The 55,853-nt window shown below is 65.4% G+C and carries 56 protein-coding genes (2 of these 56 cut by a window edge); 11 read left to right on the top strand and 45 right to left on the bottom strand.

All coding sequences use genetic code 11. The features are described from left to right. From flgH to flgB, 7 genes are all read right to left on the bottom strand, one after another. Positions 1 to 78, bottom strand: partial view of a flagellar basal body L-ring protein FlgH gene (gene flgH / locus K2O51_RS05450; RefSeq protein WP_011301739.1) — the 5' portion only. Its footprint begins 621 nt before the window's first position; the window shows 78 of its 699 coding nt (coding positions 1-78); it begins with the start codon at positions 76 to 78; the stop codon falls past the left edge of the window. A 10-nt stretch (positions 79 to 88) separates the two neighbouring features. Further along, entirely contained in the window at positions 89 to 874 is a 786-nt protein-coding gene (gene flgG, locus K2O51_RS05455; protein ID WP_011301738.1) for a flagellar basal-body rod protein FlgG, read from the bottom strand. A 73-nt stretch (positions 875 to 947) separates the two neighbouring features. Beyond that, positions 948 to 1,691 (bottom strand): flagellar basal-body rod protein FlgF, encoded by a 744-nt coding sequence (flgF, locus tag K2O51_RS05460; RefSeq protein WP_011301737.1) that lies wholly within the window; start codon positions 1,689 to 1,691, stop codon positions 948 to 950. A gap of 52 nt (positions 1,692 to 1,743) precedes the next feature. Further along, entirely contained in the window at positions 1,744 to 2,997 is a 1,254-nt protein-coding gene (flgE, locus tag K2O51_RS05465; protein ID WP_011301736.1) for a flagellar hook protein FlgE, read from the bottom strand. Positions 2,998 to 3,079: 82 nt separating this feature from the next. Beyond that, entirely contained in the window at positions 3,080 to 3,760 is a 681-nt protein-coding gene (gene flgD / locus K2O51_RS05470; protein ID WP_011301735.1) for a flagellar hook assembly protein FlgD, read from the bottom strand. Positions 3,761 to 3,785: 25 nt separating this feature from the next. Continuing rightward, positions 3,786 to 4,193, bottom strand: coding sequence for a flagellar basal body rod protein FlgC (gene flgC / locus K2O51_RS05475; protein WP_140950529.1), 408 nt, complete (start codon positions 4,191 to 4,193; stop codon positions 3,786 to 3,788). 15 nt (positions 4,194 to 4,208) lie between these two features. Further along, on the bottom strand, positions 4,209 to 4,616 hold the full coding sequence (gene flgB / locus K2O51_RS05480) for a flagellar basal body rod protein FlgB (protein ID WP_011301733.1): 408 nt from the start codon (positions 4,614 to 4,616) through the stop codon (positions 4,209 to 4,211). A gap of 239 nt (positions 4,617 to 4,855) precedes the next feature. Between flgB and flgA the strand changes: the two genes are divergently transcribed. The 3 genes from flgA to K2O51_RS05495 all read left to right on the top strand — a co-directional run bounded on the left by flgA (position 4,856) and on the right by K2O51_RS05495 (position 6,530). Continuing rightward, the gene (flgA, locus tag K2O51_RS05485; RefSeq protein WP_011301732.1) at positions 4,856 to 5,605 is read left to right on the top strand and encodes a flagellar basal body P-ring formation chaperone FlgA; all 750 of its coding nucleotides are present in this window, start codon (positions 4,856 to 4,858) and stop codon (positions 5,603 to 5,605) included. Positions 5,606 to 5,752: 147 nt separating this feature from the next. Next, positions 5,753 to 6,061, top strand: coding sequence for a flagellar biosynthesis anti-sigma factor FlgM (gene flgM, locus K2O51_RS05490; protein ID WP_011301731.1), 309 nt, complete (start codon positions 5,753 to 5,755; stop codon positions 6,059 to 6,061). Between the two features lie 7 nt (positions 6,062 to 6,068). Then, positions 6,069 to 6,530 (top strand): flagella synthesis protein FlgN, encoded by a 462-nt coding sequence (locus K2O51_RS05495; RefSeq protein ID WP_011301730.1) that lies wholly within the window; start codon positions 6,069 to 6,071, stop codon positions 6,528 to 6,530. Between the two features lie 12 nt (positions 6,531 to 6,542). Here the strand turns inward: K2O51_RS05495 and K2O51_RS05500 are convergent, their stop codons facing one another. The 25 genes from K2O51_RS05500 to K2O51_RS05620 all read right to left on the bottom strand — a co-directional run bounded on the left by K2O51_RS05500 (position 6,543) and on the right by K2O51_RS05620 (position 35,313). After that, positions 6,543 to 7,772 (bottom strand): NAD(P)/FAD-dependent oxidoreductase, encoded by a 1,230-nt coding sequence (locus K2O51_RS05500; RefSeq protein WP_011301729.1) that lies wholly within the window; start codon positions 7,770 to 7,772, stop codon positions 6,543 to 6,545. A gap of 304 nt (positions 7,773 to 8,076) precedes the next feature. Continuing rightward, the gene (locus tag K2O51_RS05505) at positions 8,077 to 8,493 is read right to left on the bottom strand and encodes a flagellar protein FlhE (RefSeq protein ID WP_011301728.1); all 417 of its coding nucleotides are present in this window, start codon (positions 8,491 to 8,493) and stop codon (positions 8,077 to 8,079) included. A gap of 32 nt (positions 8,494 to 8,525) precedes the next feature. After that, positions 8,526 to 9,242: an RNA polymerase sigma factor FliA gene (locus K2O51_RS05510; protein ID WP_011301727.1), complete on the bottom strand. Its 717-nt coding sequence runs from the start codon at positions 9,240 to 9,242 to the stop codon at positions 8,526 to 8,528. 92 nt (positions 9,243 to 9,334) lie between these two features. Then, positions 9,335 to 10,129 carry a MinD/ParA family ATP-binding protein gene (locus K2O51_RS05515; RefSeq protein WP_011301726.1) on the bottom strand — a complete coding sequence of 265 codons (795 nt, stop codon included), beginning with the start codon at positions 10,127 to 10,129 and terminating at the stop codon, positions 9,335 to 9,337. A gap of 11 nt (positions 10,130 to 10,140) precedes the next feature. Further along, the gene (gene flhF, locus K2O51_RS05520; protein ID WP_011301725.1) at positions 10,141 to 12,555 is read right to left on the bottom strand and encodes a flagellar biosynthesis GTPase FlhF; all 2,415 of its coding nucleotides are present in this window, start codon (positions 12,553 to 12,555) and stop codon (positions 10,141 to 10,143) included. A 10-nt stretch (positions 12,556 to 12,565) separates the two neighbouring features. Next, entirely contained in the window at positions 12,566 to 14,647 is a 2,082-nt protein-coding gene (flhA, locus tag K2O51_RS05525) for a flagellar biosynthesis protein FlhA (RefSeq protein WP_011301724.1), read from the bottom strand. Beyond that, a complete protein-coding gene (gene flhB, locus K2O51_RS05530) occupies positions 14,644 to 15,786 on the bottom strand; it encodes a flagellar biosynthesis protein FlhB (RefSeq protein WP_011301723.1) in 1,143 nt (380 codons plus the stop codon). The genes flhA and flhB overlap by 4 nt, the downstream gene beginning before the upstream one ends. Positions 15,787 to 16,065: 279 nt before the next feature. Continuing rightward, entirely contained in the window at positions 16,066 to 16,698 is a 633-nt protein-coding gene (gene cheZ / locus K2O51_RS05535; RefSeq protein WP_011301722.1) for a protein phosphatase CheZ, read from the bottom strand. A gap of 16 nt (positions 16,699 to 16,714) precedes the next feature. Next, entirely contained in the window at positions 16,715 to 17,101 is a 387-nt protein-coding gene (gene cheY / locus K2O51_RS05540) for a chemotaxis response regulator CheY (protein ID WP_011301721.1), read from the bottom strand. An 84-nt stretch (positions 17,102 to 17,185) separates the two neighbouring features. Further along, entirely contained in the window at positions 17,186 to 18,256 is a 1,071-nt protein-coding gene (locus tag K2O51_RS05545; RefSeq protein ID WP_140950527.1) for a protein-glutamate methylesterase/protein-glutamine glutaminase, read from the bottom strand. A gap of 22 nt (positions 18,257 to 18,278) precedes the next feature. Next, positions 18,279 to 18,932: a chemoreceptor glutamine deamidase CheD gene (gene cheD, locus K2O51_RS05550; protein ID WP_140950526.1), complete on the bottom strand. Its 654-nt coding sequence runs from the start codon at positions 18,930 to 18,932 to the stop codon at positions 18,279 to 18,281. After that, the gene (locus K2O51_RS05555) at positions 18,932 to 19,843 is read right to left on the bottom strand and encodes a CheR family methyltransferase (protein ID WP_181184440.1); all 912 of its coding nucleotides are present in this window, start codon (positions 19,841 to 19,843) and stop codon (positions 18,932 to 18,934) included. Before K2O51_RS05555 ends, cheD begins: the two co-directional genes overlap by 1 nt. A 55-nt stretch (positions 19,844 to 19,898) precedes the next feature. Further along, positions 19,899 to 20,393, bottom strand: coding sequence for a chemotaxis protein CheW (locus K2O51_RS05560; RefSeq protein ID WP_011301717.1), 495 nt, complete (start codon positions 20,391 to 20,393; stop codon positions 19,899 to 19,901). Positions 20,394 to 20,421: 28 nt separating this feature from the next. Continuing rightward, a complete protein-coding gene (cheA, locus tag K2O51_RS05565) occupies positions 20,422 to 22,443 on the bottom strand; it encodes a chemotaxis protein CheA (protein ID WP_011301716.1) in 2,022 nt (673 codons plus the stop codon). A 60-nt stretch (positions 22,444 to 22,503) separates the two neighbouring features. Continuing rightward, on the bottom strand, positions 22,504 to 23,481 hold the full coding sequence (motB, locus tag K2O51_RS05570) for a flagellar motor protein MotB (protein WP_011301715.1): 978 nt from the start codon (positions 23,479 to 23,481) through the stop codon (positions 22,504 to 22,506). 18 nt (positions 23,482 to 23,499) lie between these two features. Then, complete coding sequence (gene motA, locus K2O51_RS05575; RefSeq protein ID WP_011301714.1) at positions 23,500 to 24,363, bottom strand: flagellar motor stator protein MotA; 864 nt, start codon at positions 24,361 to 24,363, stop codon at positions 23,500 to 23,502. Positions 24,364 to 24,484: 121 nt separating this feature from the next. Next, positions 24,485 to 25,090: a flagellar transcriptional regulator FlhC gene (gene flhC / locus K2O51_RS05580; RefSeq protein WP_011301713.1), complete on the bottom strand. Its 606-nt coding sequence runs from the start codon at positions 25,088 to 25,090 to the stop codon at positions 24,485 to 24,487. After that, positions 25,087 to 25,404: a flagellar transcriptional regulator FlhD gene (flhD, locus tag K2O51_RS05585; RefSeq protein WP_011301712.1), complete on the bottom strand. Its 318-nt coding sequence runs from the start codon at positions 25,402 to 25,404 to the stop codon at positions 25,087 to 25,089. Before flhD ends, flhC begins: the two co-directional genes overlap by 4 nt. A 369-nt stretch (positions 25,405 to 25,773) precedes the next feature. Then, on the bottom strand, positions 25,774 to 26,541 hold the full coding sequence (locus tag K2O51_RS05590) for a DUF4088 family protein (protein WP_011301711.1): 768 nt from the start codon (positions 26,539 to 26,541) through the stop codon (positions 25,774 to 25,776). A 58-nt stretch (positions 26,542 to 26,599) separates the two neighbouring features. Beyond that, positions 26,600 to 28,384 (bottom strand): methyl-accepting chemotaxis protein, encoded by a 1,785-nt coding sequence (locus K2O51_RS05595; RefSeq protein ID WP_220630595.1) that lies wholly within the window; start codon positions 28,382 to 28,384, stop codon positions 26,600 to 26,602. 79 nt (positions 28,385 to 28,463) lie between these two features. Beyond that, entirely contained in the window at positions 28,464 to 30,110 is a 1,647-nt protein-coding gene (locus K2O51_RS05600; protein WP_220630596.1) for a methyl-accepting chemotaxis protein, read from the bottom strand. A 155-nt stretch (positions 30,111 to 30,265) separates the two neighbouring features. Next, positions 30,266 to 30,742, bottom strand: a complete 477-nt coding sequence (locus K2O51_RS05605; protein ID WP_011301708.1) for a chemotaxis protein CheW — start codon at positions 30,740 to 30,742, stop codon at positions 30,266 to 30,268. A gap of 181 nt (positions 30,743 to 30,923) precedes the next feature. Next, entirely contained in the window at positions 30,924 to 31,301 is a 378-nt protein-coding gene (locus K2O51_RS05610) for a response regulator (RefSeq protein ID WP_011301707.1), read from the bottom strand. 206 nt (positions 31,302 to 31,507) lie between these two features. Next, on the bottom strand, positions 31,508 to 33,490 hold the full coding sequence (locus K2O51_RS05615; protein ID WP_011301706.1) for a putative bifunctional diguanylate cyclase/phosphodiesterase: 1,983 nt from the start codon (positions 33,488 to 33,490) through the stop codon (positions 31,508 to 31,510). Positions 33,491 to 33,600: 110 nt separating this feature from the next. Next, positions 33,601 to 35,313, bottom strand: coding sequence for a methyl-accepting chemotaxis protein (locus K2O51_RS05620; protein ID WP_220630597.1), 1,713 nt, complete (start codon positions 35,311 to 35,313; stop codon positions 33,601 to 33,603). A gap of 532 nt (positions 35,314 to 35,845) precedes the next feature. On the opposite strand from K2O51_RS05620, the gene K2O51_RS05625 reads away from it, so the two are divergent. Continuing rightward, entirely contained in the window at positions 35,846 to 36,154 is a 309-nt protein-coding gene (locus K2O51_RS05625) for an H-NS histone family protein (protein WP_011301704.1), read from the top strand. Positions 36,155 to 36,266: 112 nt separating this feature from the next. Here the strand turns inward: K2O51_RS05625 and galE are convergent, their stop codons facing one another. Together galE and K2O51_RS05635 are read right to left on the bottom strand one after the other, a co-directional pair. Continuing rightward, positions 36,267 to 37,286 (bottom strand): UDP-glucose 4-epimerase GalE, encoded by a 1,020-nt coding sequence (gene galE, locus K2O51_RS05630; RefSeq protein ID WP_140949610.1) that lies wholly within the window; start codon positions 37,284 to 37,286, stop codon positions 36,267 to 36,269. 135 nt (positions 37,287 to 37,421) lie between these two features. Beyond that, positions 37,422 to 38,447, bottom strand: a complete 1,026-nt coding sequence (locus K2O51_RS05635) for a tyrosine-type recombinase/integrase (RefSeq protein WP_220630598.1) — start codon at positions 38,445 to 38,447, stop codon at positions 37,422 to 37,424. Between the two features lie 192 nt (positions 38,448 to 38,639). On the opposite strand from K2O51_RS05635, the gene K2O51_RS05640 reads away from it, so the two are divergent. Further along, positions 38,640 to 39,071, top strand: coding sequence for a nuclear transport factor 2 family protein (locus K2O51_RS05640; protein WP_140949612.1), 432 nt, complete (start codon positions 38,640 to 38,642; stop codon positions 39,069 to 39,071). 47 nt (positions 39,072 to 39,118) lie between these two features. Further along, entirely contained in the window at positions 39,119 to 40,117 is a 999-nt protein-coding gene (locus tag K2O51_RS05645; RefSeq protein WP_220630599.1) for an NAD(P)H-dependent flavin oxidoreductase, read from the top strand. Between the two features lie 15 nt (positions 40,118 to 40,132). Here K2O51_RS05645 and K2O51_RS05650 read toward each other — a convergent pair whose 3' ends face one another. Continuing rightward, entirely contained in the window at positions 40,133 to 40,723 is a 591-nt protein-coding gene (locus tag K2O51_RS05650) for a PadR family transcriptional regulator (RefSeq protein ID WP_011301699.1), read from the bottom strand. Between the two features lie 338 nt (positions 40,724 to 41,061). Between K2O51_RS05650 and K2O51_RS05655 the strand changes: the two genes are divergently transcribed. Next, on the top strand, positions 41,062 to 41,289 hold the full coding sequence (locus tag K2O51_RS05655) for a hypothetical protein (protein ID WP_011301698.1): 228 nt from the start codon (positions 41,062 to 41,064) through the stop codon (positions 41,287 to 41,289). A gap of 166 nt (positions 41,290 to 41,455) precedes the next feature. Here the strand turns inward: K2O51_RS05655 and K2O51_RS05660 are convergent, their stop codons facing one another. The 5 genes from K2O51_RS05660 to K2O51_RS05680 all read right to left on the bottom strand — a co-directional run bounded on the left by K2O51_RS05660 (position 41,456) and on the right by K2O51_RS05680 (position 46,122). Further along, entirely contained in the window at positions 41,456 to 42,463 is a 1,008-nt protein-coding gene (locus K2O51_RS05660; protein WP_011301697.1) for a Bug family tripartite tricarboxylate transporter substrate binding protein, read from the bottom strand. 202 nt (positions 42,464 to 42,665) lie between these two features. After that, entirely contained in the window at positions 42,666 to 43,397 is a 732-nt protein-coding gene (locus K2O51_RS05665; protein WP_011301696.1) for an SDR family NAD(P)-dependent oxidoreductase, read from the bottom strand. Positions 43,398 to 43,576: 179 nt separating this feature from the next. Further along, the gene (gene pcaF / locus K2O51_RS05670) at positions 43,577 to 44,779 is read right to left on the bottom strand and encodes a 3-oxoadipyl-CoA thiolase (protein WP_140953077.1); all 1,203 of its coding nucleotides are present in this window, start codon (positions 44,777 to 44,779) and stop codon (positions 43,577 to 43,579) included. Positions 44,780 to 44,807: 28 nt separating this feature from the next. Next, on the bottom strand, positions 44,808 to 45,446 hold the full coding sequence (locus K2O51_RS05675; protein WP_011301694.1) for a 3-oxoacid CoA-transferase subunit B: 639 nt from the start codon (positions 45,444 to 45,446) through the stop codon (positions 44,808 to 44,810). Positions 45,447 to 45,462: 16 nt separating this feature from the next. After that, on the bottom strand, positions 45,463 to 46,122 hold the full coding sequence (locus K2O51_RS05680; protein WP_041680343.1) for a 3-oxoacid CoA-transferase subunit A: 660 nt from the start codon (positions 46,120 to 46,122) through the stop codon (positions 45,463 to 45,465). Between the two features lie 509 nt (positions 46,123 to 46,631). On the opposite strand from K2O51_RS05680, the gene K2O51_RS05685 reads away from it, so the two are divergent. After that, positions 46,632 to 46,877 carry a hypothetical protein gene (locus tag K2O51_RS05685; RefSeq protein WP_011301692.1) on the top strand — a complete coding sequence of 82 codons (246 nt, stop codon included), beginning with the start codon at positions 46,632 to 46,634 and terminating at the stop codon, positions 46,875 to 46,877. Between the two features lie 14 nt (positions 46,878 to 46,891). Here the strand turns inward: K2O51_RS05685 and K2O51_RS05690 are convergent, their stop codons facing one another. The 5 genes from K2O51_RS05690 to K2O51_RS05710 all read right to left on the bottom strand — a co-directional run bounded on the left by K2O51_RS05690 (position 46,892) and on the right by K2O51_RS05710 (position 53,213). Further along, positions 46,892 to 49,954: an AAA family ATPase gene (locus K2O51_RS05690; RefSeq protein ID WP_011301691.1), complete on the bottom strand. Its 3,063-nt coding sequence runs from the start codon at positions 49,952 to 49,954 to the stop codon at positions 46,892 to 46,894. Further along, positions 49,951 to 51,096 (bottom strand): exonuclease SbcCD subunit D, encoded by a 1,146-nt coding sequence (locus tag K2O51_RS05695; RefSeq protein WP_220630600.1) that lies wholly within the window; start codon positions 51,094 to 51,096, stop codon positions 49,951 to 49,953. Before K2O51_RS05695 ends, K2O51_RS05690 begins: the two co-directional genes overlap by 4 nt. 105 nt (positions 51,097 to 51,201) lie before the next feature. After that, positions 51,202 to 52,392 carry an FIST signal transduction protein gene (locus K2O51_RS05700; protein WP_220630601.1) on the bottom strand — a complete coding sequence of 397 codons (1,191 nt, stop codon included), beginning with the start codon at positions 52,390 to 52,392 and terminating at the stop codon, positions 51,202 to 51,204. Positions 52,393 to 52,486: 94 nt separating this feature from the next. Further along, a complete protein-coding gene (locus K2O51_RS05705) occupies positions 52,487 to 52,846 on the bottom strand; it encodes a hypothetical protein (RefSeq protein ID WP_220630602.1) in 360 nt (119 codons plus the stop codon). A 160-nt stretch (positions 52,847 to 53,006) separates the two neighbouring features. Then, entirely contained in the window at positions 53,007 to 53,213 is a 207-nt protein-coding gene (locus K2O51_RS05710) for a dodecin (protein WP_011301687.1), read from the bottom strand. Between the two features lie 202 nt (positions 53,214 to 53,415). Between K2O51_RS05710 and K2O51_RS05715 the strand changes: the two genes are divergently transcribed. From K2O51_RS05715 to K2O51_RS05725, 3 genes are all read left to right on the top strand, one after another. Then, positions 53,416 to 54,087, top strand: coding sequence for a phospholipase D family nuclease (locus K2O51_RS05715; RefSeq protein WP_245001847.1), 672 nt, complete (start codon positions 53,416 to 53,418; stop codon positions 54,085 to 54,087). Positions 54,088 to 54,164: 77 nt separating this feature from the next. Next, positions 54,165 to 54,878 carry a dienelactone hydrolase family protein gene (locus tag K2O51_RS05720; protein WP_220630604.1) on the top strand — a complete coding sequence of 238 codons (714 nt, stop codon included), beginning with the start codon at positions 54,165 to 54,167 and terminating at the stop codon, positions 54,876 to 54,878. Between the two features lie 113 nt (positions 54,879 to 54,991). Then, positions 54,992 to 55,853: the 5' portion of an acyl-CoA synthetase gene (locus K2O51_RS05725; RefSeq protein ID WP_220630605.1), read on the top strand. Its footprint extends 698 nt past the window's final position; the window shows 862 of its 1,560 coding nt (coding positions 1-862); it begins with the start codon at positions 54,992 to 54,994; its stop codon lies beyond the right edge, outside the window.

Raw genomic sequence — 55,853 nt, forward strand, 5'->3', positions numbered from 1 at the left:
GCCGCCGCTGGCCAGCAATGCCAGGCCGGCCAGGCAATACAGAACGCGCGCGCCTAGGCGGGAAAGCATGTTGGCCATATCCACTCCGTCAGCCCATTTGCGTCAGGCGCTGCAGCATCTGGTCGGATGTCTGCACTGCCTTGCTGTTGATTTCATAGGCGCGCTGGGTCTGAATCATGCTGACCAGCTCCTCCACGACGTTGACGTTCGACGCTTCCACGTAGTTCTGCTGCAGCACGCCCGCGCCGTTCAGGCCCGGCACGGTGGTGTTGGGCGCGCCGGAGGCATCGGTCTGCACGTACAGGTTCTCGCCCATGCTTTCCAGGCCGGCCGGGTTCATGAAGGTGGCGAGCTGCAGCTGGCCGACCTGCACGTTGTTGCTCGAGCCCGGCTGGGTCACCGACACCGTGCCGTCGCGGGCAACGGTCATGGAAGTCGTGTTGGCAGGAATCGTGATGGCCGGCTGGATCACGAAGCCGCTCGACGTCACGAGCTGGCCGTTCTGGTCGACCTGGAACGAACCGTCACGCGTATAAGCCGTGGTGCCGTCGGGCATCGCGACCTGGAAGAAGCCCTGGCCGATGATGGCCACGTCCTTCGAATTGCCGGTCTGCTGCGGATTGCCCTGCGTGTGGATGCGCTCGGTGGCGACCGGGCGCACGCCGGTGCCGAGCTGCAGGCCCGAAGGCAGGGTGGTCTGGTCCGACGACAGCGCGCCCGGCTGGCGGATGTTCTGGTACATCAGGTCCTCGAACACCGCGCGACCACGCTTGAAACCGTTGGTGGACACGTTGGCGAGGTTGTTCGAGATCACGTCCATCTGCGTCTGCTGCGCATCGAGGCCGGTCTTGGCAATCCAGAGAGAGCGGATCATGGTATTCCTTGGAATCCTGTGCAGGGCCGCATGGCCCCGCGCGTCATGCGTTCATGGGTGCGGCGGCGCCGCTTCAGTTGGTCGAGAGCAGCTGGTTCGCGCGCTGGTCGTTGGTGTCGGCGCCGGTAATCATCTTCATCTGCATCTCGAAGCGCCGGGCATTGGCGATCATGTCGACCATCGCTTCAGTCGGATTCACGTTGCTGCCTTCGATCGCGCCCGAAACCACGCGTACGGTCGGGTCGGCTTCCAGCGGCTGCGCACCGGGGCGCAGGCGGAACAGGCCGTCATCGCCACGCGCGATCGAATCGGCGGGCGGGTTCACCACGCGCAGCTTGCCCACCTGAGCCAGGCCCGCTGAGGCTTCGCCAGGACCACGCGCTGTGATGGTGCCGTCGCTGCCGATCGTCACCTGCGAGCCAGGCGGCACCGACAGCGGGCCACCGTCGCCCATGACAGGCAGACCCGAGCTGGTCTGCACCTGCCCGTCCTGCGCGATCTGCAACGAGCCGGCGCGCGTGTAGGCTTCGCTGCCATCGCGCGCCTGCACCACCAGCCAGCCGTTGCCTTGCAGGGCAACATCCAGCGGGCGGCCGGTATAGGTCAGCGGACCCGCGCGCATGTCGGCGCCCGGCGTCGACGCCAGCGTGAAGGCACGCGTGGGCGACTCCTGCCCCACCACCGGCACCGCGCGGTACATATTGACCTGCGCGCGGAAGGCCGGCGTCGAAACGTTCGCCAGATTGTTCGACACAGCGGCTTGCTGGTCGAGAATCTGCTTGGCGCCCGACAGGGCGGTGTAGATCATGCGGTCCATCGACTTGCCTCAGCTTGCTTGCTCTTCACGCTCTTCACGCCGCTCACCATGCTTACATGTTCATGAGCGAATTCATGACCTGGTTCTGCGTCTCGATGGTCTTGGCGTTGGCCTGGTAGTTGCGCTGCGCGACGATCAGGTTGACCAGTTCGCCCGACAGGTCGACGTTGGAGGCCTCCACTGCGCTCGACAGCAGCTGGCCGCGGGCGCCGCCCGGCGCGCCGACGATGGCCTCGCCGGACGCACCGGTCGCTGCCCAGGTGTTGCCACCTTCCGGCTTGAGGCCCTCGGGGTTTCCGAAGCTCGCCAGGACGACCTGGCCCAGCACCTGCGTCTGCTCGTTCGAGTAGCTGGCGCGCACGGTGCCATCGCCCTCGATTGCAAAGCCCAGCAGCGCGCCCGATGCATAGCCGTCCTGCGATGGGCTCATCACGTCGTTGTCCGACCCGAACTGCGTCGTGCCGGCAAGATCCAGCTTCATCGACAGGTCGGAAGCACCATTCGTCATGGTCTTGGTCAGCGTGATCGTGGCAGGGCTGGTGGACGTCAGCTTGCCGTTGCTGTCGAACGCGAGCGTGATCGGCGATCCGCCCATGACGTTGCCGGCGGCGTCCGTCACGTTCATCGTCCAGTCGGTGCCACCGGTAACAGTCGGGCCGCTGGAGGACTTGCCGAAGTACGCAACCAGCTGCTGCGAATTGCCGAGCGAGTCATACACCGTCATGCTGTTGCTGTAGCTGTACATGTCGGAAGTCGGCAACGCTGCGGGGGTCGGAGGCGTCGCGGTCGGGTCTGCGGCCGTGCTGGAGAATGCCGTGGCAGGCACGCTGCTGCGCGAATCGAGGTTGTAGCCAACCTTGATATTGCCCGTCGGCTTCGGCGGCATCTGCGCGCTCGAGACGACCAGCGGCTGCGGCAGTGCGCCGCCGCCGGAACCAGCTGGCGGGAAGCCGGTCAGCTGCAGGCCTTGGGCGTTGACGATGCGGCCGTCGTCGGTGCGGGCAAACTGGCCGTTGCGCGAGAAGTGCACCGAACCATCCGTCCCGACCAGCCGGAAGAAGCCACTGCCGTTCGTGATGGCCACATCCAGCGAGCGATTGGTCGCCTGGATATTGCCCTGCGTGAACGATTGCACCACCGAGTTGACCGTGGTACCCAGGCCGATCTTGGTGCCGGCGTACACGTCTGCGAACTGCGCAGTCGACGCCTTGTAGCCGACGGTGTTGGAGTTTGCGATGTTGTTGCCGATCACATCCAGATTCGCTGCGGCGGCATTAATGCCGCTTACGCCTTGACCGAAACCCATTTAGTTTCTCCTTGATACCTGTATTTCGTTTGTCGCCAGCGCGCTGCCGGCAGGAATCAGGGCCGCGGCCCCGCGTTCAGAATCAGAGAATGCGGCGCACGTCGTCCACGTTCGCCTGCTGCCCGTTGCCAACATCCACCAGCACGCCAGACGAATCGCCGCTGATGCTATTGACCTTGCCGTAGACCAGTGCCACCGGCTGCACCGAGGTGCCATTGGCCGTGGCGCTGACCTTGAAGCTGTAATCGCCGTCTGCAACCGCCACCCCGGCATCGTTCTTGCCGTCCCAGGCGATGTCGTGCACGCCGGCCGTCTGGCCCTTCATGTCGATGGTGCGCACTACGTTGCCGTGGGCATCGAGCACGTTGACGGTCACCGCATCGGCCGTCGACGGCAGGTCCACGCCGAACTGGCCGGCCACGCCGTCCTTCACCGAGAACTGCGAACCCGGCACCATCACCGTACGGCCGATCAGCGCAGCCGAATCCATGGCGCGGCTTGCGCTCGTCTGGTTCAGCAGCTGGGTCAGCGTGGAGTTCATGGTCTGCATGCTGCTGACCGTGGAAATCTGCGCGAGCTGCGAAGTCAGCTGCGCGTTGTCCATCGGGTTGAGCGGATCCTGGTTGTTCATCTGCGTCACGAGCATCTTCAGGAAGTTGCTCTGCAGATCGGCGGCGCTGGCGCTGCCGCTCTGGAGCGCCGCATTGACGTTCGTGGTGCTGCTGGCGCTGCTGCTGTTGTTGACCGAGGAGGTAGTAGTCATGTCGCGTTGGATGAGTCCGTTGTCGTTACTGGCCGATGGTCAGCGTCTTGAGCATCATGTTCTTGGCGCTGTTCAGCACCTCAACGTTGGCCTGGTACGAGCGCGAGGCCGAAATCATGTTGACCATCTCCTCCACCGGGTTGACGTTGGGCATGACCACATAGCCTTCCGCATTGGCCATCGGGTGCGTGGGGTTGTGGACCATACGCGGCGGCGACGGGTCTTCCATCACACCTTGCACCTGCACGCCACCGACGTCGCTCTGGCCGGGCGTAGGCGCCATGCCGAAGATGACCTGCTTGGCCCGGTAGGCCTGGCCGTCGGGGCTGACCACGCTGTCGGCGTTGGCCAGGTTGGACGCAGTTACGTTCATGCGCTGCGATTGCGCAGCCATGGCCGAGCCCGCGACGTCGAAGATGTTCATTGCTGGCATGTGTGTCTCCGGCGCTTACTGCTGGATCGCGGCCAGCATGGTCTTGATCTTCGAGCTCACCACGGTCAGGTTCGATTCGAAGTGGACCGAGTTGTCGGCGAAGGCCACACGTTCGGTGTCCATTTCGACCGTATTGCCGTCGACGCTCGACTGCAGGGGAATGCGGTAAGCGAGATCGGCGTCGTCGCGGGTCGGTGCTTGTGCCGGCAAGTGGCGCACGGAGGTCGTCGACAGCGACACGCCGTCGGGACGGCGGCCGCGCTCCATGGTCTGCGCCAGCGTGCTCGAGAAATCGAAATCGCGGGCCTTGTAGCCGGGCGTATCGGCATGCGCAATGTTCGAGGCAATCACCGACTGCCGCTGAGTCCGCAGGCTCAGCGCTTCCTGCTGGAAGCGCAATGCCGAGTCGAGTCTGTCAATCATGTATGCATCTCCGCTTGGAGCAACTTGGAGCGAACGACGAAGGGCGACCTTCTTCAGGGATCGCATCTTAGGTTCAGCCCTGTCACGCCAATCGGATGAATAAGAACGGGAAATCCATGCAATTCGGAGGGCTTGCCCGGCAACGGCTGCCTACAATGGGACCCGTTTCCTTGCGTGCGGCCGCACAAGCGGCTCAGTTGCCACCGTGGCCGCCGCGTCGTCCTTGCTGGGATGAAGACATGAAGAAGATCCATCGCGCCGTCATCAGGCCGGCGCTGGCCCTGCTGGCAGGAGGCGTCCTGTCAGCCGTGGCCGGCGAAGCCCTGGCGGCGCCTGCGCAGGTCACCCCGGTGGCCATGCAGGCGACCAATCCATTCCCGGAAGACCCGGTACGCGCGGCCGTGGAGCAGTTCCTGCTGCGCCAGACGGCCGGCCTGCCGGGCAAGGCCACCGTTCAGGTGCAGCCGCCGTCAGGTGGCCGCGCTCCGGAATGCGTGTCGCCCGATCCGTTCCTGCCTCCGGGCGCTTCGCCATGGGGCCGCATTTCGGTCGGCGTGCGCTGCGGCGGCGAGCGGCCGTGGATCCGCTATATGCAGGCACGCGTGTCCGTGCTGTCGGACTACTACGTGGCCGTGCGCGCGCTCGGCCCGGGCGAGCCGGTGACGCCGGCCGACCTTGAAGTGCGGCAGGGCGACCTGTCCACGCTGCCCAAGGCCGTGATTACCGACCCGTCTCAGGTCGTGGGCGCAGTCACGGCCAACCGCGTCGCAGCGGGCTCGCCCATGCGCACCGATCTGCTGAAGAAATCGATCGCCGTACGCTCCGGCCAGACCGTGACCGTCGCGGTGGAAGGCGACGCCTTCCAGATCACCAGCGAGGGCAAGGTGCTCGCCGATGCCGCCATCGGCAACTCGGTGCAGATCCGCCTGCGCAACGGGCAGGTAGTGAGCGGCCTAGTGCGCAGCGGCGACACCGTCGTGCTGCAATAACGTCCGACAAAAGTGTCTCATGGGACACTGGAATGCAGGATCGGCGACCATGCGACAATGCGTGCCAGTCCTGCCGTCGGGGCGAGATTTTCCTAAAGATTTCGCCAAGGCGTCCGTAATGACAGTGGAACCCAGCAAGGAACGCCCGTGAAGATCAACCATTCCACCTCGTCCAGGCCGGCCGACGCCCCGGCTGCGGACAGCACTGTCCGGCCGCAGGCGGGACAGAGTGCCCCCGTCGCCACCACGAGCGGCGTGAGCGTAAGCCCCCTGGCCTCGCAGGTCCGCGAAATCGGCAGCCGCCTGGCCAACGAAACCGACGACGACATCGACACCGCCAAGGTCGAAGAGATCCGCCAGGCCATCGCCGAAGGCCGGATCAAGATCGACCCGGGCAAGATTGCCGACGGCCTGCTCGCCACCTTGCGCGAACTGAGCCAGGGCGACATCCACTGAAACAGCCATGAGCCAGCCCCTGATCCAGAGCCTGCAGAAAGAAGCCGAAGCCGTCACGGCGTTTGGCCAACTGCTCACCGAAGAGCGCGACGCCCTCAAGGGCGGAGACTTCCAGTCCCTGAGCGGACTGCTCACGCGCAAGGTGGAACTGGGTCAGGCGCTCTCTCGCCAGGTAGCTGCGCGCGAAGCACAGATGGGCGCGCTGGGCCTGCGCCCGGGCCCGCAGGGCCAGTTGCTCGGCCGCAATATCGATCCCGCCGTGGGCGATGCCTGGCGCAAGCTGATCTTTGCCGCACGCGCCGCGCGCGACAACAACCAGCTCAACGGCGCCATCGTCGCTGCGCACCTGGACCACACGCGCGAAGCGATCAATGTGCTGCGCCAGCACAGCGGCGGCGACTCCGGGCTTTACGGCAAGAACGGCAAGGCATCGGCCGGTGCGGGCGGCGTCAGCCTGGCCAGCGGCTGAAGCCGCCTGCGTTCAATCGTCGCAATACTGTTCGAGCACGTTGAGACCGCGCTGCGGGTCCCGGACAAACGGATTGGAACGGTCCCACGCGTAGCCGGCCAGGATGGCCGAGATCATGCGGCGGATCTCCGGTGTGGCGTTGGGATGAAAGACCAGCTTCTGGAAACCTCCGGCGTACCACGCATCAACAAATGCGCGGAAGCAATCGACGCCGGACTTCAGTATCTGCGCATAGTCGGCTTCCCAATTCACCGATTCGCCCGCGAATTCACGCGCGATGCAATCGGCGGCCAGACTGGCTGACTTGAATGCGATCGTCACGCCTGAGGAAAAGACCGGATCCAGGAATTCGCCCGCGTTGCCAAGCAGCGCGTAGCCGTTACCCCAGAGCGACTTCACGTTAGCCGCATAGCCCGCAATATGTCGCGCGGGGGTATCCCACACGGCATGGGCCAGCAGGCCGGCAAGAGCGGGATCCTCGTTCACCAGCGCCTGCAGCCGTTCGGTGTCGTTACCGGCATAGCCATCAAGGAATGCCTTTTCGGCAACAACGCCCAGCGAACAACGTCCGTTCGAAAACGGAATTGTCCAGTACCAGACATCCACGTGCTGCGGATGAATGCCAATACGAATCTTGTTGCGATCGAAGGTACCCGGCATCACCCGGTCTTCGACATGCGTGAAGATGGCGCTGCGCACGGGAAACCCGGATGGCGACTCGAGCTGCAGCAGGCGCGGCAGGATCCGTCCGAACCCCGATGCATCCAGCAGGAAACGGCTGGTGACGCGATAGCTGTTGCCATCAGGGTCGAGCACGGTCACAACCGGTCGCGCACCTGACACGTCGACGCCCGTCACCAGATGCCGGAAGCGGACTTCGGCACCTTGCTTCTCCGCTTCGCGTATCAGCACATGATCGAAATCCGCGCGCTGGACCTGGTACGTCGTACCCCAGCCCGCCGAGAACTTATCGCGGAAGTCGAAATCGACATAGCGATCTCCACGCGCAAACGCGGCACCGTTCTTGTATTGGAAGCCAGCCTCTACCACTGCCCGCAGCATGCCGGCCGCTTCAATGTACTCCATGCTCTGCGGCAGCAGGCTTTCGCCGATTGAAAAGCGCGGAAACGTCTCCTTCTCGAGCACCAGCACACCAATACCACGACGACGCAGCAAACCCGCCGCAACAGAACCTGCTGGCCCCGCGCCGATGATCAGCACGTCTGCGAATTGATCTTCCATTCCAACCTCCAACACGCCTGGCGTATCGCCAACGCTTTCGCCCAAACCAGTGATAAAGCCGGCCCTCCCGGCAGGATATCGCGTCCTGCAGGATCCGGCGGAACCGCTACGGAAGGGATTGGCTACAGAAAACCGCGAAAACTGTCAGGGAACAGCATGGGCACATGCTACCGAAGGATTGGCAGCGTGGAAACCGGACATTCGGTGTGCGCGCCGGCGGAGATTGCGATGCCGGTTGTTGCTCGGCGGTTGCATCACATCGCCGGGCCGGTACGCCCGGCCGTGGTCAGAGGGATTGAGCGTCTTATCGGAACCCCACAACCACCTGATTGCTCTTGCCCTGCAGCACCGGCGCCACCGGGCCCTGCCCCGGCAGCCGAAACGCAAACACAAAACCCTGGGTTGCATCATCACCGTCGAAGGCGTCGGTCTTGCCTTCGGCCTGTGGCAGCAGCACGCAGCGCGTGTCGTTGCAGAGATAGGCCTGCAGATCCGTGGGCGGCGTCGCGGCAAAACTGTAGCGCCAGCGCACCGAGGTAATGACGCCTTCCGACTGCGGCAGGTTGCCGCTCGGCAGGATCGGGCGGGACACGGTACGCAGCCCGCGGCCATACAGCGCCGGGCCGTTGACCGATGCGCTCCAGCTGTGGTTCGTGCCGTCATCGGGCGCGGCCCACGTAATCGTCGCCATCGCAGCAAGCAGCGCCGCGATGGCATGCATGGCAACCTGACCTGAGCCGTGCCGCCCGCGCATCAGAGCAGCCCGCGCAGTTGGTTGCGCAGGCGCGTAATGGCTTGCCCGCGGATCTGGCACACGCGCGATTCGGTCACGTCGAGCACGGCGCCGATTTCGCGCAGGTTGAGTTCCTGGTCATAGCACAGTGAAAGCACCAGCTTTTCGCGCTCGGGCAGGCGCTCGATGGCGCGGATCAGGGCTGCGCGCATGCCGTTTTCCATCAGCTGCGTGAGCGGGTTGCCGTCTTCGCTGCCGCCAAGGTGGCGATCGAGGAAGTCCTCTTCCCCGGAGCGCTCGAAATCTTCATAGTGCAGCAGCTGGCAGCCATAGACCTCGTTGAGCAAGGTCTGGTATTCGTCCAGCGGCATTTCCAGTTCCTGCGCAACCTCCGAATCCAGCGGTGCACGGCCAAGCTTCTGCTCGAGGCCGCGCTGCGTGCGTTCGATACGGCGCGTGAACTGCCGCAGGCTGCGCGACTGCCAGTCGTTGGCGCGCACCTCGTCGAGCATGGCGCCGCGGATACGCTGGCTGGCGTAGGTTTCGAACCGCGCGCCATGGGTGTCCTCATAGCGCTTGGCCGCGTCGAGCAGGCCGATCATGCCGGCCTGGATCAGGTCGTCGATCTGCACGCTGGCCGGCAGCTTGGCCGCCAGTTGCAATGCGATGCGGCGCACGAGCTGCGCGTGGGTCTTGACCACATCGGCCTGTTCGAGCTTTCCCTGGATCGTGTACATGGTGGAATTCTCGTGAATGCTTGCTTGCAGAACCTGCCCGTTTTTGCGGGCCGGCGGCTCAGGGTCTTCGTCAATTTCGAATAGTCACGGCATCAGGCCGCCACGGCAGCGTGCGCAGCCGATGCAGCCGGCTCGGCACGCAATGGCCATGCGCCGATGCCGCTGGCAATGCGGCGCAATCCGGTCGTCGCGGGCGCTGCGGGGTAGGCTTCCACCACGCACCGTCCGAGCTCCACGCTGCGCGTGACCAGCGTGTCCGCCGGCAACCAGCCGGCACAGCCGATCTCGACGCCCAGGTACTGCCGTCCTGTGCGCGCCAGGTTCCCTGTGATCGCCTGAACGGTGGCCTCATTGGCCGCCATGTTGACCACCAGATGGAAATGCCGACAAGCGTACAGATGGTGCAGCCGCTTGATGCAGGCATATGCCGCGGTAATAGACGCCAGTTCCGGCCGCATCACCACGAGCACATTGTGTGCGGCCCCCGCCAACGGTGAGAGCGCACCGTCGCCGTCCGTGGCGGCATCGACCAGCACCGTGCGAAAACCCGACAGTGGATCCGCCGATGGCGCACCTTGCTGCGTTGCCTTGCCAGCCGGCAGCACCGCGACGGCACTGGCCGGACGCGCACCGAGTGCGGTCTCCAGCGTCATGCGGCCAGCCTGCACGTCGGCAAGCGTGCCGGCTGGCTCGGCCCCCGACAAGCGCACGGCATGGCCCGCGTTGTCCTCATCGGCAAGCAGCACGCGTTCGCCCTGCATCGCCAGCGCATGCGACAGGCCCAATGCGATCGTCGTCGCACCGGCACCGCGTTCGCTGGCCACCACCGCAATGCGGCGCGTGACACGCGGCGCCAGCATGCGTCGCAGGCTTTCGGCCTGGTCCATTGCGAGCGCGCTCACGACACGACTCCCGGCGCCATGAGTTGGGGAAGTCCCACCACCACATTCGATTGCGCTTGCACGTCCGGCTCCGCAGACGCGTCGGCCTCGACGGCGTCAACGACCGGGCGGCCCGGATAGTTTTCGAGTACATCGAGCAAAGCCAGCAGGCGCCCCATGCCTTCATTCAGCACTGATCCCGGCACCGATGCGCCGCCGGGCTGTCTCGCAGCCGTGCGGCCGGCAAGGCGGGCCAGGAAGGCCGGGGCAGTAGCCGTGGGCGCGTGTTCGAGGCGCAGCACCGTCAGACCGAGCTGAAGCGCGGCCACGCTGCCGCCAGCGGCGCTTTCGCCATCCTGAGCGAAATGATCGAGCGCATGGCGCAGCGTGCGGAACTGCGCATCCGCGTTGTCGGCCCACAGCGCCCAGCGTGCCGTGTGCGCGGCCCGGCCTGACAGCTGCGGGTCGCACAGCAGGTAGCGCGTATCGAACAGTTCGCCCGAAGCGTGGTCGACCATTCTTGCAATCACGAGTTTCGCGTCGATGCCGCCTTCCGGTGCACCGCGGCCACGCACGGGGCCTTCCGGCACACGGACATCCGCCGTGGCGAGCCACTGCGCGGCCTCGCGGCCACGCACGGTGAACTCGCCCATGGCGTGGAACGTCAGCGTTTCGGCCAGTGCATCAAGCTTCCACGCCGCGCCGCCGGTGATCACGCGCGCCGTCTTGCGTGTGGCAGCGACCCAGCGCTCGCCGGATTGCTGCCAGCGCGCCAGCGTGGCCCCGGCCGGTAGCGCATCCAGCATATGCACGACGGGCCGCGCCGCGCCAAGGGTGGCGCGCAGCGTGGCGACCTCGGCGTCGGCTTCGCCCATGGCCTGGCCAGCACGTCCGGCAGGCGTAACCGTGGCCGCCAGCGGCATGCCGGTGCGGTCGCCCAGCCACAGCGTATGCAGCATCGACTGCGGCGCACGGCGTCCCGGTACTGGCACCTGCAGCGTGGCCGTCAGCGACAGCACGAAGTGGTCGCATTCGCGGTTCACGTCGCGGCAAACCGCTTCGCGCACCTGCTGCGCCATCGGCCGCAGTGCGGGCGTATCAGCCGTGCGCTGCTGCCAGAGCTGGCGCGCCAGGTCGAAGCCATGCTGCGCGGCATTGAGTTCATTCACGCACTGGCCCAGCGCGTCCGCGCTGTCGGTCAGCGACCGCAGCACATCGTCGGCGCCGCCCTGGCGGCCCGGCGCTTCGTCGAGGGTGCCGGCCTGGCGCCGTGCAGCATCTGCATCGGCAAACACCGAACCACGGCGCGGCGTCAGGAACGCACGCTCGACCAGCGAGGCGCCTTGCGCAAGCTCGAGGTGTTCCGGCACACGCTGTCCGGTGGACACGTAGAACACCGGCAAGCGATGGCGAATCACGACATCGAGCACGGAGCCCAGATGCGTGGCTTCGTCGAGCTTGCTGATGATGCAGCCGTCGACGCCACCGCCTTCCGGCACGGCGTCATGGCGGTAGGCATGCACCACCTCGTTGAGTGTGTCGCCATGGCTGGCGCCATTGAGCAGCAGCACACGCTGCACCGGCGCCTGCACGCCGGCAAGCATGGCGATCTGCTCCGACAGGTTGCGGTCCCGCTGGCTCATGCCGACGGTGTCGATGATCACCAGATGCTTGTCCTTCATCGCCGCGAGCGCGAAGCGCAGATCGGCAGCATCTTTCACCGCATGCACGGGCACGCCGAGGATATCGCCATAGATGCGCAGCTGTTCATGCGCGCCGATACGGAAGCTGTCGGTGGTCAGCAGCGCCAGGCGCTCGGGACCGTGGCGCAGCACGTAGCGCGCGGCCAGCTTGGCCGTCGTGGTGGTCTTGCCCACGCCGGTCGGACCGATCAGCGCAAGCACGCCGCCCTGGTCGAACAGTGTGTCTTCGTTGTCGAGTACGGGCACCTTGCTGGCCAGCTCGCCGCGAATCCATGTCATGGCAGCGGGACGGTCGTAGCCAACCGGCAGCCGCGCCAGCAGCGTACGCGAAAGCTGTGCCGAGAAGCCGGCCCCGACCATCCAGGCGAACAGCGATTCGCGCAGCGGATCGCCATTGGAAACCGCGCCAGCGGCAGCGGCGGGGGCCAGCCCGGCCAATTGCCGTTCGAACATGGCACGCATGGACTGCAGTTCGCCGCGCAGATCGTCGATGGCAGCCGGCTCGGGCGCTGCCACGACCGGCTCGGGCGCTGCCACGACCGGCGCGGGCGCCACGTAGACCTGCGCGCCGGCCGATGCGGCGCTCAGGTCGGTGTCGCGCATGGCTACGATTTCCACGCCGCCATCGATGGTGCGGTTGGACAGCACCACGGCATCGGGTCCCATGGCTTCGCGCACCTTGCGCATGGCTTCACGGCCGTTGGCCGCCACGAATTTCGCTACGCTCATCTTGCGTTCCTCACGCACCGATCATTGCGGTAATGCGGATATTGCGGTTGTCCGGCACTTCGGCATGGGACAACACCCTCAGCTGCGGCATGGTGCGACGCAGGAAGCGCGCCATCAGCGGGCGCAGTTGCGACGGCACCAGCAGCACCGGATCCAGGCCCATCTGCTCCTGGCGGCTCACAGCGCCCTGCGTCTGCTGCAGCAGCGCGTCGGCGAGGCCCGGCTCGATGCCGCCGCCATTGGTCAGCGCCTGCGACAGCACGCGCTCCAGGCCCGCGTCGAGGCCGATCACCTGCAGGTCGGCGCCATTGGGGAACAGCTGCTGCGTAATCGCGCGGCCCAGCGCCTGGCGCACCAGTGCGGTCAGTTCGTTCGGATCGCTGATCTTCGGCGCATGCTCGGCGAGCACATCCAGGATGGTGCGCATGTCGCGGATCGGCACGCCTTCGTCCAGCAGGTTCTGCAGGATCTTCTGCAGCGCCGTCAGCGAGATGGTCTTGGGCACGAGGTCCTCGGTCAGCTTGGGCGCTTCCTTGGCGATGCGGTCGAGCAGCATCTGCACTTCCTGGCGGCCCAGCAGTTCGGCGGCGTGCATGTGGATCAGGTGGTTCAGGTGCGTGGCGACCACGGTGCTCGCATCCACCACGGTGTAGCCGAACGCCTGCGCCTGCTCCTTCATGCCGGCGTCGATCCACACGGCTTCCAGGCCGAACGCCGGGTCGCGCGTGGCCGTGCCCGGCAGCGTACCGCTGACCTGCCCGGGGTTGATTGCCATCCACTGTCCCGGCATGGCCTCGCCACGCCCGATCTCCACGCCCTTGAGCGTGATGCGGTAGGCGTTGGGCTTCAGTTCCAGGTTGTCGCGGATATGCACGACCGGCACCAGGAAGCCGATTTCCTGCGCCACCTTCTTGCGGATGCTCTTGATGCGGCCCAGCAGTTCGCCGTCTTGCGCGCGGTCCACCAGCGTGATCAGGCGGTAGCCCACTTCCATGCCGAGCGGGTCCACCAGCGTGACGTCGTCCCAGCTCGCTTCGGTCGATTCCGGCGCGGCGGCGGGTGCGCGCTCCTCGCGCTGCTTGGTCTGCTGCGCGGTGGCCTCGCGCTGCGCCAGGTAGCGGCCCAGCCAGATCAGGCTGCCGGCCAGCACCAGGAAGGCGAAATGCGGCATGCCGGGGATGATGCCCATCATGCCGATGATGCCGGCGGTCAGGTACAGCACGCGCGGATTGGCGAAAAGCTGGCCCGTGAGCTGCTCGCCCACGTCCTGCTCGTTCGACACGCGCGACACGATCACGCCGGCCGCGGTCGAAATCACCAGCGCAGGAATCTGCGCGACCAGGCCATCGCCAATGGTCAGCAGCGTGTAGTTGTGCACGGCGGTGCCGAAGTCCAGGTCGTGCTGGACCATGCCGACCACCATGCCGGCGGCGACGTTGATGAACATGATCAGCAGGCCGGCGACGGCATCGCCGCGCACGAACTTGCTGGCACCGTCCATGGCGCCGTAGAAGTCGGATTCCTGCGCGACTTCCGCGCGGCGCTTCTTGGCCTGATCTTCATTGATCAGGCCGGCGTTCAGGTCGGCGTCGATCGACATCTGCTTGCCGGGCATGGAGTCCAGCATGAAACGCGCGCCCACTTCGGCGATACGGCCCGCGCCCTTGGTAATCACCATGAAGTTGATCACCACCAGGATCGCGAACACCACGATACCGACGGCGAAGTTGCCACCGACCAGGAAGTGACCGAACGCCTCGATCACCTTGCCGGCCGCGTCCGGGCCGGTATGGCCTTCGAGCAGCACCACGCGCGTGGACGCCACGTTCAGCGACAGACGCAACAGCGTGGTGAACAGCAGCACGGCAGGAAACGCCGCGAAATCGAGCGGCTTCTGCGTGTACATGCTGACCAGCAGCACCATGATGGCCAGTGCGATATTGAACGTGAACAGCAGGTCCAGCACGAACGCCGGCAGCGGCAGGATCATCATGCCGAGGATCATGACGATCAGCATCGGCCCGGTCATTGCCTTGAGCTGGCCCGCATTGCGCAGGCCTGGCAGTTTCAACAGGGAGTTCAGAGCGTTCATGCGCGGCTTTCCGGAACGGCGAGTTCGTCCGGCACCAGGAGATCGCTGGGCGCCGACGGCTGCGGGCCTTGCGAGTAGTGCCAGTGTTTCAGTTGATAGACCCAGGCCAGGACTTCAGCCACGGCGGTGTAGAGGCCGGCCGGGATTTCCTGCCCCAGGTCCACATGGCGGTGCAGCGCGCGCGCCAGCGGCGGCGCGGACATCAGCGGAATACGGTGTTCGGCGGCGAGTTCGCGGATGCGCGCGGCCACCTCATCGGTACCCTTTGCGATCACGCGCGGCGCGCTCATGCGGCCTTCCTCGTAGCGCAGCGCCACGGCGAAGTGGGTCGGGTTGGTCACGACCACATCGGCCTTGGGCACTTCCTGCATCATCCGGCGCCGCGCCATGGCGCGCTGCTGCTGGCGGATGCGTCCCTTGATGTGCGGATCGCCTTCGCTTTCCTTGAATTCCTGCTTGACCTCTTCCTTGCTCATGCGCAGCTTCTTGAAGTGCTCCCAGAACTGCCAGGGCACATCGATGGCTGCAACCAGCAGCAATGAGAGCACCACGGGCACGCAGCAGCGCAGCACCATGTCGAGCATATGCAGCAAGGCTTCCTGGACCGGGGCGTTCATCAGCGCGATGGCATCGGGCAGCCGGTGCCACACGACCCAGGCGCCGACGCTGCCGACCAGCAGCGACTTGGCGATGGCCTTGACCAGCTCCGCCACGGAATGCACCGAGAACATCCGGCCCAGGCCGGACATTGGCGACATGCGGCCGAAGTTCGGCATGAGCGCCTTGGTCGAGAATGTCCAGCCGCCCATCAGCAGCGGCGCCGCTACAGCGGCCACGCCGAACAGCAGCAGCAGCGGCATGAACGCGAGCAGGCTTTCCCAGATCACGTTGGCAAAGCGCGACAGCATGCGCGACGTGTCGAAGGCGGTGGCCGGCTCGAAACGCAGTGATTGCCGCATGACTGTGTCCAGCGAGCGGCCGATCGTGCCACCGAGCGTCCAAAGGCCGATCACGCCGGTCATCAGCATGATGAACGTGGCGAGTTCGCGCGAGCGAACGACCTGCCCCTCCTCGCGCGCCTTTTCCAGGCGCCGGGGTGAGGCGGGTTCGGTCTTCTCGAGATCGCTTTCGTCGGACATCCACGCTCCGGTGACAGGACGGTCAGGCGGCACGCAAAGGCCGCCATGGGTCAGCGAGGATTATCGAAGCGCGCCCGGACAGGCATTAGGCGGAAAAGGCGGGGGATTTCGGTGCTGTTTGGAAAATGAGCACCGGCAGGGAGTTAACGGCACCTGACAGCACCGACTTTAGGGCGGGAATGGAGCGAGCGGCACCGGAAGGTCCGGCCGGCAAGACCGTTCCTCCCTCTTCCATGTGATGGAAGAGGGAGAAACCAGAAGATACCGCTCAGAAGCCGCTCAGAAGCCCAGGCTGGCCAGCAGGTCGTCGACCTGCGACTGGTCGGAAACGACGTCCGCCTTGCCTTCCGGGTTGATCTGCGGGCCGTTGAGCAGCGTTGCGGCTTGCGCTTCCGAGCGTCGCTCGCTAGGCACGTTCTCGATCAGGACCTGCAGCAGCTCATGCTCGAGCGTGCGGATCATGTCCATCATCTTCTTGATGACTTGGCCGGTCAGGTCCTGGAAGTCCTGCGCCATCATGATGTCCAGCAGATGGCTGCCGGTGGCGCGGGCCTGTTTCGGCACGTCGGTCAGGAATTCGCGCGTGTCGAGCACCAGGGCGCGGGCATCGCCGAGCTCCACCGGCGTTTCGAACCACGCGTCCCAGCGCTTGTCCAGGGCTTCGGCCTGCTGTTCAAGGCTGGCCTGGATCGGCTGCGCCAGTTCCACGGCATTGAGCGTACGCTCCGCCGCTTGTTCCGTCATGGCCGCAATGTAGTTCAGGCGGTCACGCGCATCCGGAATGGCCTGGGCGGCGCGCTCGATTTCCTTGTCCAGGCCGAGCTCGCGCATATTGTCGCGCAGCATCCGCGTCAGATTGCCGATGCGGAGGATCAGTTGCTCTGCGGAATCGTGGGGAAGAGTCGCAGTCATGGGACGCTCCTTGGCTTCAGCCGCCCAGTTTCTCGAAGATCTTGGTGATCTTCTCGTCCAGCGTGGCGGCGGTGAACGGCTTGACCACATAGCCGTTGGCGCCGGCCTGTGCGGCGGCAATGATGTTTTCCTTCTTGGCTTCGGCGGTCACCATCAGCACGGGGGTCTTGCCGATGGCGGCGTCGGCGCGGATCGCCTGCAGCATGCTCAGGCCGTCCATATTGGGCATGTTCCAGTCCGAGATCACGAACTGGAAGCTGCCGTCCTTGGCCTTCTCCAGGCCGGCGGCGCCGTCTTCGGCTTCTTCGACGTTGTTGAAGCCCAGTTCCTTGAGCAGGTTGCGGATGATCCGACGCATGGTCGGGAAGTCGTCGACCACTAGGATCTTGATGTTCTTGTCCACTTTGAAGGCTCCGGTAGATGCAGTTGTGGAATGTCGTTTGGTTTTCAGGCCAGCCCCGCCGGGGACAGGCCTCGACCTGTTATTTCAGACCCGTTGCGCGCGGGTCCCGTAAGTGGCCAGGCGCGCCATCACGCGCTGGGTCATCGAGTGCAGGGGCACTACTTCATGCACGCCGCCGGCGGCGATCGCCTCCTTCGGCATGCCAAACACGATGCAGGTACTTTCGTCCTGCGCCAGGTTATAGGCACCGGCCTCGCGCATGCGCAGCATGCCCTTGGCACCGTCCTTGCCCATGCCGGTCAGGATCACGCCGATCACGTTCTTGCCGCCATGCTCGGCGGCAGAATCGAACAGCACGTCCACCGACGGACGATGGCGGTTGACCGGCGCTTCTTGCGACAGGTGCGCCACGTAGTTGGCGCCGCTGCGCGCCAGGCGCAGGTGCGAATCGCCGGGCGCGATATAGGCATAGCCGGGCAGCACGCGTTCGCCGTGCTGCGCTTCCTTCACCGTGATGCGGCACAGCCCATCGAGCCGTTGCGCGAACGAGCGCGTAAAGCCGGCAGGCATATGCTGCACGATCAGCACGGCGGGGCTGTCCGGCGGCAGCGGCATCAGGAAGTCCTTGATCGCTTCCGTTCCGCCCGTCGACGCGCCCAGGATGATCAGCTTCTCGGTCGACAGCAGCGGGCTGCGCAGCATCGGCGTGGCCGGCGTGCCGGACGCGGCCTGCGGAGCCTGGCGTACGCGCGCACGCGACGCGGCGCGGATCTTGTCCGCGATGGTGTCGGTGTACTCCATCAGGCCGTCGCGGATGCCGAGCTTGGGCTTGGTGACGAAGTCGACGGCGCCCAGCTCCAGCGCGCGCATCGTGATTTCGGAACCGCGTTCGGTCAGCGACGACACCATCAGCACGGGCATCGGGCGCAGCCGCATCAGCCGCTCGAGGAAATCGAGCCCGTCCATGCGCGGCATTTCGACGTCGAGCGTCAGCACGTCGGGGTTCAGCTGCTTGATCATCTCGCGCGCGACGAGCGGATCGGGCGCAGTCCCAACCACTTCCATGTCGGGCTGGCTGTTGATGATCTCCGTCATCAGGCTGCGAATCAGCGCGGAATCATCCACGCACAACACCTTGATCTTCGCGGCAGTCATAGTCGTTCTGCTTTCGATTCGTTCAGGATGGCGTCCGGGACGCCGATGGGCGCGTAAAAAGCTCGCCACCACGCGACGGCGCCGTGCCGGACGTGGCGATGGCGCGCGCCAGCGCGCGCTCGTCGCGCTCTACCGACACCTGGTCGTCCTGGCGCGTCAGGCGGCGCACCAGTGCCAGGCCGGTAACCGGGAAATAGCTCACGCGCCGCGCATGCGGGCCGCGCAGGTCCTGCGCCGCAACGCGGATTTCCTCTGTCTTCAGATAGCGCAGCACGAAGTCCGCGTTACGGTCGCCAATGTTCAGCGTGGTCATGTTGGCCAGCACCGCGCCGCCACCAAAGACCTTGGCCTCCAGGCGTTCGCGCCGCGCGCCCATCTTCAGCAGCTCGTTGATCAGCACTTCGAGCGCATAGCAGCCATAGCGCATCGACGCGGACAGCATGCGGTCCGCGGTGCCGCCCTCATCGTCCGGCAGCATGAAATGGTTCATGCCGCCCACGCCGGCCTTCTCGTCGCGGATGCACGCCGCCACGCAAGAACCGAGCACTGTCGTCAGCACCACGTCCTCGCCGGTCACGTAGTACTCGTTGGGCAACAGCTTGATGGCCTGGCGGTCGAACTCGCGGTCGAAATACTTGCGCGTGGCAATGGCTTCGGGAAGATGAGGCGTACGCATCAGGCCCGTCCCGCACGTGCGGCGTCGGACGCCAGTTCGTACACGGTCTGCCCGCGCAGCTGGAATGCGCGCGTGACGTACGAGAAGTTCTCCGAATGGCCCGCGAACAGCAACCCGCCCGGCTTGAGCAGCGGTGCGAAACGCTCGAGGATGCGACCCTGCGTCGGCTTGTCGAAGTAGATCATCACGTTGCGGCAGAAGATCACGTCGAAGCGGTCGCGGATGCCCCAGTCAGGCGCGAGCAGGTTGAGCGGCTCGAACGCAATGGTCGATGCAAGCTCCGGCTTGACCTTGACCGCGCCGGCGCGCTGGCCCGTGCCCTTCAGGAAGAAGCGCTTGAGCCGTTCCTGCGACAGGCGTGCGATCTGTTCCTCCGTGTACACCCCCGCCCTCGCCTTGGCCAGCACCTGCGTGTCGATATCGGTGGCCAGCACCGTCGCACCGCGGTCCCCCAGCGCCTCGGCGAGCGTGATGGCGATAGAGTACGGCTCTTCGCCGGTCGATGCCGCGCAGCACCAGACGTTGTAGGGCCGGCCGGTCTTCTTGGCGTGCTCGGCCAGCAAGGGGAAGTGATGCGCCTCGCGGAAAAACGACGTCAGGTTGGTCGTCAGCGAGTTGGTGAAATATTCCCACTCGGACGATGTGTCATCCGCTTCAAGGATGGCAAGGTAGCTCGCGAAATCGGTCAGCTGCAGCGCGCGCAGCCTGCGGGCCAGACGCGAATACACCATCTCGCGTTTGTGGCTGCCCAACGAAATACCTGCGCGGCGATGGATCAGCGCGCGGATCTTCTCGAAGTCGCGCTCCGTCAGCAGGAAGTCGCGCGACTCGTCGCGCCGCAGGGCAGCAGACGCCGCGCTGGCGGCGGCCATGCCTTGGGCAAAGCTGGCGGCGTTACGGTTGGGCGTCATGGGTTCGCGTGGCAATACGGGTAATGCGGCAAGATGCGGATCGCGCGTCGGCCGCTCAGGCGGCCTCAGCCTCGATCAGCTCCATCTCGGGGCTGGTGATCAGGCGCTCGATATCGATCAGCACCAGCATGCGGCCTTCGACCGTGGCCAGGCCTGTCAGGTGCTCGGTGGACACCGACACGCCGAACTCCGGCGCCGGCTTGATCGCTTCGCCGGTCAGCGTGAGCACGTCCGACACGCCGTCCACGACGATGCCGACCACGCGGCCCGCCACGTTCAGGATGATCACGACGGTCTGGTGGTCGTAGCGCACGTTGCCCAGTCGGAACTTCAGCCGCAGGTCGACGATGGGCACGATCACGCCGCGCAGGTTGGTCACGCCTTTCATGAAGTCGGGCGCGCTAGCAATGCGCGTCACGGTCTCGTAGCTGCGGATCTCCTGCACCTTGAGGATATCGATGCCGTATTCCTCCGTTCCCAGCGTGAAGACCAGGAACTCCTGGCCCGAAGCTTCGCTTCCGGGGGTATCGATCTGTCCGATGCCGGCCATGATGTCTAGTTCTCCTTTGGTTGGACGATTACAGCGCCAGCGTCGTTTCTTGCCGGCGCACGCCGGTGCGCTGCAGCGCACCGACATCGACGATCAGCGCCACGCTGCCGTCGCCGAGAATGGTGGCGGCGGAAATGCATGGCACCTTGCGGTAGTTGGTTTCCAGGTTCTTCAGCACGACCTGGTGCTGGCCGATGAGCTGGTCCACCAGCAGCGCGAAGCGCTTGCCTTCGGCCTGCAGGATCACGGCGATGCCCTGGGTCGGCTCCTGCAGCGCGTCAGCCACGTTGAAGACGCGGTGCATCTCGAGCAGCGGCAGGTATTCGCCGCGCACGTGCATGACGCGGTCGGCGTTGGCTGCGGTATGGATGTCCTCGGACTTCGGCTGCAGCGACTCCATCACGCAGTTCAGCGGCAGGATGAAGGTTTCCTCGCCGACCTTCACCGACATGCCGTCGAGAATCGCCAGCGTCAGCGGCAGCACGATGCGGATCGTGGTGCCCAGGCCCGGACGGCAGCTGATCTCGACATGGCCGCCCATCTCCTGGATGTTCCGCTTGACCACGTCCATGCCCACGCCACGGCCGGAAACGTCGGTCACGACTTCTGCCGTAGAGAAGCCCGGCGCGAAGATCAGTTGCCAGACTTCTTCATCACTGATGTTCTCGGACACCGGCAGGCCGTTCTGGATTGCCTTGGCGAGAATGCGCTCGCGGTTCAGGCCACCGCCGTCGTCGCTGACCTCGATCACGATATTGCCGCCGTGGTGCTGCGCGGAGAGGATGAGCTGGCCGGTCGGATCCTTGCCCGCGGCGACGCGCTTGTCCGGCGTCTCGATGCCGTGGTCCAGGCTGTTGCGCACGAGGTGGGTCAGCGGGTCGATGATGCGTTCGATCAGGCTCTTGTCGAGCTCGGTCGCCTTGCCGAACGTCACCAGGTCGATCTGCTTGCCGAGCTTGCTGGCCAGGTCGCGGACCAGGCGCGGAAAGCGCGAGAACACGTAGTCCATCGGCATCATGCGGATCGACATCACGGCTTCCTGCAGGTCGCGCGCATTGCGCTCGAGCTGGCCCATGCCGGAGAACAGGCGATCGAACAGAACCGGGTCGAGCGACGACGCGGTCTGCGCCAGCATCGATTGCGTGATAACGAGTTCGCCCACCAGGTTGATGATCTGGTCGACCTTCTCGGTCGGCACGCGGATCGAGCCCGACTCCTGATTGTGGGCGGCCGCTGCGGCCGGCTTGGTCTTCTCCTTGGCAGCGGGTGCCGGCGTGGCGGCGACCGGTGCGGCCGCAACCGGCGCTGGCGCCGCAGCGGCAACAGGCACCTCGGCCAGCGCGGGAGCCTGAGCCGATGCGCCGGCTGCCTCGACCACGATCTGGTCGGCATCGATCACGAAACAGCAGACGGCAATGATGTCGTCAGCGCTGCACTGGCTGTTGAGCCAGATCGCCAGTTCGCCGTTTTCTTCGTGCTGCCCGGTGATCTCGCCAAGGTTTGCAAGCTCTTCGCGCAGCAATGCCTGGTCGGAGGCAGACACCTTGATCAGGCGCACCTTGAGGCCACCGCCGGCAGCGGGCGCCGCAACGGGCGCGACTACAGGTACCGGTGCCGCTGCGGGAGCCGGAGCGGATCCGCCTGCCGTGCCATTCGCCTCCTGGGCAAGCTGCTGCAGCACGGCGCAGATGCGCACCAGTGTTTCCTGATCGGGTTCGGTGCCGTTGCGGTAGGCGTTGAGCTGATCTTGCAACACGTCCTTGGTTTCCAGAAAGGTGTCGATGATGGTCCGGGACAGCGCCAGTTCCTGGCGGCGCGTACGGTCCAGCAGATTCTCGAAGATGTGCGTGGTTTCGGTCAGTGCCGCAAACCCGAAGGTAGCCGCACCGCCCTTGATGGAGTGCGCGGCACGGAAGATCGCGTTGAGGTCTTCCGGGTCGGGCGACTCGATGTCCAGGCCGAGCAGCAACTGCTCCATTTCAACGAGCAGTTCTTCCGCCTCTTCAAAGAAGGTCTGGTAAAACTGTGTGATATCGATATCGACAGACATTGGCGTCCTGACTCACTAAGTTACTGCGCTAAGCATCGCCGCCATGCCAGCGGCCACGCATCATTCTGTCTTTGCCTTCGGCGCCGCCGGTGCTGCCGGTGCTGCCGGTGCCGAAGCGGCCAGCCCTTCGTGCATCGCGCCCGCAACCTTGCCGGCCTGTGCCTTCACCGTGACGTCCGCGGCGCTCGCGTTTTCCGCTTCGAACTGGGCCTGCGCCTTCTGATTCAGCACCACGATACTGATGCGCCGGTTAACCGGCGCCAGCAGGTCGCTCTTGTCCAGCGGCATGGTGGCCGCCAGGCCCAGCACGCGCAGCACCTTGCCCTCTTGCATGCCGCCGGCGATCAGCTCGCGGCGCGATGCGTTGGCGCGATCGCTCGACAGTTCCCAGTTGCTGTACGTGCGCTCGCCGTTGGAGTAGTTCGCCGAGTCGGTATGGCCGGACAGGCTGACCTTGTTGGGCAGATCATTGATCACCGGGCCGATCTCGCGCAGGATGGCACGCATGTACGGTTCCACCTCTGCACGGCCGGTACGGAACATCGGGCGGTTCTGCGTATCGAGGATCTGGATGCGCAGTCCTTCGCTGGTGATGTCGAGCAGCAGTTGCGGGCGGAACTGCTTGAGCATCGGGTTGTTCTCGATGATCTGCTCAAGCCGGTTCTTCAGCGCGCGCAAACGCTGGGCTTCCTGAAACTCGTTGCGGCGTTGCTCGGCGGACGGATCGTTGTCGTGCGCACGCATGACTTCACCGTCCTTGCGCATCACGTCCATGCCGCCGCCGGGAATCACGCTGGGCGTCTGGCTGCTCCTTTCACCGCCGACAACAGCCACCTTCAGCGGCATGCGGAAATACTCGGCAATGCCTTCCAGGGTCTTCTTGTTGGCGCTGGACAAAAGCCACAGCACCAGGAAGAGCGCCATCATCGCCGTCATGAAGTCGGCGTAGGCGATCTTCCAGCTATGGTTGCCGTGCGGTTTGGCGTGCGACTTCGCCCTGCGGACGATGATCGGACGCATATCGTTTGCGCTGCTCATGACGGTGGCTCGGCAGGATCAGCTCAGGCTCTTGACTTCGCGGACGTGGTCGTCCAGCTCGAGGAACGACGGCCGCACCGTGGAGTACAGCACCTTGCGGCCGAACTCGACCGCCACCAGCGGCGCATAACCGTTGAGCGAGGCAAGCAGGACCACCTTGATGCATTCGTAGACCTTGACGTTCTCCGACACCTGCAGCTCGATGCGCGCGGCAAGCGGCGAGACAAAGCCGTAGGCCAGCAGAATGCCCAGGAACGTACCGACCATCGCGTGCGCGATCAGCGCGCCCAGTTCGGCCGGCGGCAGGTCGGCCGAAGCCAGTGCATGCACCACGCCCATCACCGCGGCGACGATGCCGAAGGCCGGCAGTGCGTCGCCGACGCGCGACAGCGCATGGGCAGGGATTTCGGCTTCGTGGCGGAAGGTTTCGATCTCGTGGTCCATCAGGGCCTCGATCTCGAACGCGTTCATGTTGCCGTTGACCATCATGCGCAGGTAGTCCGTGAGGAACTCCATCACGACCGGATCGGACAGGATGCGCGGATACTGGCTGAACACGCTGCTCGCGGCGGGATCGGCGATTTCCTTTTCGAGGAACAGGATGCCTTCGCGGCGTGCCTTGGACAGCAGCACGTACAGCAGCGACATGACGTCGAGGTACAGCTCCTTTTTGTACTTGGAGCTCTTGAACAGGCCCGGCAACGCCTTGAGCGTTGCCTTGAGCGCCTTGGTGGTATTGGTGGCGATGAAGGCACCGGCGGCAGCGCCACCGATGATCACAAGTTCCGCCGGTTGATACAGCGCGCCCATGTGGCCGCCGGTCATGGCATAACCGCCAAGCACCGCCGCTACCACGACGATATAGCCAAGAACTACTAGCACGATCGGATCCCCGTCAAAAAAGCGCGTCAGTCACGCACGATTGCCCGTTGCACGGGCGGACAGGGATGATCCGGTCCACCAGTGCTGCGCAGCTTGCCAGCCTGGCGGACCTCAACCAGGATCAGGCTTCGGTCTGCAAGGCGGCGGCGTTCTTCGAGGGCTTCTTCACCTTCCCGGCACGCGAGGGCGGACGGCACAGGCTGCACACGAAATTCGCGTGCGGCTCATAGGCGTGCGTCACGAACTGTCCACCGCAACACGTGCAGCTGGACAGCTGCAGCATATTGCTCTCGAAGAACCGTACTAACGTCCAGGCACGGGTGAAACTTAAGACTATTTCGCCGCCGAGCAGCGAAACATGCTCGAGATACAGACGGTAAGCGGCCACTACGGCGCGAATACCCACGGTTTCGCCCTCTTGCACCATGAACTGGTACGCGGAGAAGAACAGCGACGAATGGATATTCGGCAGCCAGGTCGTGAACCAGTCTGTCGAGAACGGGAGCATGCCCTTGGGCGGCGAAACGCCCCGCAGCTCCTTGTAGAGACGGATCAGCCGGTCGCGCGAGAGCGTAGTCTCGGCCTCAAGCACCTGCAGGCGCGCACCCAGGCCGATCAGCTCGATGGCGAGCTGGGTCTGGTTGGCATCCTGCAGTACGCTCTTGCGGCTTGGAACGGGCGCGGTGGTAACGCTGCGCGCCGAAGGGGCCTGCAGGAGCGCGGTCAATTGAGCGACTCCACAGGCTGACGGGCAAGCAGGATCGCAGCGTGCATCTGCTGCATATCGTGGTTCTTGGCCGTATGAGTGAGAGTGGACAGAAGCGCGTGGTCGTCAAATCGGAACCTGCAGAGCACCATGTTCGATGCCGCGAGCTTCACGAGTTGCGCCGAGGTCAGCTTAGCGAGAATGTCGGCAATTTCCTTGCTGACACCAAGTCTGAACATGGCTTCCACCTGGTTTTCCCGCACCAGGCGCTGGGCGAGCAGAAGATAGGCGAGGTTAACCTCCCTGATCTCCTGGAGAACTTCACTGCTTTCCAATTTTTCCCCGCTACCAAAAACCTGCCTTGCGCTTGTCCGGCGCTTACCGGCGGCCCAGTAGGGGGCTTCCGGCGACCAGATCGTTTACATGCGTGTCAGGCAGGTACTACGTACGACAATAGGAACTTCAGCCCGGTCGCACTTACTTCCTCGTACCGACTCGTTACAAGTGTTACAGAGTGTAAGTGAAACTGTTACGTTTATATCGGCAATCCGCCCGCAATGCCAATCCCTACTTACGCGGGGGAAACCCCAATGTCGCACGGAAGATACATGGCTGTACGAATTTTGTAACAAATCGACCGTGCAACAATTGATGTAACGCAATAGTGGAACGGATAAGTCATTGCATGCGCTGACTATCACCCACTACCGGGATTCCACTATTGACGAATTGGAATGTGACGAATTGAACAACCGTCTGAGCCAGGCAGCCAATCGTGCGAATACATCGTCCGGGGCGTCCTGGAACAAATGTGGCCGTGCCCGGGCGGCTTGTTCGAGCACGCGGTTGGCTTCTTCAAGCTGGATAGAGCCGTATTGCAGCGCCAGCGTCAACGTCGCACGCAGTTCCCCGACGCGCGACCGGCCGAGCGTTTCATTGTCCTCGGTCTGCAACGCATACATCAGGTCATACGCGCGCTGCCGCAGGCTTTCGGCCAGCACCCAGGCCGGCGTTCGCATGCGTTCCTCCAGCACGCGTACATCTTCGGCCGACGCGGCAACCTGAGACGCCAGGGCGTCCGTGAACGCTGCATCCGCCCCGCATTCGGCCAGCACCTGGGCGGCCCATTCGCGTGCGTGCTCGAAGCGCTGTTGCGGGTTCCAGTCTGACTGCACGGCGAGGCCGAAGCCAAAGCGTCGCGCATCGCGCATCAGCGACGACAAAGCGTTGGGAAGCTGCTTGTCGAACACCTTGCGCGCCCAGCCGTATTCCCCGCTGGCCAGCAGCCGCATGACGGCGCGCTCGGTCAGCGGACCATCATGCTGGAGCAGCCGCGCGCGCAGGAAGTCGTTGAATTCAGGCGGCAGGAAGTCCTTGTCGAAACCCGTCGACAGGCTGACGAAGTCGTCGAACTCCCTGCGCAGCCTGGCCACCTCGTCTGGCGACAAGGCCAGGGTGATATTGGTATTCATGGCATCGAAGGCGAAGGCGGGCGGCAGGCCGTAGCAACCGATTGCCGCCCGCCGGGGCTCAGAACGCGCTCCAGTCCCCGTTGTCCGCGGCGGCGAGAGCGGCCGGGCGCGGTAGCGCACGGGCCTTCGCCGCCGGCTGGCTCGTGGGCTCCGCGGCATCTGCAGTCGGTGCGGGCTTGCGCGCCGACGCGAGTGCGGCCTTGCCGGTTGGGCGTGCCGTGGAATGGGCTGCGGCAGGCCGTTCGAAGCGGGCCGAGGCTACCGAGCCATCCGCAGCCAGACGGAACGTGGCGACCACCGTCTGCAGGCGGCCGGCCTGGTCCTGGAGCGAGCCTGCGGCGGCTGCAGCCTGCTCCACCAGTGCCGCATTCTGCTGCGTCACCTCATCCATCTGCGCCACGGCCTGGTTCACCTGTTCGATGCCCGAGCTCTGCTCGGCCGAGGCCGCGCTGATCTCGCCCATGATGTCCGTCACGCGCCGCACAGCCTGCACGATCTCGTCCATGGTCGTGCCAGCCTGGCCCACCAGCGCTGTGCCGTTGTCCACGCGCGCCACCGTGTCGCCGATCAGGCCCTTGATTTCCTTGGCGGCATTCGCGCTGCGCTGTGCAAGGCTGCGCACCTCGCCTGCCACGACCGCAAAGCCACGACCTTGTTCGCCCGCACGTGCGGCTTCCACCGCCGCGTTCAGCGCCAGGATATTGGTCTGGAACGCAATGCCTTCGATCACGCCGATGATGTCCACGATCTTGCGCGACGCTTCGTTGATCTCTTCCATCGTGTTCACCACGCGGCCGACCACTTCGCCACCGCGCACCGCGGTTTCCGACGCATTCGCTGCCAGCCCGCTCGCCTGGCGCGCGTTGTCTGCGTTCTGGCGCACCGTGCTGGTCAGCTCCTCCATGCTCGATGCCGTCTCTTCCAGCGACGCCGCCTGCTGCTCGGTGCGCTGCGACAGGTCGTTGTTGCCCGCGGCAATCTCGCGCGATGCCGTGGCGATCGACTCAGCCGACTCCTTGAAGTCGCGCACCATGCCCGACAGCTGCTGCTGCATCTGCTTCATGGCGTGGACCAAGCTGTCGCGATCGCCGGCACGCGTCTTCACTTCGGCGGAGAAATCGCCATCGGCAATGCGCGAAGCAATGGCCACGGCGTAACTGGGCTCGCCGCCGAGTTGACGCGACAGCGCGCGCGCCAGGAAAGCGCCAAGCAGCACCGACAGCGCCAGGCCGCCGAGCACGAGGCCGAGCATCCACAGGCGCGTGCTCGTATAGACGCTGCGCGCCTCTTCCATGTTGGAGCGTGCGCGGTCATCGCGGCGCTTGACCATCGTGGCCATGATCGCTTCAAGCGCATGGCTGTCCTTGAGCAGGTCTGCGCTCTCGCTGAACACGCTGCTTTCGAACTGCGAGGTATCGAGCGGCTGCTTGCTCACGAGCTCCGTGTACTTGCCCATGCGTTCGCGGAACGCCGGCGCCAGCGTCTGGTATTGCTTGACCAGCGCCTTGCCCTCCGGCTGTTCGAACTTGTCGGCCACCTGCTTCACGCGCTCGTCCATGGCGGCGAGCGACTTGGTGATCTGTTCCTTCTCGGTGCTGCGCTCGCCCATGGTCGATGCCGACAGCAGCGCGATCTGCGCACGGCTGGCATAGACCAGATTGATATTGGCGTCCTGCACCGCTTTCAGCGCCTGCAAGTCGTTGTTGTAGATCTTGCCGGTCCAGTCGGCCATGCGCCCCATATTGACGACGCCGAGCAGCCCCATGAAGGCACCGATCACTGCGACCACCAGGAACCCGCCAACCAGCCGGGTCGTAACCCGCAGTTGATTGAACCAATGCATAGAAATCCCCCTTGTAACGAATGATCCGGGTACGCCCCACCGGCGTGCGGTAGCACGCGGCCGTCGCGCCCTGCCTGTCTCAAGCCTGCGCCAGCGACAGCACCCCTTCTGTATCGGCGCGGCGCGGCCGCTGGGGCCGCACCTCTGCCTGCATGCTGACGCGGAAGGTCGCTACCGCGTCGCGCAAGCGTCCCGCCTGCTCTTCGAGCGAACCGGCCGCCGCTGCAGCCTGCTCGACGAGTGCCGCGTTCTGCTGTGTCACTTCATCCATCTGCGCCACGGCCTGGTTCACCTGTTCGATGCCCGAACTCTGCTCGGCCGAGGCCGCGCTGATCTCGCTCATGATGTCCGTCACGCGCTTGACCGCCTGCACGATCTCGTCCATCGTCGTGCCAGCCTGGCCCACCAGCGCTGTGCCGTTGTCCACGCGCGCCACCGTGTCGCCGATCAGGCCCTTGATTTCCTTGGCGGCATTCGCGCTGCGCTGTGCAAGGCTGCGCACCTCGCCTGCCACGACCGCAAAGCCACGACCTTGTTCGCCCGCACGTGCGGCTTCCACCGCCGCGTTCAGCGCCAGGATATTGGTCTGGAACGCAATGCCTTCGATCACGCCGATGATGTCCACGATCTTGCGCGACGCTTCGTTGATCTCTTCCATCGTGTTCACCACGCGGCCGACCACTTCGCCACCGCGCACCGCGGTTTCCGACGCATTCGCTGCCAGCCCGCTCGCCTGGCGCGCGTTGTCTGCGTTCTGGCGCACCGTGCTGGTCAGCTCCTCCATGCTCGATGCCGTCTCTTCCAGCGACGCCGCCTGCTGCTCGGTGCGCTGCGACAGGTCGTTGTTGCCCGCGGCCACCTGGTGGGTCGCCGACGAAATGCTGGCCATGCCTTCCTGGATCTCGTGCACCACGGACAGCAGGCTGCGCTGCATGGTCTGCATAGCCTGCGCGAGTGCGCCGACCTCATCGTTCGCGCGATGTTCAAAACTGGTGGTGAGGTCCCCTGCGCCCATGCGCAGAGCAAAGTCGAGCATTTCGCGAACGGGACGATGCACGCGCGACAGCAGCATCGTGCCGGTCGCGAAGGCGGTCACGACCGCCAGCACGAAGCCGCCCCACAGCCAGGGACGTACCGCGGCGACGGCGTCGCCACCGAATGCTTCGGCGGCCAGCAGCGCCGCCAGGAACCACACCAGGCCGCCCGCTTGCGACCACAGGATGCGCCGGCGCAGGTTCAGGCGCGTGGCACGGCCGACCCATCCCGCCATGCCGGTACGCACCACCGCCCCCTCGCGGATGGCCAGGCCGCCCGCGCGTCCTTCGCGGAAGCGCGCGTAAGCGGCGCTGGCCGCCTCGACCTGTTCGCGTGTGGCCATCGAGCGCACGGAGGTATAGCCCACCAGGCGACCATCGATATGGGTCGGCGTGACCGTCGCGCTGACCCAGTAGTAGTCGCCGTTCTTGCGGCGGTTCTTGACCACGCCCACCCACGAACGGCCTGCCTGGATGTTCTGCCACAGGTCGGCAAAGGCCTCCGGCGGCATGTCGGGATGACGCACCAGGTTGTGCGCCGCGCCCAGCAGTTCCTGCGCGCTGAAGCCGCTTGCCTCAACGAACGTACGGTTGGCGAACGTGATGCGGCCTTTGAGGTCGGTACGCGAAATCAGGTAGTCGTCAGGGGAAAGCTTGTATTCGTTTTGCGTGACGGGTTGGTTGTTTCGCATGTATGACATTAACTGCTTGCTTTGGGCACGGCGGCTGCGATTGCGGCACCACTCAAAGCGGTTTGGCGGGGGTGCGGCGGCACGGGTGGGTGCCGGCTCCGCTGGCCGGGCGGGCTTGGGGCCCGCGGCCGGAGCGATCAGCGTTCGGGCGTGGCTCAGGCCAGCGCTTCGAGCGCGGCGAGCTCTTCGGTATTGAGGAGCTTTTCGATATTCACCAGGATCAGCATGCGCTCGTCGACCGAACCCAGCCCGCGGATATAGTCGGTGGCGAGTTCGCTGGTGAAGTGAGGCGTAGGCTTGATCTGCGCCGGCGACAGCGTAAGCACGTCGGACACGCCATCGACGACGATGCCGGTGGTGCGGTCGCTGAGGTCGACGATGATGACGACCGTGTACTGGTCGTAGCTGATCTTTTCCTGGCGGAACCGGATGCGCAGGTCGATGATGGGCACGATGGTGCCGCGCAGGTTGATCACGCCCTTGATGTAGTCCGGCGCATTGGCGATCTGCGTTACGGACTCGTAGCCACGGATCTCCTGAACCTTCAGGATGTCAACGCCGTACTCCTCGCGCCCGAGCCGGAACGTCAGGAATTCTTCGCCGGCGCCTTCCGCCTTGTCGATCTGTTTCATCGTTGCTTGCCCCCGGTTGGCTGCTGGTGACTCGTGTCCGCCGATGCACCATGCAGGCGCCGGCGGCACGGGGACCTTTTCACTTTGTCCCCCCGTTATTTACGGCAGCGCGGCGAGTGCCTGAAGGGCTACGCACGGCAATTCGACCCCTTCGTTAGTGGGGGATTGCGTGAATGGCCGTTCAGTTGCCCAGCTCGGCCACCGCGGCCATGAGCTGGTCGGGATCGAAGGGTTTCGGCAGGAAACCCGATGCCCCGGCCTCGCGGGCCTGCTCGCGGATGCGGTCGTCGGCTTCGGTGGTCAGCATCAGGATGGGAATGCCTGCATAGCGTTCGGTCGCGCGCAGATGGCGGATCAGCGTCAGCCCGTCCATGCCCGGCATGACCTGGTCGGTCAGCAGCATGTCGAAGCTCGCTTGCGCCGCGAGCGCCTGTGCCTGGTCTCCATCGGCGGCCTCGGTCACTGCATAGCCACCGGCACGCAGGCATGCGGCAATCATGCGGCGCAGGGACGGCGAATCATCGACGACGAGGATGCTGGGAACAGACGTGGCAGGCATGGTGGCTCCGTGGACGCACGGCGGTTGGATCCGACAGGGGCATGGCGCGACCGGCGGCGGACAGGCCGGCGCGGGCTGCGGGGATTGCCGTCAAGGCAATGGCGGCCTGCCGCATTGGATATCGGCAGGCTTGTGCAGCAGCTTGAGGGAATCAGGGAATACGCGGAGCGTGTTGTGGCCGTCGCACGCCCCTGATGCGCTGCGCGTCAGCGCACCGCCTGGACTTCGCGGGCGGCGGCCTTCTGCTCGAGCGCCTCGGCAAATCCCGCGGCGTCCAGCGGCAGCGACAGCAGGTAGCCCTGCACCTCGTCGCAGCCCATCTCGTTCAGGATCTCGAGTTGCGACGTCGATTCCACGCCTTCGGCCACCACCTTCATGCGCAGCTCGTGCGCGAGCGCCACCATGGAGCCGACAATGGCCCGGCCCTGCGCATCGGCATCGAGGCCACCGATGAGCGTCCGGTCAATCTTCAGCGTGCCGACGCGCAGTCGCTTCAGGTAGCCGAGGCTCGAATAGCCGCTGCCGAAGTCGTCCAGCGCCACCTGGATGCCGAGCGATTGCAGTTCGGCCAGCGTTTCGAGCGACTTGGCGATGTCCTTCATGGCCGCCGTCTCGGTGATTTCGAGCGTGATGGCCGACGGCGGAATGTCGTGCTGGTGGATCTGCTCGAGCAGGTATTGCGGGAAATTGCGGCTGGCGAAGCGCAGGCCCGATACGTTGATGGCCACCGGCACTAGCGGCAAACCGGCGTCCTGCCACTGGCGCACGTGCCGGCATACGCTGGCAATGACCCAGTCGTCAAGCTTATCGATCTGGCTGGACTGCTCGGCCACGGCAATGAACTCGGCCGGGCTGACCTGGCCAAGCGCCGGGTGGCGCCAGCGGCAAAGCGCCTCGGCGCCGACCACGGTGCGCCGCCGCGCGTCGAACTTCGGCTGGAACTGCAGCGACAGCGCATCGTCCTGAATCGCCGTCCACAGGTCGCGCCGGATCACGCGCGTGCGGCGCGCGCGCTCGCCGGCCGCACTGTTGAACAGGCGCACCTGGTTGGAGCCGCTTTCGCGCGCCTCGGTCAGGCTCACGCGGGCGGCCTGCATCAGCGACTCGGACGTCTGTGCATCGCGCGGATAGATGGCAATGCCGATGTTCACGCCGATCTGCATCTGCAGGCCGCGCGACGCCACGAACTCGGCCAGCGAGCCTAGCACGCGCGAGCCCAGTTCCTGCGCACGGCCATGGTGGACCATTTCGGGCACCCCGACCGCAAATTCGTCGCGCGCGAGCCGGGCCAGGAAATCGTGGGGTTCCAGCGCGGCCTGCGCCAGCGCGCCGGCATCCTGCGCGAGGATGTCGTCCGCGCGCACTTCAAAGACTTCGTCGACTTCGCGGAAATCCGCGACATGGATGAGCAGGACGGCGCAGCTGCTTTCGGCCAGCCGCGCCTGGGCGATCGCCTGGTCGAGCCAGCGCCCGAATGCGACGCGGTCCGGCATAGCGGTAGCCACGCTGTACTCGGCCACTGTGCCCTGGCCCCGCGCGCCAGGCCGCACGACCAGACGCCCGGGAATCCGTCCGCTACGCCGGATCTGCCGCGACTCCACCACGCGCAAGGCGCCGGCCGCTTCGTCAGACAGTTCGTCGGTAGCGCCAGCCGCATTGCGCCTGGGAGCAGGCACCCAGCCGCGGGACTGCGCCTTGTGGACGAGCAACATCAGCAGGCACAGCGCGGTCAGCCCACCCGCCAGCCAAGCCGGATGCGGCAATCCCGCCGCGTCGATGCACGCGCGTGCGGTCATGGAGCCTGCGCCACAGACCCGGCCAAGCCGGGTACCCGCGACCGCCACCAGCCCGGCGCCGGCCAGAGCCGAGGCAATCGCCGCGCCGCGCCAAAGCCGCGCGCCCTGCCTGAGCCACGCAAACAGCAACTTGCCCGCCGAGGTGGCCGCCGCGGCAACGGCAAAGGCCGCAGCGATCTGTGCGGTTTCATTGGCCGCAGGCACCGCGCCGGAGCTGATCACCACCACGAACGGCAATCCGACCGTCAGTTGCGACAGCAGCGCGGCGGACCAGGTCAGCGCGCGCAATGGACGGCGAGCCCCCACCTCCGGCCGTGCCTGGCGACCGCCGAGAACGGCGGCCACGCCGAGCAGGGCGGCCAGCAGCAAAAGGGCGGTACTCAAGGCGATCATTCGATTGCGCGGAAATTAGAAGAATGCGCGAACAGTCGGGCAATCCGAGGCAAACCCCGAATCATGGCACTTTGCGGTCGCTCTGTGAACAAGGCAATACTTCATCCGTGCTAGAAAGCGCTCCAGTCGTCGTCCGCGCCACGCTGTACCGCCGCAACCGCGCGGACAGGACGTACCGTGACGGACGAGCGGGCCAGCGTTGCCGCCGCGCGCGGCCTGACCGGCTTGGCCTGTGGCGTGCGTACGGCGACCTGCGCAACTGTACCGGCTCCGCCGCCTACATTGAATACCGAAACCACGCTCTTGAGCTTGCGAGCCTGTTCTTCCAGCGAACCGGCGGCCGCGGCCGCCTCTTCGACCAGCGCGGCATTCTGCTGCGTGACCTGGTCCATCTGGGTGACGGCCTGGTTCACCTGTTCGATACCGCTGGTCTGCTCCTGCGAGGCAGCACCAATCTCGTTCATGATGTCCGTGACCCGGCGCACAGCCTGCACGATCTCGCCCATGGTCTGGCCCGCCTCCGCCACCAGGCGCGTCCCGCTTTCCACGCGCTGGCCGGATTCACTGATCAGCGCCTCGATTTCCTTGGCCGCGGTCGCCGAGCGCTGCGCCAGGCTGCGCACTTCGCCCGCGACCACCGCAAAGCCCCGCCCTTGCTCGCCCGCGCGGGCCGCTTCGACCGCGGCATTGAGCGCGAGGATATTCGTCTGGAACGCGATGCCTTCGATCACGCTGATGATCTCGACCACCTTGCGCGACGCGTCGTTGATCTCGTTCATGGTGTCGACCACGCGGCCGACCACGTCTCCACCCTTGACGGCGATCTGCGAAGCCTCGCCAGCCAGTATGCCGGCCTGGCGGGCATTGTCTGCGTTCTGGCGCACCACGGTCGTCAGTTCTTCCATGCTGGCCGCAGTTTCCTCGAGCGAGGAAGCCTGCTCTTCCGTGCGTTGGGACAGGTCCAGGTTGCCGCTGGAGATCTGTTCGGTCGCCGACGCCATGGAGTCGGCGCCGACACGGACCTCCGACACGATCTTTTGAAGGCTGTCCTGCATGGCCGCCAGCGCCTGCATCATGCGTCCGACTTCGTTGCGGGACACCGTGCTGATGCGCGAGGTCAGGTCGCCGCGCGCGATCCGCTCCATCACCGTCAGCGCTTCCTGGACCGGGCGCACGATGGCGCGGTTCAGCGTCACCGTGCACAGCGCCGCGATGGCAAGCCCGGCGACGATCAGCACGATCGACAGAATGCGGATCCGCTCGAAACGAGCCTGCGCCGCGTCGAAGTTGTCCTGGCCGGCGGTCAGCTGGAATTTCTGCAGCGCCTCATGCGCTGAAGACATGGCACGCTGCAGTTCGGGCAAGACCTTGCTGGCCAGCCTAACCGCCTCTTCCTGGTTTCCGGCCAGTGAAGCCTTCTGCAACGGCTCGATGCCATGCGTCATGAAGTCGGCGCGCTTGCGTGCGAGTTCATCGGCGAGCGCCTTCTCCTGGTCGTTCTGCGGCAGGCTCGCATAGCGCTTCCAGGCCGAATCCGAGGCTTCGACGAAGACCCTGGAGCGGTCGACGTTGACCTTGGGATCGTCCAGTTCGCCCTGCATAACGTTGCGGTCGAGCGCCAGGCGCATGCGGACCGTGGCCAGCATGGCGTCGCTCAGCGCCATCGTCGAGGCAAGCTGGTTCGAATACGTTTCCTTCAATGCGTCATTGCTCTGAGAGATTCCGTGCAGCCCCGCGCCCCCCATCAGGATGAGCAGCAACGACAGCGTGGCCATGGCGCCCCTTAACAGGGTCTTGATCTGGATATTGTTCTCAAATGACATGATGAATGCGACGGTAGGCAATCCGCAGGACACACCCTTGGTCCCGGTACGGCGAACCGACACCCCGACGATCCGCCCTGCCCGGATAACGGCTTGCACACTTGGTTCTTGAGACAATCCAAATCCCGCGGGACGTCGCGTTGAAATGTCGGATATACCGCACGTGACGTATCTCCGACATCGCCTTTCATGCGAAAAATGACATTTCGGGCAAGTTTGTCGCCGCACCATGCGGGATTATCTGTATTTCAATAGCGAAGACCGGCGCGCACCGGCGCGACAAGAGCGAGAAAAAACAATTGACCCATTTGTCCCAGTTCCACAGGGCCGCTGCGGCGGGGAATTCGCCAGCAAGTGCAGGCCAAACCGGCGAACAGATGGCGACATGGCATGCCCCGAAAAGTTCATGACAAAACCGCTGGAGAATCTTCCTAATTTTGCATGCGAAACGCAGGTGAAGGATTTGCAGCGGCGCGGGAGCCCGATATAATGCTTTTCGACATACCGCACCCACCCGATACCCGAGGATCAAATGGCGACTTATCAGGAAATCGTTCAGAAAATCAACGAACTGCAAAAACAGGCCGAGGAAATCAAGGCACGCGAGCAGGCCGCAGTGATTGCCGATATTCGTGAAAAAATCGACCAATATGGCCTGACCGCGGAAGATCTCGGTTTTGGCGTGAAGGCCGTGGCCGGCAAGAAGGCGACCAACCGCAAGGTACCCGTGCGTTATCGCGACAGCGCTGGTAACACCTGGACTGGCCGCGGCAAGCGTCCGGGCTGGCTGACCCAGGCCCTGGCGGCCGGCAAATCGGTGGACGATTTCCTGATCCGCTGATCATTCGGTTGCTTCTGCCAAAGCAAAACGCCACGGAAACCTCCGTGGCGTTTTTGTTTTCTCAGCGTTTGCCGCAAACCGCGGCAACGCAGAAACGGGTACGCCCCAGATTTCAGGCGTCAAAACCATTGGGGTTGGTGGACTGCCAGCGCCACGAATCCTCGCACATGCGATCAAGGCCGTGACGCGCGCGCCAGCCCAGCAACTGGTGCGCCAGCGCGGGATCGGCATAGCACGATGCAATATCGCCGGGGCGGCGCGCCACGATCTCGTAAGGCACTGGGCGTCCGCTCGCCCTCTGGTACGCCGCCACGACCTCCAGCACGCTGTAGCCACTGCCCGTGCCAAGGTTGACCGTCATGCTCTGACCGCGGTCGCGCAAACAGACCAGCGCGGCCAGATGGCCATCAGCAAGGTCGCAGACGTGGATGTAATCGCGTACGCCGGTGCCGTCCGGCGTCGGATAGTCGCCGCCGAATACCATGAGTTTTTCACGGCGGCCGCCAGCCACCTGCGCGACATAAGGCATGAGGTTATTCGGGATCCCGCGCGGGTCTTCGCCGATCAGCCCGCTTTCATGCGCGCCAACCGGGTTGAAATACCGAAGGTAGGCAATGCGCCACTCGGGATCCGATTTTTCGAGATCGCGCAGGATTTGCTCGCCCATCAGCTTGGTCTGGCCATAGGGGTTGGTGGCCGACAACGGGAAATCCTCGAGAATGGGCACCGCATGCGGATTGCCGTAGACAGTGGCTGACGAACTGAACACCAGTTGTTTTACCCCGGCGTCGCGCATGGCCGCGCATAGCGTAAGCATGCCGTCCAGGTTGTTGCTGTAATACTCGAGCGGCTGGCTGACGGATTCCCCTACCGCCTTGAGCGCAGCAAAATGGATTGCGCCGGTGATGTCATGTTCGGCGAACAGGCGGTCCAGCAGCGCGCGGTCGCGGACATCGCCCTCGACAAAATGCGGAGTCTGCCCGGTAATGGTTGCCAGCCGGTCTACCACCACGCGGCTGCTATTGCACAGATTATCGAGCCCGATCACCTTGTAGCCGGCATTGAGCAATGCGACCCAGGTATGGGAAGCGATATAGCCAGTAGCACCGGTAAGCAGCAAGGTCTGGGACATGGAAATTCAGTAATCAATCAGAAAAACGATGGGCGAACATCGACCATCGGAGGGCCGACTCAGCGCGTTGTGTGCAGCACAGCACACGCCGGAACAACCACTATTATCGCCGACGCTGGCGACGGCTTGCCTGAATCAGCCGCCCGCCGCGGCACTTGCCGGCAGCAGGCCAGCACGGGCCACCCACGCTTCGTGCGCGGCGCGCAGCCGCCAGCCAGACTCGAAATCGCGCATGCCGAGCCACTGCGCCACCATTGCCGGCGATGCACCAGCCTCGAAATGCATTGCGCCGCAGGTGTTGCGCAGGGTCTGCGGCGAGGCGCGTTCACTGCGTGCCGACAGCACGCCAGCCTCGTCCAGCAGCAATTCCACCCGCCGATAGACGGACGCCGCATGCAGCGGCCGCCCGCTCGGCATGGCCGGGAACACCAGGTCGCCGAGCGTTCCCGATGCTTCGCGCAGTGCAAGCCAGGCCATCAGCGGCCGGTGAGCAAACGCAAACAGCGGCGTTTCATAGGTGCGACCGCTCTGCGGCTTTGCCATGCGCAGCATCACGCGCCCGGTGCGGTTGCTGTCGATGGCCATCGTACGCAGCGCGCGGACTTCGCCAACCTTCAGCCCCGCGCCCAGCAGCACCGCCACCAGCGCGGTATCGCGCGCACGCTTCCATTCGGTGGGCGAAACGCCGGCACCATCCGCGGCAGCTTCGCCGGCAGGGCCGAGCACGCGCGCGATCAGCAGGTCGCGCTCGCCGGGCAGCAGGAAAGCCGTCGGATCGTTCTCGCCCTCGGCCAGATGCGCGCGCACCGCCTGGCTCGCGGGGTTGTGCAAGCCATCCTGCAGCCGGGCGAGATGGTTGTAGATCCGCTCGATCAGGCGCGCATAGCGGTAGCGATGCGACTTGTGCAGGTCCTGCTCGTCCAGGAACTCGCCGATCTGGCTGGCGGACCAGGACAGCGGCGCCAGGCCGCGTTCGGCCGACCACCGCAGCAGTTTTCCCCACATCGCTCGATAGACCACGCTGGTGCCATGGCGGAAACCGTTGCGCGCAAGCCAGCCGTCGAACGCACGCTCGGGATGGCTGTGCCAGCTTGCCAGGTCGGCATCGAACAAGGCTGCCTGGGGTCCATCCGCGCTGGACTCGCTGTGCTGAGTGGTCACTGACTCTCCGGCAGAAGATAACGGCAATGCGCTAATTGTAGACAACCCGTCACTGCACGGGCGCTCGGCGCCCGTGACTGCGCTGCACACGCTTGCGGGTACGTCCCGCTCATGCTACCTTTCACTCGTCAATGCAACTGGTTGCATAGTTTCAATAACTTGCCGACCAGCAGAACGAGGAGACCACCGCCCATGAACGCCGCCCTGATTCCGAACGCCCAACCCACCCTGGCCGCCTGGCACGAGATGCTAGCCACCCATTCATTCGAAGGACTGGGCGAGATCATGGCCGACGACGTGGTGTTCCGCTCGCCGGTCGCCCATACGCCATACCCGGGGCGCGCCGCCATCGTGCTGGTGCTGACCACGGTCAATCAGGTATTCCAGGAGTTCCGCTACCACCGGAGCTTCGTCAGCGAAGACGGCCACAGCGTAGTGCTCGAATTCAGCGCACAGGTGGACGGCAAGCAGCTCAAGGGCATCGACATGATCCGCTTCGACGCGCAAGGCAAGATCGCTGAGTTCGAGGTCATGATCCGGCCACTGAGCGGCCTGCAGGCACTGGGCGCCGCCATGGGCGCACGCCTGGCCAGCCAGAAGCAAGTACTCACCGGGGCGGCCTGAAGCCGCCCGTCAACGCTACCTCGCCCGTTTCCATCAAGGAGTTCCGCATGTCGCTTCCCGCCCAGCTGAAGAACCGGCTATCGCTGCCGGCCGTATGCTCGCCACTGTTCATTATCTCCAATCCGGACCTGGTCATCGCCCAGTGCAAGGCCGGCGTGGTCGGTTCGTTTCCCGCGCTCAACGCACGGCCGGCGCCGAAGCTCGAAGAATGGCTGGACCGCATCACGACCGAACTCGCGGAACACGATGCCAAACACCCGGACCGTCCGTCCGCGCCGTTCGCGGTCAACCAGATCGTGCACAAGTCCAACGACCGGCTCGAGCATGACCTGGAACTGTGCGTGCGCTACAAGGTGCCCATCGTGATCACCTCGCTGGGCGCGCGCACCGAAGTCAATGAAGCCGTGCATTCGTACGGCGGCATCGTGCTGCACGATGTCATCAACAACACGTTTGCGCGCAAGGCGATCGAGAAAGGTGCCGACGGCCTGGTCGCCGTGGCGGCGGGCGCGGGCGGCCACGCCGGCACGCTGTCGCCGTTCGCGCTGCTGCATGAAATCCGCGAATGGTTCGACGGCCCGCTGCTGCTGTCAGGCGCCATTGCCAGCGGCGACGCCATCCTGGCCGCGCAGGCGGCAGGCGCGGACCTGGCCTATATCGGCTCGGCCTTCATTGCGACGCAGGAAGCAAATGCCCAGGACGCCTACAAGCAGATGATCGTGGACAGCTCGGCGAACGACATCGTCTACTCGAACCTGTTCACCGGCGTGCACGGCAACTATCTGCGCGGCAGCATCGAGCGCGCGGGCCTGGACCCGCAGGCCCTGCCGGAATCGGATCCGTCGAAGATGAATTTCGGCTCCGCCAGCGCCAAGGCATGGAAGGACATCTGGGGTGCCGGCCAGGGCGTGGGCGCGATCAAGCGCGTGGTGCCGGCTGCCGAACTGGTGCGCCGCTTTACCGAGGAATATGCGCTGGCCCGGCGCCGCCTGGGGCTGCCCGATGCCGCGCTTGCGCAGCCGGCGCGCACGGTGGACGTCGCCTGACGACGTCGGAAGGGTTCATTCCTGGCGGTTGCCGGACGGCGCCGCCAGCAGGGGCAGCAGGTCGTTGCCCCACGCCACCCAATCCTGTTCGAAGCGAATGCCGCGACGCAAAAGCGCGAAGCGCAACTGCTCGCCGCGGTCCGGGCGCGCGCCGGCGAAATCCCGGCGCTCGATCGCCTGATAGGTTTCCAACCGCGCCTGGTGCAATGCAATCAGCCGGCGCATTTCATCGGCCAGGCCCAGCGGGCCGATCGCCGCATCCGCACGCAGCTTGACCAGGATCTCTTCGCGCTGGTCCAGCCCGGCGCCGGGCTCCAGCACCCACCGCACCAGTTCCTCGCGGCCTGCGGGCAACACGTGGTAGACCTTCTTGCGGCTCTTCTTCTCTTCGCCATTGGCCGTGGTGTTGCCATTGGCATCGCTGCCCTGTTCGTTGTCTTCGGCGGCAATCCATCCATGTTCGGCCATGCGGCCCAGTTCTCGGTAAATCTGCTGGTGCGTCGCGTGCCAGAAATAGCCGATCGAACGGTCGAAACGGCGTGCCAGGTCATAACCGGACGACGGTTTCTCGATCAGGGAAATCAACAAGGCGTGCTGTGTCGACATTCGCTGGGAAGGTAGCCATGTGGGCGGTTGATCGGCCGGGAAGCGATACGACTGTGGGTACGACTGCGGCCTCACGGTGGATCGCGCTATGGTAGCGCAAGGCCTTGCGCGGCAACCGCCGAACGCATATCGACAGACAATGTCTGACGCTCGGGGGCGACGACAATTGCTACAGAATCGCTAAAACCAACAATTTTGATAGCGCATGCCTCTTAGAATTAAAAAATACTGAATAGCATTTCTGCGACGCATGGCATACATTGCGAACATTACCCCCTGTCTGCGCGAGACTGGCATCGCCTCACCCGCTCGCGCCCTGTTTATCGGAGCCAATGGAAATGACGAGAGGACACGATCTTGCAGAAGACCGTGACGTCGCCTGGGAGGCGGATACCGTGCAGCTTCCGGCCGACGCCGTGGCACTGATGCCGTCCCGCCCACCGGTTTACTACCGCCTGCCCGATACGCCGGACGGCCATCACATCAAGGAATACGCGAGCGGCCTGCGCCAGCTCGTGCGCTTCGTCGGCGTTGAAGAACAGGTGGTGAAGTACTGCCTGGGATAGCCAAAGCTCCTCCGGGATGACCTCGCCGGTTGTCTCCTCCGGGCCTGCCTGTGGGCACGGATTGAACCCGCCGATATGGCGGGTTTTCTTTGGCCCCGACGATCGCCTCCCAATGCAAAGAGCCGGCCCAGGGCCGGCTCTCGTCAAGGCAACACTGCCGTGAGGATCAGTCCACGGTCGCGCCCGAGGACTTCACGACCTTCGCCCACTTCGCGGTTTCGGACTTCATGAACGCGGAGAGCTGCGCCGGCTTTTCCGGATACGGCTCGGCGCCCTGGTCGGCCATCTGCTTCTTCACTTCCGGCATGGCCAGGATCTTCACGACTTCGGCGTTCAGGCGGTCAACGATGGCTTGCGGCGTGCCGCCGGTGGCGTACAGCGCGAACCACGATGTGGCTTCATAGCCGGGCACGCCCGATTCCGCCACGGTCGGCACGTTCGGCAGCGCCGGCGAGCGCTTGGCCGAGGTCACGGCGATCGCGCGCAGCTTGCCGGCCTTCACGTGCGGGTACGACGACGGCATGTTGTCGAACATCAGGCCGATCTGGTTGCCCAGCAGGTCGTTCACGGCAGGCGCGCTGCCCTTGTACGGGATGTGCTGGATGTGCAGGCCGGTCATCGAGTTGAACAACTCGCCCGACAGGTGCATCGACGAGCCGCTGCCCGACGAACCGTAAGACAGCTTGTCCGGATTGGCCTTCACGTAGGCGACCAGTTCCTTGATGTTGTGGACCGGCACCTTGGGGTTCACCACCACCAGGTTCGGCACCATGGCCACGCGGCTGATCGGCGCGAAGTCCTTGACCGGGTCGTACGGCAGCTTCGAGTACAGCGACTGGTTGATCGCGTGCGTGCCGATGGTGCCCATGAACAGCGTGTAGCCATCGCCAGGCGCCTTGGCCGCCAGCGATGCGCCGATATTGCCGCCTGCGCCCGGGCGGTTGTCGATCACCACGGGCTGGCCGAGCGCCTTGCCCAGTTGCAGGCCGACGATACGGGCAAGGATGTCGGTGGTGCCGCCTGCCGAGAACGGCACGATCATCGTGATCGGCTTGGTCGGGTAACCACCCTGAGCATGTGCGGCACCGGCAAAGCCGGCAATGGTGGTAGCCAGCGCAACGCCTGCGGCCAGCAGGCGGCGGCGGGTCGTGGAAGTCTGGGAATCGAGTCTCATCGGTTTACTCCGGTTGTCCTTGTTGCCCGCGCGCACCATGTGCCGGTCGCAGGCTATTGCCAGATAGCGTGATTGCTGCCCTGAAAGAAGACAGCGCGGTGGCGCTGTCCTCGCCGGATGTGGCCCATGGGAAAAGGATCACATCCTGATATGACGTTTTAATAACGTCTGTTCTATTTGAATGCTTGAGCAGGCGTGCGCCTCAGACCGGTGCCACGCCAAGCGTGGTGCCGCCGCACACGTAGAGCACTTGCCCCGTGACGAACCCGTTGTCGGGCGACAGGAAGAACAGCGCGGCGCGTGCCACGTCTTCCGGCGTGCCCATGCGCTTCACGGCGATGCTCGCGAGGATGCGGCGGGTCTGCTCGCTGCCTTCGGGATTGCTCTTGCGGAACAGCTCCGTGGCGATCGGGCCCGGCGCCACCGCGTTCACGGTGATGCCGTCGCCGCCGAGCTCCATGGCCAGCGTACGGGTCATGCCGATCAGCCCGGCCTTGGTCGCCGAGTACACCACGCGCTCGGGCTTGCCCAGCGCCGCGCGCGAAGCCATGTTGACCACGCGGCCGAACCCGGCGGCGCGCATCGCAGGCAGGCATGCCTGCGTGAGCAGCATGGCCGCCTGCAAGTGCAGGCCGACGACATAGTCGAGGTCGGCCACGGTGGCCGAATCGGCCGTGCCCGGACGCGTGGCGCCCGCGTTGTTCACGAGCCGCGTGACGTCGAACTGCGAGGTGACCTGCTCCGCCACGGCGCGTGTCGCCTCGGCATTGGTCAGGTCAGCCTGGAAAAAGGTCATGTTGGGGTGCGACCAGCCCGGCTCGGTGTAGTCGATATTGACCACCCGGGTATTGCCGTCTGCCAGCAGCATTTCGCTGATGGCGCGCCCGATACCGGAACTGGCGCCGGTGACGATCGTGGCGTTGGGAAGAGACATCTTCAACTCCGCTCCGGCCGCTCGTGGACCGGATCTTGCAAACAATCGCGACTTCACTCACTACATGCCGCCGGACCGGCGAGCCTGTCGGCCCTGCAGCATGGCTCCGTCACGGGGGAGGGAGACGATACTGCGCCGCGTCCCGTAGCGGGCCGCGGCGCATGCGCTATGCCGAAGCGTCAGACGCGTTCGATCACCATGGCGATACCCTGGCCCACGCCGATGCACATCGTGCACAGCGCGAAGCGGCCGCCGGTGCGATGCAGCTGGTACATCGCGGTGGTCACCAGACGCGCGCCGCTCATGCCGAGCGGGTGGCCCAGCGCGATCGCGCCGCCGTTCGGGTTGACGCGCTTGTCGTCGTCGGCGATGCCCAGTTCGCGCAGCACGGCCAGGCCTTGCGCGGCGAACGCTTCGTTCAGTTCGATCACGTCGATCTGATCCAGCGTCATGCCGAGCTGCTTCATCAGCTTCTGCGTGGCCGGTGCCGGGCCGATGCCCATCACACGCGGTGCCACGCCAGCCGTTGCCATACCGACGATGCGCGCACGCGGGGTCAGGCCGTGTTGCTTGATGCCGGCTTCGCTCGCGAGCAGGATCGCGCAAGCGCCGTCGTTCACGCCCGATGCATTGCCGGCAGTCACGGTGCCGTCAGCACGGACCACGCCGCGCAGCTTGCCCAGCGCTTCCATGCTGGTCGCACGCGGATGCTCGTCACGCTCGACGATGATCGGGTCGCCCTTCTTCTGGGCGATCGTCACTGCGGTGATTTCCTGGGCCAGCGTACCGTCGGCCTGTGCGCGCGAGGCCTTTTCCTGGCTGCGCAGCGCCATCAGATCCTGGTCTTCGCGGCTGATCTTGTAGTCGGTCGCGACGTTCTCGGCGGTCTCGGGCATCGAGTCAACGCCATACGCAGCCCGCATCGCCGGGTTGATGAAGCGCCAGCCGATCGTGGTGTCGAAGATCTGCGCATCGCGCGAGAACGCGCTGGTGGCCTTGCCCATCACGAACGGAGCGCGGCTCATGCTTTCCACGCCGCCGGCGATCATCAGGGTCGCTTCGCCGGCCTTGATGGCGCGCGCGGCCGTGCCGGTTGCGTCCATGCCGGAACCGCACAGGCGGTTGATGGTGGCACCCGGCACGTCCTGCGGCAGACCGGCCAGCAGCGACGACATGCGTGCCACGTTGCGGTTATCTTCGCCGGCCTGGTTGGCATTACCGTAGATCACGTCGTCGACGGCTTTCCAGTCCACGTTCGGATTGCGCGCCATCAGCGCTTTCAGGGGCACCGCGCCCAGGTCGTCCGCGCGTACCGCGGACAGGCTGCCGCCGTAACGGCCGATGGGCGTACGGATGGCGTCGCAGATAAAGGCTTCGGTCATGTCTCTCTCTCGGTCTTGATATCAGTGGTCAGCCCTGGATCAGGGTAACGCCGGTCAGGCGCTGCAACTCGTCAAAGCTCAGCCCTTCCACCAGGTCGCGCGCAACCAGCCCGTCGGTGGTTACGTCGATGGTGGCCAGATCAGTGTAGATGCGCGTCACGCAACCGATGCCCGTCAGCGGATAGGAGCACTGCGGCACGATCTTGCTTTCGCCCTGCTTGGTAAGGTGTTCCATCATCACGAACACCTGCTTGGCCCCGATGGCGAGGTCCATCGCACCGCCAACGGCGGGGATGGCGCCCGGTGCGCCGGTGTGCCAGTTGGCCAGGTCGCCCTTCTCGGAGACCTGGAACGCACCCAGCACGCAGAAGTCGAGGTGGCCGCCGCGCATCATGGCGAACGAATCGGCGTGATGGAAATAGGAACCGCCAGCCTTGATCGTCACTGGCTGCTTGCCGGCGTTGATCAGGTCGCCGTCTTCTTCACCGGCCGCGGGCGCGGGGCCCATGCCGAGCAGGCCATTCTCGCTGTGCAGCAGGATTTCCTTGTCTGCGGGCAGGTGGTTGCCCACCAGCGTGGGCAGTCCGATGCCGAGGTTCACCACGGCACCTTCGGGGATGTCTTTGGCCACGCGGGCGGCCATTTGGTCGCGGGTCAGTTTTTGCATGTTCGCTCTCCTTCGCTCAGACCTTCACCACGCGCTTGACGAACAGGCCCGGCGTCACGATGTGCTCGGGATCCAGCTCGCCCAGTTCCACCACGTGGCTCACCTGCACGATGGGGCACTTGGCAGCCATGGCCATGATCGGGCCGAAGTTGCGAGCGGTCTTGCGATACGTCAGGTTGCCCCAGCGGTCGGCCTTGTCGGCCTTGATCAGGGCGAAGTCGGCGTGAATGGGCTTTTCGAAAACATAGCCCTGGCCGTCGATGATGCGCGTTTCCTTGCCTTCGGCCAGCGGCGTGCCGTAGGCCGTGCGCGTGAAGAAACCGCCGATGCCGGCACCGGCGGCGCGGATGCGCTCGGCCAGGTTGCCCTGCGGCACCAGTTCCAGTTCGATTTCGCCAGCGTGGTACAGCGAGTCGAACACGTACGAGTCCGTCTGGCGCGGGAACGAACAGATGATCTTGCGCACGCGTTTGGTCTTCAGCAGCGCGGCCAGGCCGGTGTCGCCGTTGCCGGCGTTGTTGTTGACGATGGTGAGGTCGCGCGCGCCTTGGGCGATCAGGGCATCGATCAGTTCAGCGGGCATGCCTGCCATGCCGAAACCGCCGATCAGGATCGTGGCGCCGTCGTGGATGCCGGCCACCGCCGCTTCCACCGAGTCGAATAGCTTGTTGATCACTTGCGTTCCAGTCCGGGTAGAGGTCTGGCAGGTGCCGGAACCGGCCGCAAGGCGCGGCGCGCAAAAACTGTCTCCGGGCATGCCTGCCGGACGGGCGTCTGGCGCAAGCACCGGTGATGGCGCACTAGCCAAGACGTGTTCCAACAGAAGTGCGTCAGTTTTGTTCTAATTACGAACTTGAATTCGCACTATGAACAGAGTACACCTCGCGACAAATGCGGGTCAAGACAACGGTAAAGAGCTTGTCCGGTAATCGGCCGCACTCGATTTAAGGAGGCCCATAGATGGAGGGTGCGATACACCGAGGGCCTCATTCAGCGCCTGTAGGACAGAGCCGACGCCACAATCGGCCCGGCTTCGATACGGCCGCGGATCCCCGTTGCCTATGCTTGCCTCAAGACATGCCACATGGCAACCGCCATCGGACCACCCGGCACGCCCCGGCAAGTCTGAAGACAACGAGTCAGGCCCCCAGGGCCTGACCAGAACAGCCAGAGGAGTCGGACATCATGGCACGCGCAATCGCCATCCCGCGCCACCCCAGTCCCTCAAGGACCTTCAATAATAGTCATCACGATGCGCTGGAACGGATTCTGCGTACCACGCGGCAACACTGGAAGCTTGACGTCCCGCCAGCCGAGCCGGCTCCGCAAATGCCCACGCCGCGCACGCGTGTGCGCCTGCCGCGCCTGGCAGCCCGCGCGTTCGAAGCGCAGATCATGGCGATCCGCTGTCAACAGGTCTTCACGGCCTGACCCCACCATCGCGATCAGGGCAACTGCATCACCGCGCGACTGCCCGCAGCGCCAGGCTTGACTTCGAGCCGAACGTCGATGCGTTCGCGCAGTTCAGCGACGTGCGAGATGATCCCCACCAGCCGTCCGGCCTGCTGCAGGTCCAGCAATGTACGGATCGCGAAGTCCAGGCTTTCCGGATCGAGCGTACCGAAGCCTTCGTCGACGAACAGCGTGTCGAGCTGGATGCCGCCCGAGCGCGACTGCACCACGTCGGCCAGCCCCAGCGCCAGCGACAGGGACGCGAGGAACCCCTCGCCGCCCGACAGCGTGTTGGCCGGCCGCGCCGCGCCGGTGTCATAGTCGAACACTTCCAGATCGAGGCCGCCGGCCGAGCGCTGGTCGGTCTGCTCGCGTACGCGCTGCAGCGTATAGCGGCCCCGGCTCATCGCCAGCAGGCGCACGGACGCCGCTTCCAGTACCTCGTCGAGCAAGGTGGCCAGCACAAAACGCTGGAACGTCATGCGGCGCGGATTGTTGCCGTTGGCAACCTCCGCCAGGCGCCCGAGCACCGCGTAGCGCGCCTCTATCTCGCTGTTGGCGGCTGCCAGTGCATCGAGCTGCCGCTGGCATTGCAGCAGGTTGTCACGCATGCGGCCCCGATCGGCTTGCCGCCGGACCAGGTCTTCGACACCGGCGGCGGCGGTCGACGCAGCAGTACGCAAGCCATCGATGTCCGGGGCCGATAGCCCTTCGGCCGCCGCAATCGCACGTGAAAGGCCGTGCGCGGCCACCGCGAGTGCTTCGTCGTACCTGCGCACCGCATCATCCAGCCCTTCCATTGCCGCGGCATCGAGCCGTGCCGCGCTGAATGCCGCCATGTCGGCAAACCCCGACGCTGCCAGCATGGCATCCGCCGCGCTGCGGGCCTCTTGCAGACGTTCGCCTGTCCGGACCTGCGTCGCCAATGCGGACTGGCTGGCCGCTTCGGCGCGCGCCAGCGCCGCCGTGGCGTGCTTGTCGGCCGCCTGCGCCGACTCAAGAGCGGCGACAAGCACGGCCATCTGCTTGCGCACCTGCTGAAGCGCGGCTTCGATCGCTTGCGGAACGCGTAAATCTTCCGGCAACTGGGCACAGGCTGCGCGCCACTCGCCCTGCAGTTGGGCAAGCGCCTGCGCCGCGGATTCCACCGCCGCGCAGGCCTTGCGGTGGAGGTCATCAGCGGTAGCCAGCGCTGAACGCCGTTCCTCAATGACCGCCGGCATGCGTTGCAGCCGGGCAGCCGAAGCCTGTGCCGCCGCCAGATCGCGCTCAAGCTCCGCCGTCTGTGCCGCCAGGGCCTGCGCCGTCGACTCCACGGTGCGCAGCGCACCATCGCCGATATCCGCTTCGAGTTCCGCGAGTTGCTCTGACAGCCGCTCGACGTCCGCCTGCGCGGCGTGCCGGGCATTAGCAGCGCGCAGCACGAGATCATCGGCCTCTCGCGAGGCGATCCGCGCATGTTCAAGCGCATCATCCGATACCAGTTCGCCGCTGTGTTGCGCCAGCGACGGATGATCGGTCCCGCCGCACACGGGACATGTGTCCCCCGCTGTCAGTGCGGCAGCCAGGCGCGCGGCCTGTCCGGTGCGCCATGCCGATTCGGTGGCGGCCAGCACCGCGCGCGCGGACTCACGGCCGGTTGCGGCACGCGTAGCCGCAGCGTCGCTACGCGCAAACGCCTCGCGGGCTTTTGCCACCGCCTGTCCGGTCTGCCGGTAGCGGGCAATCTGCTTTGCACGCGCCTGCACAGCCTGCAGTTGCAGGCTCAGCGCCTGCGCCTGTGCGGCGAGCATCTGGGCGCGCCGCTGTTCCTCTTCGGACGAGGCCAGCTCCGCTTGCCGCTGCGCCAGCGACTGCGCGGCACGATCCCGCGCGGCGACGGTATCGCCCTGCTGCTTCTGCGCCGCATCAAGTGACTGGCGCAAGCTGCCGAGCTGACGCGCGCGCGGCAGCAGCGCCTCGAATTCCATCACGCGGCGCTGCGCGGCTTCACGCGCGTCACCGCGCGCAAGCTCTGCCTGCAGCCGTTCGCCCGAGTGGGCCGCCTCGGCCTGCTGCTGCCGCAGCGCGCCAGCCGCCTGCTCCACGGCGCCCTGCGCGGTTTGCTGGTCTCGTTGGGCAGTCTCCATCTGCTGGACGGCAGGCCACGCCTGCGCGGCGCGCCGCGCCGCCTGCAAACGCACGCGCTGTTCGTCGACCGTCGCCTTGCGGGCCAGCAAGGCATCGTGAGCAGCTTGCGCGTCGGCACGTTCGCGCAGCCGCGCCTCGACCTGCTCGCCGGCCTGCAGCGCCGACTGCGCAGCAGCCAGCGTGGCACGCGCAGCCTGTTCCTGCTGTTGCAGGTCGCCCAGTTCCTGCTGGAGCTGGGCGATGCCTGCAGCCAGCGTTTCCGTCGATTCCATCTCGAATTGCCCGAGCAGCGCCTGGCGCTGGTCGCCGATGCGCTCGGCTTCGCGCTTGATGCCGGCCGCTTCGCCTTTCAGCAACTCTTCCACGCGCCGGTACAGCTCGGTGCGGAACAGGCGCTCCAGGATCGATTGCCGCGCCTGCGAGCTCGCGGTCAGCAGTTCGCGGAAGCGTCCCTGCGGCAGCACGATGACCTGGCGGAACTGTGCGCTGTCAAAGCCCAGCAGTTCGCGGACGGCCTCGGTGACCTTGGCCGGCTGCCCGGCTTTGCTGACCCAGCCGTCACCGTCCCATGCGTCGAGCTGGGCCTTCGGGGTCTCGTTGACCATGCCTTCGCCACGCTGCTTCGGCCGCTCCTGCGCGGGAGAACGCACGACGCGGTAGCGCTTTTCGCCAAGGCTGAATTCGAGCGCGACTTCCGTGCGCAATCCGGGCGCGGCGTTGGCGCTGCGCATGGCCTGCGCGCTGCGTTCGCCGCCGGAAGTATCGCCATAGAGTGCGAAGCAGACCGCATCGAGCAGCGTGGTCTTACCGGCACCTGTAGGCCCGTGAATCAGGAAGAAGGCCTGCTCGCCCAGGCGCGTGAAATCGATTGCCTCAGTGCCGGAAAACGGCCCGAAGGCCTGCATTGTCAGGTGCAGGGGTCTCATGCGGACTCCCGCTGTGCCGCGGCCATGCCGGCCAGCACCTGTTCCAGCGCGCCACGCTGGCCATCATCGAGTTCCGCATCGACCACTTCGCGGAAGAAGCTCGCGAAGAGCTCGCCCGTGCTTTGTTCGCGCAGGCGCCGCGCCGCATCGCCGGCTACACCGCCGCGTGCCAGCACGGTGCGCTCGACCGCGAGCGCGTTGGGATAAGCCTGCCGCAGCTTCGCCATCGGGTCCAGCAGCGCGCCGGTGTCCGTCAGGCGTGCATAGACATAGTCATCACGTCGCGCGTCATCGGCGGCAGCGGCGATCAGCTCGCTGAGTTTGCCTTCCACGATACGCAGGTCGCGTAGCGGCCGCAGGGGCATGGGCGTGATTTGCACGCTGCCGTCAGCGCCAAGGTCGATCATCGACACGGATTTGTCGTGACCGCATTCCGACAACGAATACTTGAGCAGCGAGCCGGCGTAATGCACCCGCCCGTCGAGGGTCTGGGGCCGGTGCAAGTGGCCCAGCGCAACAAGGTCGAACCCTTGGAACGCTTGCGCGGCAACAGCGCCGCTGCCGCCCACCGATAACGGCCGCTCGGATTCGCTGACCGCGCCGCCGACCACGAACGCATGGCCGACCACCACGGAGCGCATACCGGCCGGATGGCTCGCACGAATCGCGTCGAGCTGCGCGCACAATGCCGCCTCATGGGTGGGCAGTTCGGCACCGAGCGCGTCGCGCACGACGGCCGGCTCCGCATACGGCAGCGCATAGAGTCGCACTTCGCCATGCGCGTCATGCAACGACACGCAGGCCGGTGTGGCGGACGTGCAGCCGGCAACGTGCAGGCCCTGCGACTGCATCAGCCGGGCGCCGAATTCCAGCCGCTGCGCGCTGTCGTGGTTGCCGGCGATCAGCACGACAGGAACGCCCACGTCCAGGATGATCCGTGCCAGCACGTCATCGAGCAGCGCCACCGCTTCCGGCGGCGGCACGGCACGGTCATAGACATCGCCGGCGATCAGCACGGCGTCGGGCCGCTCGGTGCGCACCAGTTCGACAAACTGGTCGAGGATGTAGGCCTGGTCTTCAATCAGGCTGCGGGCATGAAAGAGCCGCCCGAGATGCCAGTCGGCGGTATGCAGGAAACGCAATGTAGATACCTGGTCTGCGGTGTGGGGGTGGCGTGTCCGTCACGGCGGCACGCGGTACAGCCGGCATCATAACTGTGCGCGCGGCGCACGGGTGCCGCCTGTCCCTCAGGAAACCACAGCGCCGGTGAAAACCGTCAGCACGCCGGTGTAGCCGTACAGATGGTCGCGAGCGATCTCGCCATTGGCAAAGAAGCCCGCCATCGGCAAATCCCCGAGCGCACGGCGCACGATCTGCAGTTCGGCACTGGGCGCGCCGAAATGCGGCCCACCTCGTCCGGAACAGCTGATATAGAGCGCGCCGAGCGCCTTGCCAGCTGCGCCTCCCTCGATCTCGGCCCGGATCTCCGTGGCGATGCGCGTCAGGTCCGTGCGCGCCGCGGCTGGATTGCGCGTGCAGAACGCCAGCCGCATACCGGTTTCGGGAACATCGGCCAGCGCGAGTACGCGATGCTGCACGTCCAGGCCGATCAGATGCCGCACCACGGTTTCTGCGCCGAACATGCCGGGGAGCCTTGGCGCATCTTCGGTACCGGCGCTCAGGCCGGCTAGCGTTCCCGACAGCGCCTCGGCCATGGCCTTGGTCGGCGCATCGCGCTCGAGCCCGAGATCCTTGAGCACGCAGTCGAGGGCGGGTTCATGGTCCAGCGTGAACACCACGTTGCGTTCCGCGCGCGTCACCGTTCGCGCAGGCCCGATGGGCTGGCAGCCCTGCGTCACGCGAGAGATCAGGCCAACGCCAGGGCCGAACAGTACGCCCGACAGGCCGCCCGTGAAGATGCCGTCGGCGATCTGCAGTGTCTGATTGCGTGCCGACGACAATCCGCCGAACAGGTAGCCGGTCGCCGTGCGTTCGCTCAGTTCGCGCAGCAGGTCCTGGAGGTCTGGCGTCGACCCCTCCGCATGCACGAGCGCGGTATGAGGCGTGAAGCCTGAAGTGGCTGGCGGCAAGGGCTTGCGCCCCGAGAACAGCCGGAACGCGTCCCGCGGCAACGGCGCCATCATCAGCGCCAGTGCGGGCTCATCGATGTACTCCACCCCGCAAGCCGATATGCCCATTGCCGCCGTACCGACCCAGGCCACGCCGGGCCATTCCTGCTGCAATGCATCGAGAATGCGCTCGGCGGCCGTTGCGTAGTAGTCGCTCAGGTAGCACCAGCCAAGCGTCAGGGCGACCGCGCAGCCCAGCCGGGCGTGTTGCACTGCAAGCTGGGCCTCCAGTTGCTGGCGGCAGTCCGCCAGCGCGTCCTGCCAGCGGGCATTGGCCGCGTGGGCATGTACGAAGGCAACGTCATGCATGGTGGATCCTCCATTGCGCCTTCGTCGAGTGGCTGGCAGCACAGGTTGGACACCGGCGCGCGCACAGCGTTCTTGCCGTGCGGGACAGGCCGGATCATTCCAGACCCTTGCTCGCCAGTTCACCGCGCAGCAGCTTCTGCACGATCCGTTCGTGCTGCGCGAGCGCCGCTTGCAGCGAGCTGGCCCCGTAGCTGCGGTTCCCGCCGGGATCCGCTGCCCCGGCCACGCGCGTGATAAATAGCGGCGTGTCCACCGGCGCGGCTTCCGACACCCCGCGGAAGCGCGTGGTCACCGTGCTGCCGGCAGCCTGCAGCACGGTACGGCGGAACACGGGGTCGTTCTCCTCCATCCAGCGCGACCATTCGCCATGGCCAGCCACCTGGACCGGCTCATTGCGTTCATCGAGGATGTAGAAGCGGGCCCACGCCTCGTTGGACCTGGTGCGGGATTTCATAGGCGGTCAGCATCGCAGCCCAATACCGGACCTCGCGATTGGACTGCGCAACAACCCGTCGACGCCAGCACGTTGTGGGACTGGCGAGCGAATACGACAAGGCACTGATCGGCGAATCGCACTTCGACGTGAAGGAAATCCGCCTGCCGTTGGTGGCCGCTCAGGTCACGCGAAAGCCGATCTTCAGCGTCACCTGGAAATGCCCGACCTTGCCGTTCTCGATATGGCCGCGCGTTTCCACCACTTCAAACCAGTCAATGTTCTTGATGGTCTCGCCGGCCTTGGCGATCGCATTGCGAATGGCGTGGTCGCTGCCGTCCGGCGATGAGCCGACGATTTCGACGAGCTTGTAGGTATGGTCGCTCATGTCCGTCTCCTTGGCCGGCTGGCACCCGGCGCGGTTTATCCATCATAGGCAGCACCACGGTGAAAACCCAGTAGACGCATGCGGTGAAAAGGACTGTTACACACGCGCGGCTTGTCCGGTGCGGAGCGTGCTGCTACGCTGCGGGCCCGCATTGCCGCGCGGCGTGGCAATGCGGGCCTCCGTCCCCGAACCGAATCGCACCGTGACTCACCGATCCAAGCGCGCGGCCCTGTCCGCCCTACTGCTCGCCGCATGCGCAACCGGCCTGGCTCATGCCCGCTCCGCCTCGGCGCTCGACAGCATCACCGATACCATCAGCAGCACCTTCAACGACGCAATTTCAAAGCACATGCCCGACATCCCGGGCCAGAACGCGCGGCAGGATGCGTCGGCCCGTCCGGTCAACGCCAAGCCGTTTGCGTCGGGCAGCGGCTATACCCTGTGCTTCGTCCCCGACGGGCTGAGCTGCCAGGACCTGCTCGTCAATGCGATCCGCGGTACGCGCCGGCGGCTGCTGATCCAGGCCTACTCGTTCACCAGCAAGCCCATCGCCGAAGCCGTGGTGCAGGCGCACAAGCGCGGCGTCGATGTACGCGTGATCGTCGACAAGAGCCAGGTGAGCGAACGCTACACCAGCGCCACCTTCCTCAAGCACGCGGGCATTCCGGTCGTCATCGACACCAAGCCCGCGATCGCCCACAACAAGGTCATGGTGTTCGATGACCAGGCCGTATTCACCGGGTCGTTCAACTTCACCAAGTCCGCCGAAGAACGCAACGCCGAGAACGGCATGCTGATCCGCGGCGACTCGGCGGTGGTCAAGGCCTATACCGAGAACTGGAACGCGCGCTTCCAGCAGTCGTCCGCGTACTGAGCCGTGGCCGGCGTGATCTGGCCGGCGGTGGCACACTTGCGGTTTGCCCATCCTTCATCCGTCACCAGGAACCCGCCATGCCAGCCACTCCCAACAGCAAATGGATCCGTGTCGACAGCGACGCCGGCAGCTTTGACGCCTACCTGAGCCTGCCGCCTGCAGGCGTGCAGCCCGATAGCCCCGCCATCGTGCTGCTGCAGGAAATCTTCGGCGTCAACGAACATATCCGCGCGGTAGCCGACCAGTACGCGGCCGACGGCTACACCGTGCTCGCGCCCGATGTGTTCTGGCGCGATGCGCCGCGCATCGAGCTGGGCTATGCCGGCCCCGACATGGAGCGCGCCATAGCGCTGCGCAAGTCGGTCGACGTGGAAGCCGCCGTGCGCGATATCGCCGCGACCGTGCGCACGTTGCGCACGCACACCGGTGCAGGCAGCAAGGTTGCGGCGGTTGGCTATTGCTTTGGCGGCCTGCTCGCCTACCTGAGCGCGGCGCGCGGCCTCGTCAACGCCGCGGTGCCCTACTACGGCGGCGGCATCCAGAACAACCTGCAGGAAGCGAGCGCGCTGAACGTGCCGGTGCAGTTCCACTACGGCGCGCTCGACGCACATATCACGCCCGATGCGGTCGCCAACGTGCGTGCCGCTGTCGCCGGCAAGCGTGGCACCGAGGTGTTCGTCTACGACGGCGCCGACCACGGATTCAACTGCTGGGCCCGCGCGAGTTACCACCAGCACAGCGCAGCGCTGGCGCACGGCCGCGCACTGACCTTCCTCGCGCAGACGCTGTAATCCCGCGCCCCTCGCCGGAGGGGCCCGCCTTGCCACCGGCGTGCGGCACGCCGTATGCTGCGCTGTCGAGCTTCAAGACTTGCTGGATCCAAACCACGATAACGGAGACCACCATGCAGTCAGAGCAGCAGCGCGCCCTGCGCAATACCATCCCTGACGCCGTCGGCCGCGCCGTCCGGCGCGATCCCGACAAGACTGCCATCCGCTTCGGCGCCCGTAGCTGGACCTTCCGGCAACTGGACGAAGCCGCGGCATGCGTGGCGGGTGCGCTCGCGCAGTGGGGCCTGCGGCCCGGCGACGGCGTCGCGGCCTTCGGCAAAAACTCCGATGCCTACGTGCTGCTGTGGCTCGCGTGCTTGCGATCCGGCCTGATCCACGTACCGGTGAACTTCTCGATGACGCGAAGCGAAGCCGAGTACATCGTCACGCAATCCGGTGCCAGCGCGATCTTTGCCGATCCTGCACTGGCCGAACGCGTGCAAGGGCTACCCTGCCGGGTGAGCGGCACGCTGCATGGTGGCGGTGATCACGACATCCTGATGGCAGCCGCGCAAGGGCCCGCGGCACCGGTGCTCGCGGAACTGGCCGACGACACGCCGGCGCAGATCCTGTACACGTCCGGCACCACTTCCGCACCGAAGGGCGCCGTGCTTACGCATCGCGCGCTGCTGGCCGAGTACGTGAGCACCATCGCGGCATGCGACGTGCGTGCATCGGATTATTCGCTCGCAGCGCTGCCGCTCTACCACTCGGCGCAGATGCACGTATTCCTGATGCCGCTGCTGCTGAGCGGTGGCACCACGCTCATCGCCGACAGCCCCGAGGCCGGCTTCTGCCTGCGCACCATCCACGACGAAGAGATCACGAGCTTCTTTGCGCCGCCCACGGTGTGGATCGCGCTGCTGCGGCATGCCGATTTCGATTCCGCGCGGCTCGGCACGCTGACCAAGGCGTACTACGGCGCCTCGATCATGC

Source organism: Cupriavidus pinatubonensis (genome assembly GCF_019602855.1).
Lineage (GTDB): Bacteria > Pseudomonadota > Gammaproteobacteria > Burkholderiales > Burkholderiaceae > Cupriavidus > Cupriavidus pinatubonensis.

What these genes read in the sequence shown, in the direction of transcription:
- motB (WP_011301715.1), bottom strand. Translation starts at nt 23,481, where the DNA reads ATGAGCAGCGCAAACGATATGCGTCCGATCATCGTCCGCAGGGCGAAG.
- K2O51_RS05510 (WP_011301727.1), bottom strand. Translation starts at nt 9,242, where the DNA reads ATGTACACGATCCAGGGAAAGCTCGAACAGGCCGATGTGGTCAAGACC.
- K2O51_RS05555 (WP_181184440.1), bottom strand. Translation starts at nt 19,843, where the DNA reads ATGACGCCCAACCGTAACGCCGCCAGCTTTGCCCAAGGCATGGCCGCC.
- galE (WP_140949610.1), bottom strand. Translation starts at nt 37,286, where the DNA reads ATGTCCCAGACCTTGCTGCTTACCGGTGCTACTGGCTATATCGCTTCC.
- K2O51_RS05650 (WP_011301699.1), bottom strand. Translation starts at nt 40,723, where the DNA reads ATGTCGACACAGCACGCCTTGTTGATTTCCCTGATCGAGAAACCGTCG.
- K2O51_RS05640 (WP_140949612.1), top strand. Translation starts at nt 38,640, where the DNA reads ATGAACGCCGCCCTGATTCCGAACGCCCAACCCACCCTGGCCGCCTGG.
- K2O51_RS05665 (WP_011301696.1), bottom strand. Translation starts at nt 43,397, where the DNA reads ATGTCTCTTCCCAACGCCACGATCGTCACCGGCGCCAGTTCCGGTATC.
- K2O51_RS05560 (WP_011301717.1), bottom strand. Translation starts at nt 20,393, where the DNA reads ATGGCCGGCATCGGACAGATCGATACCCCCGGAAGCGAAGCTTCGGGC.
- pcaF (WP_140953077.1), bottom strand. Translation starts at nt 44,779, where the DNA reads ATGACCGAAGCCTTTATCTGCGACGCCATCCGTACGCCCATCGGCCGT.
- flgB (WP_011301733.1), bottom strand. Translation starts at nt 4,616, where the DNA reads ATGATTGACAGACTCGACTCGGCATTGCGCTTCCAGCAGGAAGCGCTG.
- K2O51_RS05655 (WP_011301698.1), top strand. Translation starts at nt 41,062, where the DNA reads ATGACGAGAGGACACGATCTTGCAGAAGACCGTGACGTCGCCTGGGAG.
- K2O51_RS05700 (WP_220630601.1), bottom strand. Translation starts at nt 52,392, where the DNA reads ATGCATGACGTTGCCTTCGTACATGCCCACGCGGCCAATGCCCGCTGG.
- K2O51_RS05615 (WP_011301706.1), bottom strand. Translation starts at nt 33,490, where the DNA reads ATGATCGCCTTGAGTACCGCCCTTTTGCTGCTGGCCGCCCTGCTCGGC.
- K2O51_RS05495 (WP_011301730.1), top strand. Translation starts at nt 6,069, where the DNA reads ATGAGCCAGCCCCTGATCCAGAGCCTGCAGAAAGAAGCCGAAGCCGTC.
- flgF (WP_011301737.1), bottom strand. Translation starts at nt 1,691, where the DNA reads ATGGACCGCATGATCTACACCGCCCTGTCGGGCGCCAAGCAGATTCTC.
- flhF (WP_011301725.1), bottom strand. Translation starts at nt 12,555, where the DNA reads ATGAGCGTAGCGAAATTCGTGGCGGCCAACGGCCGTGAAGCCATGCGC.
- K2O51_RS05645 (WP_220630599.1), top strand. Translation starts at nt 39,119, where the DNA reads ATGTCGCTTCCCGCCCAGCTGAAGAACCGGCTATCGCTGCCGGCCGTA.
- K2O51_RS05625 (WP_011301704.1), top strand. Translation starts at nt 35,846, where the DNA reads ATGGCGACTTATCAGGAAATCGTTCAGAAAATCAACGAACTGCAAAAA.
- K2O51_RS05690 (WP_011301691.1), bottom strand. Translation starts at nt 49,954, where the DNA reads ATGAGACCCCTGCACCTGACAATGCAGGCCTTCGGGCCGTTTTCCGGC.
- K2O51_RS05545 (WP_140950527.1), bottom strand. Translation starts at nt 18,256, where the DNA reads ATGACTGCCGCGAAGATCAAGGTGTTGTGCGTGGATGATTCCGCGCTG.
- K2O51_RS05685 (WP_011301692.1), top strand. Translation starts at nt 46,632, where the DNA reads ATGGCACGCGCAATCGCCATCCCGCGCCACCCCAGTCCCTCAAGGACC.
- flgC (WP_140950529.1), bottom strand. Translation starts at nt 4,193, where the DNA reads ATGCCAGCAATGAACATCTTCGACGTCGCGGGCTCGGCCATGGCTGCG.
- cheZ (WP_011301722.1), bottom strand. Translation starts at nt 16,698, where the DNA reads ATGACTGCGACTCTTCCCCACGATTCCGCAGAGCAACTGATCCTCCGC.
- K2O51_RS05600 (WP_220630596.1), bottom strand. Translation starts at nt 30,110, where the DNA reads ATGCGAAACAACCAACCCGTCACGCAAAACGAATACAAGCTTTCCCCT.
- K2O51_RS05505 (WP_011301728.1), bottom strand. Translation starts at nt 8,493, where the DNA reads ATGCATGCCATCGCGGCGCTGCTTGCTGCGATGGCGACGATTACGTGG.
- flhB (WP_011301723.1), bottom strand. Translation starts at nt 15,786, where the DNA reads ATGTCCGACGAAAGCGATCTCGAGAAGACCGAACCCGCCTCACCCCGG.
- K2O51_RS05660 (WP_011301697.1), bottom strand. Translation starts at nt 42,463, where the DNA reads ATGAGACTCGATTCCCAGACTTCCACGACCCGCCGCCGCCTGCTGGCC.
- K2O51_RS05705 (WP_220630602.1), bottom strand. Translation starts at nt 52,846, where the DNA reads ATGAAATCCCGCACCAGGTCCAACGAGGCGTGGGCCCGCTTCTACATC.
- K2O51_RS05675 (WP_011301694.1), bottom strand. Translation starts at nt 45,446, where the DNA reads ATGCAAAAACTGACCCGCGACCAAATGGCCGCCCGCGTGGCCAAAGAC.
- cheD (WP_140950526.1), bottom strand. Translation starts at nt 18,932, where the DNA reads ATGCGTACGCCTCATCTTCCCGAAGCCATTGCCACGCGCAAGTATTTC.
- K2O51_RS05610 (WP_011301707.1), bottom strand. Translation starts at nt 31,301, where the DNA reads ATGCCTGCCACGTCTGTTCCCAGCATCCTCGTCGTCGATGATTCGCCG.
- K2O51_RS05620 (WP_220630597.1), bottom strand. Translation starts at nt 35,313, where the DNA reads ATGTCATTTGAGAACAATATCCAGATCAAGACCCTGTTAAGGGGCGCC.
- K2O51_RS05590 (WP_011301711.1), bottom strand. Translation starts at nt 26,541, where the DNA reads ATGAATACCAATATCACCCTGGCCTTGTCGCCAGACGAGGTGGCCAGG.
- K2O51_RS05605 (WP_011301708.1), bottom strand. Translation starts at nt 30,742, where the DNA reads ATGAAACAGATCGACAAGGCGGAAGGCGCCGGCGAAGAATTCCTGACG.
- cheA (WP_011301716.1), bottom strand. Translation starts at nt 22,443, where the DNA reads ATGTCTGTCGATATCGATATCACACAGTTTTACCAGACCTTCTTTGAA.
- K2O51_RS05515 (WP_011301726.1), bottom strand. Translation starts at nt 10,129, where the DNA reads ATGGACCAGGCCGAAAGCCTGCGACGCATGCTGGCGCCGCGTGTCACG.
- flgG (WP_011301738.1), bottom strand. Translation starts at nt 874, where the DNA reads ATGATCCGCTCTCTCTGGATTGCCAAGACCGGCCTCGATGCGCAGCAG.
- K2O51_RS05720 (WP_220630604.1), top strand. Translation starts at nt 54,165, where the DNA reads ATGCCAGCCACTCCCAACAGCAAATGGATCCGTGTCGACAGCGACGCC.
- K2O51_RS05710 (WP_011301687.1), bottom strand. Translation starts at nt 53,213, where the DNA reads ATGAGCGACCATACCTACAAGCTCGTCGAAATCGTCGGCTCATCGCCG.
- K2O51_RS05595 (WP_220630595.1), bottom strand. Translation starts at nt 28,384, where the DNA reads ATGCATTGGTTCAATCAACTGCGGGTTACGACCCGGCTGGTTGGCGGG.
- flgA (WP_011301732.1), top strand. Translation starts at nt 4,856, where the DNA reads ATGAAGAAGATCCATCGCGCCGTCATCAGGCCGGCGCTGGCCCTGCTG.
- flhA (WP_011301724.1), bottom strand. Translation starts at nt 14,647, where the DNA reads ATGAACGCTCTGAACTCCCTGTTGAAACTGCCAGGCCTGCGCAATGCG.
- K2O51_RS05500 (WP_011301729.1), bottom strand. Translation starts at nt 7,772, where the DNA reads ATGGAAGATCAATTCGCAGACGTGCTGATCATCGGCGCGGGGCCAGCA.
- flgE (WP_011301736.1), bottom strand. Translation starts at nt 2,997, where the DNA reads ATGGGTTTCGGTCAAGGCGTAAGCGGCATTAATGCCGCCGCAGCGAAT.
- flgD (WP_011301735.1), bottom strand. Translation starts at nt 3,760, where the DNA reads ATGACTACTACCTCCTCGGTCAACAACAGCAGCAGCGCCAGCAGCACC.